The organism is Streptomyces kanamyceticus (assembly GCF_008704495.1).
In the GTDB taxonomy this organism is placed as follows: Bacteria; Actinomycetota; Actinomycetes; order Streptomycetales; family Streptomycetaceae; genus Streptomyces; species Streptomyces kanamyceticus.
In genome coordinates this window covers 5,257,040-5,312,948 of record NZ_CP023699.1, presented here as the reverse complement: position 1 = coordinate 5,312,948, position 55,909 = coordinate 5,257,040, and the positions used below count along the sequence as shown (strand labels likewise).

General features: G+C 69.4%; 53 protein-coding genes and 8 tRNA genes (1 of these 61 only partly in view). 28 read left to right on the top strand and 33 right to left on the bottom strand.

Annotated features, from left to right (window positions below; translation table 11 throughout):
* The 4 genes from CP970_RS22680 to CP970_RS22660 form a co-directional block, all read right to left on the bottom strand.
* Positions 1 to 110: the 5' portion of a DUF6624 domain-containing protein gene (locus tag CP970_RS22680; protein WP_063806119.1), read on the bottom strand. The gene continues 475 nt to the left of window position 1, outside the view; only the first 110 of its 585 coding nucleotides appear in the window; its start codon is at positions 108 to 110; its stop codon lies beyond the left edge, outside the window.
* 2 nt (positions 111 to 112) lie between these two features.
* The gene (locus tag CP970_RS22675) at positions 113 to 694 is read right to left on the bottom strand and encodes a hypothetical protein (RefSeq protein ID WP_055548908.1); all 582 of its coding nucleotides are present in this window, start codon (positions 692 to 694) and stop codon (positions 113 to 115) included.
* Between the two features lie 433 nt (positions 695 to 1,127).
* Complete coding sequence (locus tag CP970_RS22665) at positions 1,128 to 1,610, bottom strand: hypothetical protein (protein WP_055548906.1); 483 nt, start codon at positions 1,608 to 1,610, stop codon at positions 1,128 to 1,130.
* Positions 1,607 to 2,008: an ATP-binding protein gene (locus CP970_RS22660; RefSeq protein ID WP_224058614.1), complete on the bottom strand. Its 402-nt coding sequence runs from the start codon at positions 2,006 to 2,008 to the stop codon at positions 1,607 to 1,609. The genes CP970_RS22665 and CP970_RS22660 overlap by 4 nt, the downstream gene beginning before the upstream one ends.
* Positions 2,009 to 2,389: 381 nt before the next feature.
* Between CP970_RS22660 and CP970_RS22655 the strand changes: the two genes are divergently transcribed.
* The 6 genes from CP970_RS22655 to CP970_RS22630 all read left to right on the top strand — a co-directional run bounded on the left by CP970_RS22655 (position 2,390) and on the right by CP970_RS22630 (position 7,215).
* A complete protein-coding gene (locus tag CP970_RS22655; RefSeq protein ID WP_055548962.1) occupies positions 2,390 to 3,268 on the top strand; it encodes a helix-turn-helix domain-containing protein in 879 nt (292 codons plus the stop codon).
* Positions 3,265 to 3,471, top strand: a complete 207-nt coding sequence (locus CP970_RS22650) for a DUF397 domain-containing protein (protein WP_317987195.1) — start codon at positions 3,265 to 3,267, stop codon at positions 3,469 to 3,471. Before CP970_RS22655 ends, CP970_RS22650 begins: the two co-directional genes overlap by 4 nt.
* Positions 3,472 to 3,760: 289 nt before the next feature.
* Positions 3,761 to 3,973: a putative ATP-grasp-modified RiPP gene (locus CP970_RS22645; protein ID WP_055548904.1), complete on the top strand. Its 213-nt coding sequence runs from the start codon at positions 3,761 to 3,763 to the stop codon at positions 3,971 to 3,973.
* Positions 3,970 to 4,941, top strand: coding sequence for an ATP-grasp ribosomal peptide maturase (tgmB, locus tag CP970_RS22640; protein WP_079043612.1), 972 nt, complete (start codon positions 3,970 to 3,972; stop codon positions 4,939 to 4,941). Before CP970_RS22645 ends, tgmB begins: the two co-directional genes overlap by 4 nt.
* Complete coding sequence (tgmC, locus tag CP970_RS22635; RefSeq protein ID WP_150493791.1) at positions 4,931 to 6,067, top strand: ATP-grasp peptide maturase system methyltransferase; 1,137 nt, start codon at positions 4,931 to 4,933, stop codon at positions 6,065 to 6,067. Before tgmB ends, tgmC begins: the two co-directional genes overlap by 11 nt.
* 212 nt (positions 6,068 to 6,279) lie before the next feature.
* Positions 6,280 to 7,215 (top strand): NAD-dependent epimerase/dehydratase family protein, encoded by a 936-nt coding sequence (locus CP970_RS22630; protein WP_224058612.1) that lies wholly within the window; start codon positions 6,280 to 6,282, stop codon positions 7,213 to 7,215.
* Between the two features lie 75 nt (positions 7,216 to 7,290).
* Here the strand turns inward: CP970_RS22630 and CP970_RS22625 are convergent, their stop codons facing one another.
* Positions 7,291 to 8,061: an IS5/IS1182 family transposase gene (locus CP970_RS22625; RefSeq protein WP_055546477.1), complete on the bottom strand. Its 771-nt coding sequence runs from the start codon at positions 8,059 to 8,061 to the stop codon at positions 7,291 to 7,293.
* A 281-nt stretch (positions 8,062 to 8,342) separates the two neighbouring features.
* On the opposite strand from CP970_RS22625, the gene CP970_RS22615 reads away from it, so the two are divergent.
* Positions 8,343 to 8,912, top strand: coding sequence for a peptide deformylase (locus CP970_RS22615; protein WP_055546475.1), 570 nt, complete (start codon positions 8,343 to 8,345; stop codon positions 8,910 to 8,912).
* Positions 8,913 to 8,932: 20 nt separating this feature from the next.
* Here CP970_RS22615 and CP970_RS22610 read toward each other — a convergent pair whose 3' ends face one another.
* The 5 genes from CP970_RS22610 to CP970_RS22590 form a co-directional block, all read right to left on the bottom strand.
* Entirely contained in the window at positions 8,933 to 10,630 is a 1,698-nt protein-coding gene (locus CP970_RS22610; RefSeq protein WP_055546473.1) for a relaxase/mobilization nuclease domain-containing protein, read from the bottom strand.
* The gene (locus CP970_RS22605) at positions 10,627 to 11,289 is read right to left on the bottom strand and encodes a plasmid mobilization relaxosome protein MobC (RefSeq protein WP_169801222.1); all 663 of its coding nucleotides are present in this window, start codon (positions 11,287 to 11,289) and stop codon (positions 10,627 to 10,629) included. The genes CP970_RS22610 and CP970_RS22605 overlap by 4 nt, the downstream gene beginning before the upstream one ends.
* Before the next feature lie 131 nt (positions 11,290 to 11,420).
* Positions 11,421 to 12,209 (bottom strand): DUF2637 domain-containing protein, encoded by a 789-nt coding sequence (locus CP970_RS22600; protein ID WP_079043428.1) that lies wholly within the window; start codon positions 12,207 to 12,209, stop codon positions 11,421 to 11,423.
* 211 nt (positions 12,210 to 12,420) lie between these two features.
* Positions 12,421 to 13,659 (bottom strand): DUF3631 domain-containing protein, encoded by a 1,239-nt coding sequence (locus CP970_RS22595; protein ID WP_079043427.1) that lies wholly within the window; start codon positions 13,657 to 13,659, stop codon positions 12,421 to 12,423.
* 307 nt (positions 13,660 to 13,966) lie between these two features.
* Entirely contained in the window at positions 13,967 to 14,197 is a 231-nt protein-coding gene (locus CP970_RS22590; protein ID WP_055546479.1) for a hypothetical protein, read from the bottom strand.
* A gap of 94 nt (positions 14,198 to 14,291) precedes the next feature.
* On the opposite strand from CP970_RS22590, the gene CP970_RS22585 reads away from it, so the two are divergent.
* Positions 14,292 to 14,990, top strand: coding sequence for a helix-turn-helix domain-containing protein (locus CP970_RS22585; protein WP_055546467.1), 699 nt, complete (start codon positions 14,292 to 14,294; stop codon positions 14,988 to 14,990).
* Positions 14,987 to 16,618, top strand: a complete 1,632-nt coding sequence (locus tag CP970_RS22580; protein WP_055546465.1) for a site-specific integrase — start codon at positions 14,987 to 14,989, stop codon at positions 16,616 to 16,618. Before CP970_RS22585 ends, CP970_RS22580 begins: the two co-directional genes overlap by 4 nt.
* Before the next feature lie 34 nt (positions 16,619 to 16,652).
* Here the strand turns inward: CP970_RS22580 and CP970_RS22575 are convergent.
* From CP970_RS22575 to CP970_RS22555, 5 genes are all read right to left on the bottom strand, one after another.
* A tRNA-Lys gene (locus tag CP970_RS22575) sits at positions 16,653 to 16,725 on the bottom strand.
* Positions 16,726 to 16,801: 76 nt separating this feature from the next.
* Positions 16,802 to 18,352 (bottom strand): amino acid permease, encoded by a 1,551-nt coding sequence (locus CP970_RS22570; RefSeq protein ID WP_055546463.1) that lies wholly within the window; start codon positions 18,350 to 18,352, stop codon positions 16,802 to 16,804.
* 114 nt (positions 18,353 to 18,466) lie between these two features.
* Complete coding sequence (locus CP970_RS22565) at positions 18,467 to 20,755, bottom strand: DEAD/DEAH box helicase (protein WP_150493789.1); 2,289 nt, start codon at positions 20,753 to 20,755, stop codon at positions 18,467 to 18,469.
* 289 nt (positions 20,756 to 21,044) lie between these two features.
* A complete protein-coding gene (locus tag CP970_RS22560; protein WP_063806289.1) occupies positions 21,045 to 21,608 on the bottom strand; it encodes a hypothetical protein in 564 nt (187 codons plus the stop codon).
* Between the two features lie 171 nt (positions 21,609 to 21,779).
* The gene (locus tag CP970_RS22555) at positions 21,780 to 22,130 is read right to left on the bottom strand and encodes a metallopeptidase family protein (protein WP_055556630.1); all 351 of its coding nucleotides are present in this window, start codon (positions 22,128 to 22,130) and stop codon (positions 21,780 to 21,782) included.
* Positions 22,131 to 22,201: 71 nt separating this feature from the next.
* Here CP970_RS22555 and CP970_RS22550 point away from each other — a divergent pair, with 71 nt between their 5' ends.
* From CP970_RS22550 to CP970_RS22535, 4 genes are all read left to right on the top strand, one after another.
* Positions 22,202 to 23,752: a metallophosphoesterase family protein gene (locus CP970_RS22550; protein ID WP_150493787.1), complete on the top strand. Its 1,551-nt coding sequence runs from the start codon at positions 22,202 to 22,204 to the stop codon at positions 23,750 to 23,752.
* Between the two features lie 81 nt (positions 23,753 to 23,833).
* Positions 23,834 to 23,906, top strand: a tRNA-Glu gene (locus tag CP970_RS22545).
* Between the two features lie 39 nt (positions 23,907 to 23,945).
* Positions 23,946 to 24,020: transfer RNA gene (locus CP970_RS22540), tRNA-Asp, on the top strand.
* A 27-nt stretch (positions 24,021 to 24,047) separates the two neighbouring features.
* Positions 24,048 to 24,121 (top strand) — tRNA-Phe (locus tag CP970_RS22535).
* Between the two features lie 42 nt (positions 24,122 to 24,163).
* Here the strand turns inward: CP970_RS22535 and CP970_RS22530 are convergent.
* From CP970_RS22530 to CP970_RS22515, 4 genes are read right to left on the bottom strand one after another with little or no spacing between them, the layout of a single operon-like run.
* Positions 24,164 to 25,231 carry an ABC-2 transporter permease gene (locus tag CP970_RS22530; RefSeq protein WP_055544078.1) on the bottom strand — a complete coding sequence of 356 codons (1,068 nt, stop codon included), beginning with the start codon at positions 25,229 to 25,231 and terminating at the stop codon, positions 24,164 to 24,166.
* A gap of 29 nt (positions 25,232 to 25,260) precedes the next feature.
* Positions 25,261 to 26,118 (bottom strand): cytochrome c biogenesis CcdA family protein, encoded by an 858-nt coding sequence (locus CP970_RS22525; RefSeq protein ID WP_055544079.1) that lies wholly within the window; start codon positions 26,116 to 26,118, stop codon positions 25,261 to 25,263.
* A complete protein-coding gene (locus CP970_RS22520; protein ID WP_055544080.1) occupies positions 26,115 to 26,900 on the bottom strand; it encodes a DsbA family protein in 786 nt (261 codons plus the stop codon). Before CP970_RS22520 ends, CP970_RS22525 begins: the two co-directional genes overlap by 4 nt.
* 60 nt (positions 26,901 to 26,960) lie before the next feature.
* The gene (locus tag CP970_RS22515) at positions 26,961 to 27,362 is read right to left on the bottom strand and encodes a hypothetical protein (protein ID WP_150493785.1); all 402 of its coding nucleotides are present in this window, start codon (positions 27,360 to 27,362) and stop codon (positions 26,961 to 26,963) included.
* An 83-nt stretch (positions 27,363 to 27,445) separates the two neighbouring features.
* Between CP970_RS22515 and hrpA the strand changes: the two genes are divergently transcribed.
* The 3 genes from hrpA to CP970_RS22500 all read left to right on the top strand — a co-directional run bounded on the left by hrpA (position 27,446) and on the right by CP970_RS22500 (position 32,167).
* On the top strand, positions 27,446 to 31,426 hold the full coding sequence (hrpA, locus tag CP970_RS22510) for an ATP-dependent RNA helicase HrpA (protein ID WP_055544082.1): 3,981 nt from the start codon (positions 27,446 to 27,448) through the stop codon (positions 31,424 to 31,426).
* Positions 31,427 to 31,521: 95 nt separating this feature from the next.
* Positions 31,522 to 31,596, top strand: a tRNA-Asp gene (locus CP970_RS22505).
* Positions 31,597 to 31,924: 328 nt separating this feature from the next.
* The gene (locus tag CP970_RS22500) at positions 31,925 to 32,167 is read left to right on the top strand and encodes a DUF6274 family protein (RefSeq protein WP_055544083.1); all 243 of its coding nucleotides are present in this window, start codon (positions 31,925 to 31,927) and stop codon (positions 32,165 to 32,167) included.
* A gap of 524 nt (positions 32,168 to 32,691) precedes the next feature.
* On the opposite strand, the gene bldC is transcribed toward CP970_RS22500, so the two are convergent.
* Entirely contained in the window at positions 32,692 to 32,898 is a 207-nt protein-coding gene (bldC, locus tag CP970_RS22495) for a developmental transcriptional regulator BldC (protein WP_003949541.1), read from the bottom strand.
* 488 nt (positions 32,899 to 33,386) lie between these two features.
* On the bottom strand, positions 33,387 to 34,256 hold the full coding sequence (locus CP970_RS22490; RefSeq protein ID WP_055544084.1) for a hypothetical protein: 870 nt from the start codon (positions 34,254 to 34,256) through the stop codon (positions 33,387 to 33,389).
* Positions 34,257 to 34,466: 210 nt separating this feature from the next.
* Here CP970_RS22490 and CP970_RS22485 point away from each other — a divergent pair, with 210 nt between their 5' ends.
* Together CP970_RS22485 and CP970_RS22480 are read left to right on the top strand one after the other, a co-directional pair.
* A complete protein-coding gene (locus tag CP970_RS22485; RefSeq protein ID WP_055544085.1) occupies positions 34,467 to 35,546 on the top strand; it encodes a Leu/Phe/Val dehydrogenase in 1,080 nt (359 codons plus the stop codon).
* 313 nt (positions 35,547 to 35,859) lie between these two features.
* On the top strand, positions 35,860 to 36,114 hold the full coding sequence (locus tag CP970_RS22480) for a DUF3073 domain-containing protein (protein WP_055544104.1): 255 nt from the start codon (positions 35,860 to 35,862) through the stop codon (positions 36,112 to 36,114).
* Positions 36,115 to 36,287: 173 nt separating this feature from the next.
* Here CP970_RS22480 and purM read toward each other — a convergent pair whose 3' ends face one another.
* Entirely contained in the window at positions 36,288 to 37,361 is a 1,074-nt protein-coding gene (gene purM / locus CP970_RS22475; RefSeq protein WP_055544086.1) for a phosphoribosylformylglycinamidine cyclo-ligase, read from the bottom strand.
* Positions 37,362 to 37,398: 37 nt separating this feature from the next.
* On the bottom strand, positions 37,399 to 38,925 hold the full coding sequence (gene purF, locus CP970_RS22470) for an amidophosphoribosyltransferase (RefSeq protein ID WP_055544087.1): 1,527 nt from the start codon (positions 38,923 to 38,925) through the stop codon (positions 37,399 to 37,401).
* A 163-nt stretch (positions 38,926 to 39,088) separates the two neighbouring features.
* Between purF and CP970_RS45995 the strand changes: the two genes are divergently transcribed.
* The gene (locus CP970_RS45995) at positions 39,089 to 39,190 is read left to right on the top strand and encodes a putative leader peptide (protein WP_398655564.1); all 102 of its coding nucleotides are present in this window, start codon (positions 39,089 to 39,091) and stop codon (positions 39,188 to 39,190) included.
* 82 nt (positions 39,191 to 39,272) lie between these two features.
* Positions 39,273 to 40,673, top strand: a complete 1,401-nt coding sequence (locus tag CP970_RS22465) for a sulfatase family protein (RefSeq protein ID WP_055544088.1) — start codon at positions 39,273 to 39,275, stop codon at positions 40,671 to 40,673.
* Positions 40,674 to 40,701: 28 nt separating this feature from the next.
* On the opposite strand, the gene CP970_RS22460 is transcribed toward CP970_RS22465, so the two are convergent.
* From CP970_RS22460 to purS, 8 genes are all read right to left on the bottom strand, one after another.
* Positions 40,702 to 41,547 carry an META domain-containing protein gene (locus CP970_RS22460; RefSeq protein ID WP_055544089.1) on the bottom strand — a complete coding sequence of 282 codons (846 nt, stop codon included), beginning with the start codon at positions 41,545 to 41,547 and terminating at the stop codon, positions 40,702 to 40,704.
* Positions 41,548 to 41,652: 105 nt separating this feature from the next.
* Positions 41,653 to 42,453 (bottom strand): maleylpyruvate isomerase family mycothiol-dependent enzyme, encoded by an 801-nt coding sequence (locus CP970_RS22455; protein WP_055544090.1) that lies wholly within the window; start codon positions 42,451 to 42,453, stop codon positions 41,653 to 41,655.
* A gap of 10 nt (positions 42,454 to 42,463) precedes the next feature.
* Entirely contained in the window at positions 42,464 to 43,105 is a 642-nt protein-coding gene (locus tag CP970_RS22450) for a TetR/AcrR family transcriptional regulator (RefSeq protein WP_055544091.1), read from the bottom strand.
* 57 nt (positions 43,106 to 43,162) lie between these two features.
* Positions 43,163 to 43,996, bottom strand: coding sequence for a M23 family metallopeptidase (locus CP970_RS22445; RefSeq protein WP_055544092.1), 834 nt, complete (start codon positions 43,994 to 43,996; stop codon positions 43,163 to 43,165).
* A 24-nt stretch (positions 43,997 to 44,020) separates the two neighbouring features.
* The gene (locus CP970_RS22440; RefSeq protein WP_055544093.1) at positions 44,021 to 44,536 is read right to left on the bottom strand and encodes an ArsR/SmtB family transcription factor; all 516 of its coding nucleotides are present in this window, start codon (positions 44,534 to 44,536) and stop codon (positions 44,021 to 44,023) included.
* 143 nt (positions 44,537 to 44,679) lie between these two features.
* Complete coding sequence (purL, locus tag CP970_RS22435; RefSeq protein WP_055544094.1) at positions 44,680 to 46,929, bottom strand: phosphoribosylformylglycinamidine synthase subunit PurL; 2,250 nt, start codon at positions 46,927 to 46,929, stop codon at positions 44,680 to 44,682.
* The gene (gene purQ / locus CP970_RS22430) at positions 46,926 to 47,606 is read right to left on the bottom strand and encodes a phosphoribosylformylglycinamidine synthase subunit PurQ (RefSeq protein WP_055544095.1); all 681 of its coding nucleotides are present in this window, start codon (positions 47,604 to 47,606) and stop codon (positions 46,926 to 46,928) included. The genes purL and purQ overlap by 4 nt, the downstream gene beginning before the upstream one ends.
* The gene (purS, locus tag CP970_RS22425) at positions 47,603 to 47,884 is read right to left on the bottom strand and encodes a phosphoribosylformylglycinamidine synthase subunit PurS (RefSeq protein WP_055544096.1); all 282 of its coding nucleotides are present in this window, start codon (positions 47,882 to 47,884) and stop codon (positions 47,603 to 47,605) included. The genes purQ and purS overlap by 4 nt, the downstream gene beginning before the upstream one ends.
* A gap of 364 nt (positions 47,885 to 48,248) precedes the next feature.
* Here purS and CP970_RS22420 point away from each other — a divergent pair, with 364 nt between their 5' ends.
* From CP970_RS22420 to CP970_RS22385, 8 genes are all read left to right on the top strand, one after another.
* Complete coding sequence (locus CP970_RS22420; protein WP_055544097.1) at positions 48,249 to 48,566, top strand: histone-like nucleoid-structuring protein Lsr2; 318 nt, start codon at positions 48,249 to 48,251, stop codon at positions 48,564 to 48,566.
* Between the two features lie 123 nt (positions 48,567 to 48,689).
* Positions 48,690 to 48,761: transfer RNA gene (locus CP970_RS22415), tRNA-Gly, on the top strand.
* A 79-nt stretch (positions 48,762 to 48,840) separates the two neighbouring features.
* Positions 48,841 to 48,916, top strand: a tRNA-Gly gene (locus CP970_RS22410).
* A 142-nt stretch (positions 48,917 to 49,058) separates the two neighbouring features.
* Positions 49,059 to 50,030: an ABC transporter ATP-binding protein gene (locus tag CP970_RS22405; protein ID WP_055544098.1), complete on the top strand. Its 972-nt coding sequence runs from the start codon at positions 49,059 to 49,061 to the stop codon at positions 50,028 to 50,030.
* Positions 50,027 to 50,809 carry an ABC transporter permease gene (locus tag CP970_RS22400; RefSeq protein WP_055544099.1) on the top strand — a complete coding sequence of 261 codons (783 nt, stop codon included), beginning with the start codon at positions 50,027 to 50,029 and terminating at the stop codon, positions 50,807 to 50,809. Before CP970_RS22405 ends, CP970_RS22400 begins: the two co-directional genes overlap by 4 nt.
* Positions 50,810 to 50,824: 15 nt before the next feature.
* Positions 50,825 to 52,084, top strand: coding sequence for a sensor histidine kinase (locus CP970_RS22395; RefSeq protein WP_224058611.1), 1,260 nt, complete (start codon positions 50,825 to 50,827; stop codon positions 52,082 to 52,084).
* A complete protein-coding gene (locus CP970_RS22390) occupies positions 52,081 to 52,689 on the top strand; it encodes a response regulator transcription factor (protein ID WP_055544101.1) in 609 nt (202 codons plus the stop codon). The genes CP970_RS22395 and CP970_RS22390 overlap by 4 nt, the downstream gene beginning before the upstream one ends.
* A gap of 23 nt (positions 52,690 to 52,712) precedes the next feature.
* Positions 52,713 to 52,788, top strand: a tRNA-Gly gene (locus CP970_RS22385).
* 47 nt (positions 52,789 to 52,835) lie between these two features.
* On the opposite strand, the gene CP970_RS22380 is transcribed toward CP970_RS22385, so the two are convergent.
* Together CP970_RS22380 and CP970_RS22375 are read right to left on the bottom strand one after the other, a co-directional pair.
* Positions 52,836 to 53,732 (bottom strand): phosphoribosylaminoimidazolesuccinocarboxamide synthase, encoded by an 897-nt coding sequence (locus CP970_RS22380; RefSeq protein WP_055544102.1) that lies wholly within the window; start codon positions 53,730 to 53,732, stop codon positions 52,836 to 52,838.
* Between the two features lie 109 nt (positions 53,733 to 53,841).
* The gene (locus CP970_RS22375) at positions 53,842 to 55,320 is read right to left on the bottom strand and encodes a N,N-dimethylformamidase beta subunit family domain-containing protein (protein ID WP_055544103.1); all 1,479 of its coding nucleotides are present in this window, start codon (positions 55,318 to 55,320) and stop codon (positions 53,842 to 53,844) included.
* Positions 55,321 to 55,909: the final 589 nt, after the last annotated feature.

Sequence of the window (55,909 nt, the reverse complement as noted above, 5' to 3'; positions counted from 1 at the left end):
TCTGATTCGCTGAGCAGACCGCGAAGGAGCTTGCCGCGCAGCTCGCGTGCCGTCTCGGCACGGCCAAGGAGGCTGCGGGCGATGTCGGGGCGGCGGGGTTCACAGGTCATGGTCAGGCTCCCTGGAGTGCCGTCACGAGCCGCCGAGCGGTCCGCACCTGGAGCTCACCCAGGCTGATAGCGGGATCGCCGTCACACCGCTGGCAGTAGGGGTGCAGATACATGTCCATGAACCCGCCCCGGGTGGCCTCCGCGAACGCGGAGTTGAGGCGGTCGAAGACCTGCCGCGCCTCAGGCCAGTCCGGTACGTCAGCCAGGCCCGGCTGGGGCGGGGCGCCCAGGAGGAGAGCCAGCCGGTCCGCGGTGGCGACCGGGATGTCACCGAGATGGATCTTCGTGCAGTACACGTACGGGACGGGGAAGTCCTCCAGACCATGCGCCCGCACGGCGGCACGCAGGTCGGAGACGACCTTGTAGGCGCTCCGCATCCCCTTGTGGAGCAGCCGCGCAAGTTCCGCCGCAGTGACCGCGTCGATCCTGTTCAACCTGACGTACGGCGTCTCGCGGTCGTCGTCGAGCACGGGCTGGAGACTGGCCAGCCCGGCGGCACGCAGCTCGCGGTCGAGCGCGGAGGCGGCCTGGGCGGTTCCCTGACGGGAATGGCTGGGCGTAATCAGAGTGGGTTTGCGGGACATGAGGTCTCCGGGCAGTCGTTCGCGAGTAGCGGGCACAGGGCGTCACTGCTCTACGGCGGGCCACCAGTCGCGTGAGCCGGAACTAACTGGCCCGGTACTGAAGACGAGTTGGGACACGTCTCGACGACCGGAAGGACGGAGACGGGATAGGCCCTCCAGGTCCAGCAGCCATCGGACGTCGAGAGCACGAAGGCGCAGGGCCGTCCCTGCCTCAGTTCCCTGACAGCGGTTCCGGAGGCTTGGTGGTCACCGAGCCACGCCCACGCGATCTCGAACGTGGGGCGGTCAAGGTCGACCAGGGCGTCACGGACCGACTCACGCATCCAGGTGATGGCGTGGCCGGGGTAAGGCGTCGTCATGCTCTGGGGATCGCGGCGTTCTCGGCCTGGCCTGTCGAAGGCTCGGTGGCACCAGTAGGTGCGGGGCAAGGTCCTCACTCGCCTACTCCCTCGTCATCGGCCAGCAGGTCGAGGAGTCCAGAGGCTGCCATCGCTAACCGCCGCAGATGGTCTCGGTCAGCCACGAGCTCACCAACTGGCCTTTGCTGCTTGGCCCGTACACCCTCAGCCAGCGCAATGGCCTCCGCGACGTCCGGGTATGGGGGTTTCCACTCGCGCTCCCGGGCGATGCCCACAAGGCGGACGAGTATCCGGTCGAGGCGGGTAACCCGACGCCCCACTTCGGCCACCGTTTCGGAGCCAGGCCGTGGGGGCCTCCAGCTGAACACCTTGCGCCGCTGCCTCAGCTGGCTCTTCGCGCCAGCCAGGCCAGTTGGTCCTGCCGAAGCACCCAGAACGGCGTCCAAGTCGTTCGTCAGATCCTCGTCACGGAGGAAGGCGTCTTGCAGCACTCCGATGAAGCTCCGGGCGCCCGAAGCGAACTCCTTCATCGGAAGCCTGTTGGGCGCGTAGGTCATTCCGCGCGCACCCCGTCGTCTTCCAGTTCCAGCGGGTACCGGAACGTGCACCAGGTCTCCTCGCCGCTACTCCCCCAGTTGTCCGCGAGGGCCGCTACAAGAAGCAGCCCGCGGCCGGACAGATCACCGATGTCGGCCTGCTTGGCTTCGGCCTGCTCCGGGCTCTGATCGGTCACAGAGACACGCAGTCCACCGCTCCCTACCGAGACGAAGAGGCACACCATGCCGTCCCCGTGGCGGATGGCATTGGTGACCAGCTCGGAGACGGCCAAGACGGCATCCTCGACCACTGGGCCAGAAACCTCCGACCTGCGCAGGAAGGCCGCAGTCGTCTTCCGCATCTCGGGCACACGTATGGGATCCGGAAGGAATGCAATCTGGTAGGCGTGCTGCTCCACTTTCGTCTCCGCGCACCTCGGTGGAACGGACTCACTCAGCTGGCTTGACCGGTCCGGACTCATGCGTGCGGTGGTGCTTTGGCACATCGCTGGCCTCGGCTCGTCACAGGGGATTGGGGCCAGCGATAGGTGCTCGGCGGATCAGGTGCACCGCTCATCCCTGGCTCAACCACTGTCTTGCATGGGAGAGTTGAACTGCAAGGAGGCGTGCAACTTTCACGTGAAATGACATATGCAGTAACCCGGACTCTCTGCTGTGCAGGCCCAACTCCGGGTGGCAGACTCAGAACTCGGGTGTCGTCCTGACGGACTCGGGTTCAACCGCAATGGACTCAGGTGCACTGGCGCCTGACTCTGGTTGACATGGGGAGGACTCGCAGCGTGGCGGCACCCAAGGGACCAACAAGTCGTCGAGTACACCTAGGCAAGGTGCTGGAGAGGATGCGGACAGACTGCGGCGAGTCGAGAGACGAAGTAGCGGCGGCGCTCGGCTTCTCGGCGGAAAAGCTGTGGCGGCTGGAGAAGGGACGCACCGGCCTGCCGAACTCCGGCGACCTCAAGGCGCTTCTCGACCACTACGGGGAGACCGACGAGGAGAACGTCGAGGAACTGTTGAAGATCCACCGCGAATCCCTGAGCCAGGGTTGGTGGGTCCCGTACAACCCGCATCTCCAGAAGGGCATGCGCGACTACGTCGGCCTTGAGGCTGACGCACTTTCCATCAGCTCGTGGCAGCCCAACTTGATCTTCGGCCTGCTCCAGACGCCGAAGTACGCTCGCGCACTCCTGGAGAGCGCGAAGCCCGTCGATGAGATCACGACCGAGTTCATCGACGCGAACGTGGAGCTACGGATGAGCCGCAAGAAGCTCATCGTCGAAGACGAGCCTCGGCCGTTGTGGGTCATCCTGTCCGAAGACGCGATTCGCAGCACGATCGGCGGGAGGGACATCATGGTCGAGCAGTACGACGAGATCGGGAAACTGGCGGAGCTCGACCACATCACCGTGCAGATACTGCCGGCCTCATCAACCGGCTACCGCGCGAGCCAGAACTTCGCACTCCTTGAGCTTCTAGAGCCGCTACCGAAGATGGTTCAAGCCGACCACGTCAACGGTCAAGCCTGGGTGACCGACAAGAAGCCCGAGGTGGGTCGGTTCAGCCGCCGCTTCGAGGCGCTGCGGGCGTCAGCACTCGCACCTCACGAGACGCCTCGCATCCTCGCGAAAGCCAAGAAAGAACAGGAAGAACGGAAGTCATAGCCATCAACGCCAACGAGAAGTCCACTGACGTCGCACCTGCGGGTGCCTGGTTCAAGTCGTCCTACAGCAGCGGGGCCGAAGGGAACTGCGTGGAGGTTGCCGATCTGTGCGAACAGGTCGGCATCCGGGACTCCAAGCGTGCTCATGGGCCCGCGCTGGTTGTCCCCTCGTCCGCCTTCTCAGCCTTCATCGCGTCCTTGTGATCTGATCTTCCCGGCTTTCGCGCAACGGAGTAGCCGAGGATCCGAACACTGGATAGAGGGTGCTCCCCCGCACGCGTATTGCGGGGGAGCACCCTCTCTGCTTTACCCTGCCGCATTGGTCGGACCGCCGTCACCCTGACCACCAGCAGGCCACCTCACCGGGGCGTGCCGTCCGGATGCCCTCTACCGGCTTGTGCTCACACGGGGGCACACTGTGCGCCGACGATCTGTGGCTAGGCGACCGGAGGTTCAGGTGAGTGAAGCATTGGCCCCGTGGGGCGTTTCACGGATGAGGCCCTATCCCGACACGGTCGTCCTGCCCGCCGCAGACGTCGTACTCGATCCTGAGACACAGACCGGACGGTGGGTCGGACCGGACGGGCTGGACGTGCCCGTGCTGGATCGCCACAAGCGGTCGGAGACCAACAAAGAGACCACGACGAAGACCAGTCTGGACGGCGAAACGGACGAGGGGTCGGACCAGGAAGGGGACACCGATTGACCTCGGAGCCACCCGTACTCGTGGTCTCTCAACTCGATGACGCAACTGCTGACATGGTCATCGAGGAGCTGCACCAGCGACAGGTCCCCGTCGTGCGGCTCGACCCGGGCGACTTCCCCACGGAGATGACCGTCGCCGCCCGGCTCGACAACGGTGGTCTGCACGGCAGCGTGCGGACCACCACCCGGCAAGCTCACCTGGAGCAGGTCCGATCGGTGTACTGGCGCCGACCGCGCCCCTATACCGCGCCAGCGGGCCTGGATGGCCAGGATGCCCGTTGGTGCCGTGAAGAAGCCCGATACGGCCTCGGCGGGATTCTCGCCGCGCTGCCCCACGCGCATTACGTCAACCACCCCTTCAGGAACAGGGATGCCGAGTACAAGCCGACGCAGCTCGCCACCGCGGCCCGGTGCGGCTTCGATATCCCGCCGACTCTGCTGACCAACGACGCAGCCGCAGCACGAGAGTTCACCCGCGAGCACGGCCCCGTGGTCTACAAGCCGCTCCGGAACACCGACTACCAGGATGGCGACGGACGGTCCCTGACCGTGTGGGTCGAGGAGGTCGACCCGGCCGACCTCAACGTCGGCGTCGCCCAGACCATGCACCTGTTCCAGAAGCGAGTGCCCTCAGTGGTGGACCTGCGGGTGACAGCTGTCGGGGAAGAGATCTTCGCCGTTCAGATCGACGGCTCGCCCGGCCTGGACTGGAGACGGCACTACGACGCGTTGTCGTACTCGCTCATCGATATACCTCCACATCTGGCCAAGAGCATCCGCGAATACCTCGACGCTTTCGGGCTCGTCTTCGGAGCCTTCGACTTCGGTGTGGACCGCGACGGCCGGATCTGGCTGTACGAGTGCAACCCGAATGGGCAGTTCGCCTGGTTTCCCGACCCGATCACCGGCAGGATCGTCACCGCCGTCGCCGACCAGCTCCAGCACGCAGGAGAGCACCGTGCCCGCTGACCCCGCCGCACTCCGTCTCGCCTTGGCCGAGGACATCGCTTCCGCCAACCCCACACTCGACCCCGCCTGGTGCGATGCCATCGCGACGGTACCCCGCGAGCTGTTCCTCGGCGACGCCGCCTTCCGGCTCACCGGCACCGGATGGGAACCCGTGCGCAGGAAGGAGACCGGCGAGGACGAGTGGCTGCGGATGGTCTACTCCGACCAGACCTGGGTCACCCAGGTCGAGGAGCAGGACGCCGCCGACACCACCAGCTCGGTCTCTGGCAGCCCTACTTCCTCGGCCACCCTCCCCTCCCTCGTAGTACGCACCGCTCAGGTGGCAGAACTCCAGCCGGGCCAACGGATCCTCGAGGTGGGCACCGGCACCGGGTACTCCACAGCAGTCCTGTCTCACCGGCTCGGGCCCGGGAGCATCGTCAGCATCGAGTACGACCCCGGGCTCGCGACGAGCGCCGCCACGCACCTGCACGACGCCGGATACACGCCGACGCTCGCGACCGGAGATGGCCTCCAGGGGTGCAAGGAACACGCCGACTACGACGCGATCATCGCCACCTGCTCCGTGCGGTCCATCCCGCCCTCCTGGTTCTGGCAGCTCAACGACGGCGGATCGATCACCACCACCATCTGCGGCTGGATGCTCGCTGCCGGGCTGATCCGCCTGGTCCTCGACGACGAGGGGACCGCCCACGGCCGCTTCACCGCAGACACCATCACCTACATGCTCGCCCGCCCCCACGAACGCCCCCCCTCCCCTGTCTTCTTCCGGCTGGACGGCGACACCCGTCACACCGTCTTGGACCCCGGCCTCCTGGAGTCATGGGCGGGGCGCTTCGTCGCCCAGCTCGCGGCACCCTCCGCCGAGCTGATGACCACCAGCACCGGCATCATCCTCCGCGACGTAGCCACCGGCTCACAGGCATGGACCGAACCCGACGGACAGACATGGACCGTTCACCAGCACGGGCAACTACGCCTTTGGGACCAGGTCGAAGACGCCCTCTCCGCGTGGCAGAAAGCCGGAACCCCGGCGCTGACTGAGTTCGGCATGTCCGCCACCCCCTTCGAGCAGACCGTGTGGATCGGCTCGCCAACCGGACCGAGCTGGCAGCTGCCCATCTGACAGGGGGACACCCGACGACGAGCGCCGCTACTGCCCCTTCCTCTATAGCGGCGGCCATCATCGGCCCGCGAGGAGGAGGCCCGGTAAAGACCGTGTCACCTGCCGTAAGTGATCACACCTTGCCATGCCAGCCCTTGCCCGGCTCTTGGCGGGGGCACACCCCAATTCGCGCTGTGCTGAGTGCCGTTCACCCGTCCTAAGGGCTGTCCCGTATGGCGATGGATCTCGTGACACGCCCCCACCTCCTGTCGAGTGCCCACCCGTTGGGCATCGTGACTGCCGATGAGACGATCACAGCCTGTCCGGATCAGGGCATTGATGAGGTCGAATGGTGGAGGCGTGCAGTGGAGCTGGGAACAGTGGTCGTCACCGGGGCGGCAGGGAACATCGGCTCAGTCGTGCGCCGGGTGTTGCGCAGCGAGGTGCGCCGCCTGGTCTTGCTCGACCGCGTTCCGCTCCAGGTCGAAGTCGCGAACGAGGTGGTTCAGATCGTCGATCTTCGGGACGCGGCAGCCGTCGAGGCTGCACTCGCGGGTGCAGACGCCGTGCTTCATCTTGGCGGCCTGCCGGACGAGGCGCCGCTTGAGGATCTTTTGGACGCGAATGTGCTGGGCACCCACCATGTCCTGGAAGCCGCCCGCCGTGCGGCGATTCCGCGGGTTGTGCTGGCCAGCAGCAACCGCGTGAGCGGGTTCTATCCCATGGCCCATCGCACCGGCCCACAGGAGCCGGTGCGCCCCGACGGCCTGTACGGGGTGAGTAAGGCAGCCATCGAGGCCCTGGGGCGGCTGTACGCGGACAAGTTCGGTGTGTCCGTGGTCTGCCTGCGTATCGGCAGCTTCGAGGAGGCACCCACCGAGTCGCGCCACCTGGCGACTTGGCTCAGCCCGCGTGATGCCGTCGGCTTTTGCCTTGCCGCGCTGACCGCTCCGCTGTCCACGCGCTTTGCCACGGCGTACGCCGTCTCTGCCAACACCCGCCGCTTCTGGGAACTCCCCGCAGAATCCGAACTGGCCTACACACCCATCGACAACGCCGAAACGCATGCGTCGCACATCACTGACTCCGATGTCCCTGCCGATCCCGAAGCCCCGCAGGCCGGCCCGTATGCCCTGCCCGAGTTCACGTTGAAACACATCCGGCCCTGACTCGCCCGTGGCCCCATGCTTGGGCGTTCCGGTGCTCATCGAAGTGAGGAGCCAACGCCAGCCACGGGGTGTGAGTCATCCGGTGAGGGCGAGGTTGTGCAGTCGAGCGATGCCGAGCATCGCGGTGTGAATGCCTTCGCCCTTCAGGCGGCAGTCGCGCAGGATCTTCCAGGTCTTCATTCGGGCAAAGACGTGCTCCACTCGTGCGCGGACCTGTTTGTGTAAGCGGTTGTGCTCCCGCTTCCAGCCGGTTAGTTCTTCCCCATGCGTGCGGCGGTGCGGCATGACCAGCCCAGTCCCTGGATAGCCGCCATCAGCTATTACGGTCGTCCGGCCTACCGCAGCCTTGGCCCCCGATTCCTCCCACGCTCTGCAGTCGTTCCGGTTGCCCGGCAGTGGCCGCCCGACCACAACGACCAAGCGGGTATCAGCGTCGATGACGACCTGGTGGTTGGTGGAGTACCGATAGTTCTTCGACTGCTCGGCTACCGCGTGATCGCGGGTGGGCACCAGCGTCCCGTCGACGATCAGCACCGCGCCTCTCGCGAACCGGCGTCGAGACGACAATGCCAGCAGTGGACCGATATGGCCGATGACCCGACCAGCCGCCGACTTCGAAATCCCGAACAGCAGGGCAAGCTGGCGCATCGTCAAGTTCGTGCGCCAGTAGGTCGCGACCAGGAGAATCCGGTCCTCAAGCGGCAGACCCCACGGACGCCCCAGTCGTGGTTCGGCTGCACTCTCGCGCTGCACTGTGATCACCAACCTGCGGAACGTGCGCGGGCTCAGCCCAGTGAACGGACCTATCCAAGACGACTCCGACGCCGTGATTATCACGCCAGCCACGTCAAGATCATCTCACTCGTGGCCAGCCGTTGCGGGACAACCCTTAGGGCCGATCTAAGCGGGTCGGACGAAGTTGGCTGCGGAGCGGGTAGGTGTCCTGCGGGAGGGCCGCGGCTACGTCAGCAGGAACCTTCGCGGCAAGCCCCGACCGTCCGCAGCGACGACGGCGAGCTACGGCAACCCACCTGGATCACGACCACACCCGCCCTGCACGCTCGGGACCGTCTGGAATGGCGGTTCCGTGCCCGGCCCGAACATGACACGGATCAAGGGGAGTTCAGGTGACGGACGTGCGGCCCAGCCAGCAGATGCGGGACCTCGGAGTCGTCCAGCGCGGCGCCGGCATCCTCACCGAACCGGCCCGCGGCTTCGACCTGCCCGCCGAGCGCGACCAGGCCGAGCGCATCGTGGACGAACTGTTCGCCGCCATGGAACGCATCGGCCAAGTCCACCCCTTCGCCAAGGGCATGGGCATCGCGGCCCCACAGATCGGCATCGGCCGCGCCGCCGCCGTCGTCCAGCCGCCGGATGACGCACCTGCCGTCATCCTGCTCAACCCGCGGATCGCCGCCCACTCGGACGAGAGTGACGAACAGTACGAAGGCTGCCTGAGCTTCTTCGACGTACGCGGACTCGTCCCCCGCCCCCTCAAGATCACGGTGGAGACCACGGCCCTGACCGGCGACGTGGTGGTCACCGAGTACGAGTGCGGCCTCGCCCGCCTCATCCACCACGAGATCGACCACCTCGACGGGCTGCTGTACACCGCACGCATGGCGGCCGGGGTCCAGCCAGTCCCCGTAGAGGAGTACCGCCAGACCGGCCGTGCGTGGGTCTACGACGGGGCTTGAACCGCTGGAAGGCTGCCGGATCAGCGTCGCCGTGTCTGCGGCGGCTGTGGCTGAGCGATTAGGTTAGCCAGTGGTGATTGCACCAGCGGGCCCGTGCGCTGTGCCGCAACCTGAGCCTGTGCCGCACGAGCGCTGGCGCTGGGCGCGGGCCGTGCGCTGAGGCGTTCGATGCGCCAGGTCAGGACCCGTGCGGGGCGGCGGGCGCCATCCAGGACGCGTTGGTCGGCGGCTTGCTGGAGGAGCTGTTCTGGGTCGTGGCCTGCCCTCTCGGCGTCCGCGAGCACGGCTGCGAGTGCACTGAAGGCCGGGTCCTCCAGAACCTGTTCCGCATGGGCAGGAACAGCCTGCCGAATGATGAGGATCTGCCGCTCCACCACCTGCCGGGGAGGCCGGTGCTGGGCGAGCACGGCAAGTGGCGCGACAACGGCCTGGTCGTAGGCATCCTGAAGGTGGAGCAGGGTCTGCTGGGCGGCGGCCACCTGCTGGTCGTGATGGCGGAGCTGGTGCCAGCGGGCGGCGGCGATGACGACGAGGATCGCGGCGTCGAGGAACATCGCCAGCGCCGTGCCATCCCTGGGAACGGGCTCGCGGACCATGGCCCGCACGGCACCGCGCAGGGTGCGGGCGTGCTGGTGCTCGGCTTGGATGCGGGAGCGGGTGGCCCGCTCGAACGCTTCGGCTGCCCGGCGGAGTTGGGAACGAGCATGAGGGGGTGCGAGGAGAGGGAGTACGTCCAGTGCTTCGCCGAAGGCGGCGAGGTGGGCCTGGGCGGCTGCGTCGTCACCGTGATCGAGGCGGTGGGGGATGAGTTCCGCGGCGGCGGTGGCCTGGTGCCAAGGGTTGGGTCGACGCTGGCTCTGTTGCTGCTCGGTGGCTTCGAGTCGCTTTCGGATCTTGGGGAAGGACAGATCCGGGGAGAGGGCAGAGCCGGAGTACCAGATGGGCTCCTGCTTGCTGTTGGTGTCGCCTTGAAGGGCGACGGTGTAGCCGCGCACGTCACCGGAGGGGAAGTGCTTGACGTCGACCAGGACGCCGTCGGTGTCCTGGAGCAGGTGGATGAACTCCTCCGTGCTGGTGGCGGCGGCCACGGCGGTGCGGACCGTGGTGCGCAGCCGTTCGCGGGCGGTGCGGTCGTGGCCGGTGCGCTTGGCCTTCTCCTGTTCGGCGCGGGTGGGGCGCTTGGCGGCGGTGCGGTTCCCGCGGACTACCTGGAACAGGCCGTACTCCTTCTCGACGGCGGCGAGTTCGCGGTCAGCGGTGAGGTAGTCGTTCCAGTGGCGTGCGGTGCGCAGATCGGCTCTGACCTTGGTGGCGGCGATGTGGATGTGGTCCGGCGCGTGCCGCACGGCGACCCAGCGACAGCCGTCCAGGTCGCCCTCGGGCGCGATGCCGGTGGCGGCGACGGCACGGCGGGCGATGTCGCCCCACTCTTCGTCGCTGAGGTGGCGGTCGGTCTCGGCGGCGCGGATCGAGCAGTGCCACACGTGCTGTTCGGGGGCGCGGCCGAGCCGCTCGGCCTGCTTGACGTGCAGGTCGAGGTCGGCGACGAGGAGCTTTTTGGTGGCGTCGAAGTCGCCGGTGGTGCGGCCGGGGTCGGGGGCGAAGCCGTCCCAGGAGGCGACCAGGTGCGGGTCGGTGTGGTCCTTGGCCTTCTTCGTGTCGTACAGGTAGCGGATCAAGTTGGCGGTGTTCTTGCCGCTGGTGATCTTCGCGATCATCGGGCCGCCTTGTGGCTGACGGCCTGGTTGGCGGCTGCCGCGATGTGGCCCACAGTCGCGCCGACGGCGTTCAGGGTGCGGTCGGTCTGGGCCAGCAGGGCGCTGTCTCCGGGGTGAGGTTGGCCGCCGGAGTTGAGCTTCTTGGTGATCTGGTTGACGTTGTGGCCGATGGCCGCAACCTGCTGGCGCAGGGCGTTGAGTTCGTCGATGTAGTCGTCGAGTGGCGAGCGTTGGCCGGGCACGGTGAGGTCGCCGTGGACGTGGGCCAGGGTGACGATGGCGACGTAGTGGGCACCGCTGATGTTCAGCGACCGAGCTTTGGCAAGGATGTCGGCCTTCTCCTCGACGCTGTACCGGGCATCGACACGCTTCTTGCGCTGGCCGTTGGGGTCGGGCTTGCGGCGGCGGGCGACTCGGTGGAGGGCGGCTTCGTCGGCGGCACGCGGCAGCGGCACAGCAGCAGCGGTGTCGGCGCTGATGCCGACGGCATGTTCCTCCTCGGGCACCCCCTGGTGCCCGAGTGCCTCCGCCACCCCCGGGGCGGAGGCTTCCCCGTGGGACCGGTCCTTGGACGGTCCAGCGGCATACCTTGCTGCGCTGTTGAGGCCGGTAGCCATCTCCCGCTGAGGGGTGGGGAGTTCGTGGTGCTGGTTGAGCATGAGTTGGGTCTCCGTGGGGGTGCTGGTGTCGTGTGCCTCGCTGTGCGCGGTCGCCGTGTCTTCGTGCTGGTCCACACGGGGACACGGGGCGAAGCCGGGGAGCGTGTAGGCGATCGGCGCGACCGCAGGGATCAGGTGGCGCCGACAGGTACCGCGTCGAGTTCCCTCTGCCGCTGGGAGACGGCTGCGTCGAGTTCGGTCTGAAGGGCGTCCTTGATCTTGTCCGCTTCCATCCGGCCGATGGTGAGGTCCTGGCTGCGGAACGTGTCCTCGATGTGGCGGCGCGAGGCACGACCCTTTCGCCCCAGTGGCGCGGTGCGCGCGAGGGCGAGCCGTTCGGGGGAGAGCTCGTTGAGCTTGTGGTCTTGCGGTTCGGCGGAGGGTTGCGGCTCCTTGGCCGCTTCGGTGGTGCCCGAAGCCACGTTGGCGGCATCGCGCGCCATGTCGGCGAGGTTGTGGCGCTCTGTGGCATTGGGCTCCTGCGGTCGAGGAGCGGGGTGGCGGTGGACGACGATGTAGAGGTGAACAGCTCCGGCCAGGGCCAGTGGGGCGATGGCGGACAGGGCGCCGACGGTGAGGTCGTCGAGCCGTAGGCCGCCGCCTGGGTGGGTCTGCTGGTTGAGGCGGACGGCGTGCAGGGCGTTGGCCCCGATGCTCGTCAGGGTGGCCGTGCCGACGAGTGCCCACACGTACACGCGGGAGCGCGTCGGGGCGGTGCGGAGCATAAGCAGAGCGCCGACGCCGATGGCGATGAAGCCGTCGATGACGAGAGGGAAGGCGTAGGTGAGCGGTCCGCGGATGTGGATGGCGACGGCCATCTGACGCAGGGCGTCGTAGGAGAGCGCGAAGGCAAAGGCGGCGAGCAGGGCGATGCCCGCGCGGATCGCAGCGGTACTCGATATGGCGGTGGGAGAGGTCAAGCGGAGGCACTCCAGGTGGGGTTGGGCGGCGGCCACCCGGCGGGGATGCGGGCAGGGGTGGCCGCCGTACGGCGTGGTGACTCGTACCACTCGTTACGTGCCTGGTCAGGGCAGGTACGAGAGAAAAGCGATGACGAGACGACTCGTTGTCAGCCGACCACTCGTACCCGCGCTGACCTGCGCGGATACGAGTGGTACGAGACAAGTCGGGTCAGGCTGCGGTGCCGGGGCCAAGCGCGGCCGGGGCCTCGGGCTGCGGGCAGTAGCGGGCCCAGGCATCGAGGAATTGGTTGCGCGCGAAGCCCTTGGCCTGGGCACTGTCGGGGAATCGGCGCGTGCTGGAGCTGATGCCGTAGTCCTTCAGCAGCTCCTGCAGACCCCGCGCGGTCAGCCCCGTGGCGCCGTACTCGGCCCACGGCGCTTCGGCATCCTCGTTGAGGCAGTCGAGCAGGGTGCGGGTCCGCAGGGCAGGCGGGTCGCCGTGGAAAACGAAAGCCCGGCGGATGTCGGTGAGGACGCGGGTCTTCAGGCCGCTGTCCTCGTCCTGCCCAGCCTCGTACGCGGCCATGGAGCGGCAGGCGGCGCGGGCGAGTGCGGGCCAGTCGCCTCCGGCGAGGTCGGCCACGATCACCAGTGGTTCCCAGGTGTCGGCCGCACGGTCCTCGACCGGCATGGACGGCTCCAGGTCCACTGCCCGCTCGTACAGCGGCGTCAGCCAGGCCGCGAGCTGATCGCGGATCGCGTTCAGGGCGGGGGTGTCGCGTCCGACGCGGAAGGAGGCCACCTTCTCGCCCGCTGCCCTGCGGCGCATCCGGATGACCACGGACCGGTCCATGATCGTGTCCGGCAGGTCACCGATCCCCGCGAGCGCGGCCATGGCGAAGGTGGGGAACGCCACCGGCTTGTGCTCGGGACCGGTGACCCGCAGCGTGGGCCGATTGCGTTGGTGTCCGGCGTTGAGCAGGCCGCGCAGCTCCTCGTTCTTCTCTGCCGCCTTGGCGGTGCCGAAAAGAGTGTCGGCCTCGTCCAGCAGGAGTGTTGGCGGATCCTCGTCGGTGATCGAGCGGAAGATCGCCGCAGGGCTGGCGTTCATCGTGATCAGCCGGTGGTGCACGGTCTCGGTCACCATGTCCAGCAGCCGTGACTTACCGCAGCGCTTGGCCGGGCCGACCACCGCCAGACGAGGCGCGTGCTGCCAGGCACGCTGCAGGTGCGTGGCCGCGATCCACAGCGTCACCGCCGTGAGGGCCTCCTCGCTGGGCATGACGACGTACCGCGTGAGCTGCGCCCGCAGATCATTCAGCAGCTGCGCGCCCTCGGTCGCCTCCGGCTCTATACCGGGTACTTCCCCGGGTCCACTCGGGGCCTGCTCCTCGGCGTCGTGGGAGCAATCACTCCGGTCGGCCTCCGTCTCCTCGTCTCCCTCGCTGCGCAGGTGCGCACCCGGCATACCGGGGATGGCAGTTGCGGGCCAGGCCGCATTAGCGGGCGCGGAATAGGAGTCGGGGTTGGTGGGTTGCACTCGGCAGCTCCTCGTCTGGCGGTCGCGGGCTCGCACGCCCTGGCCGCCGGGTCGGTTCCTGTCACTGGGGGCAAGGGAGTCACTGGGCCTCCGGCGTCGCACCGCCGGGGGCCTTCCCTCTTCTCGCGGGCACTGGGCCATGGCGAGGGATCACGAACCGTACGGCCACGTCCTGCCACAGTCCAGCGTTCCTGTGTCAGCTCGGCGCAGAAGCGTCTGCTACGCGCGCCTGTGGTCATGCGGCCAGCCCCAACAGGTTCAACAGGTCGGCGGTCACCACCCGGTAGGTGTTGCCCAGGCGCAGCACCTTGCACGGGTACAAGCCGCGCTTGGCCAGCTCGTACCCCTTGCTCCGCCCGAGCCCCAAAGCTCGGTTGCCGGTCTCCAGGTCAACGGCGGCGGGAAGGTCCAGCAACTCCTCGCGACTCATGCCCTTCGCCCGGTCGGCGGGGTCGTTCTCGCGCATGCGCGCTCCATCCATGACTGAGCCCTCGGCGAACACGACGATCGCACTCGTCTCCAGGCCATGGAATCAACGCTAAGCGAGTTAATGTGTCTACATGACACAGCATCATTCCGACCATGGAATTGAGACGGACGACGAGGACGACGTCCCCGAGTGGGTGGATCAGGTCATGGCCGCCGTGGCCGGCGAGGTCCGCAGACGGCGGAAGGAGTTGAGGTGGAGCGCGCAGGACCTGGCCGACAAGTGCGAGGCGATCGGTCACCCGATCCCCCGCAACGTGATTGCCAACATGGAGTCCGGCCGCCGCTCCAACCTGCCCCTGGTCGACGTCATGGTCCTGGCCCAGGCCCTGAACACATCCCCCATCTGCCTCATCTATCCCGTCGGCTACATCGACGATGTACAGCGACTCCCCCTCGAACACCCCACCTCCACGCTGGACGCCCTGAAGTGGTTCACCGGGGAGAGCACCGAACTCGGCGCCGAGGACGACATGCTGCGCTACTTCCGCGCCCACCACGCCGCCGAGGAGAGGCTCAGGACCGCAAGGCAGGAGGAGGAGGACGCGGGCTACAAGGCCCGGAGTGCCAACAACGCCGATCGGAAGGCCGAAGCCCTCCGCGCTCAGGCCCATGCCGCCGAGGCGGCCGAGGCGGCAAGAGTCCGCCTGAGCGAGGCCCGCGCTTTCATCAGGGAGGAAGGCGTCACGCCTCCCTACCTGTGGCCCGAGCTCGCCGCCGAGGTCGACCCACCCGAATCCGGCCCCAGCACCACTGAGGAGAACGACGTTTGAAGGGCTCCACCCACCGCCGCTGCTACTGCCGCGACCCCAAGACCGGAAAGCCGCTCGGCAAGAACTGCCCCAGGCTCTCCAGCCGCAAGCACGGCTCGTACTCCGTACGCCAGGAGCTCCCGCCCCGCGAGGACGGCACTCGCCGCACCTTCAGTCGCGCTGGCTACGAGTCCCTCAAGGCCGCCCAGGCCGACCTCGACCACGTTCGCTCCCTCATCGGTCTCGCCGAATCCGACGACGCCGACAGCGTCTCCCGTCTCGTCGCGATGCTGGAGGGGATCGTCACCGAGAAGGCGCCGCTGCCCGACGTCGAGGAGACGAGGCGGCGCCTCAACGCGGGCGTAGCCCTACGCGGCAGCCTCACCGTCGGCGAGTGGCTCGACAGCTGGTTCGCCGCGAAGAAGCGCCGCAAGACCACCCTCAACGGCTACGCCTCGCACATTCGCGTCCACCTGAAGCCGCGCATCGGGCACGTCCGCCTCGACCGACTCAATGTCGGTCACCTGGTGGAGATGTTCGACGCGATCGCCGACGCCAACGAGGTCATCGCAGCCGAGAACCAGGCCCGCCGCGAACAGAAGGCCCGCTGCAAGCCGAACAAGCCCGGCCGCCCCGTGGCCGCCGAGCGCGACCGCCTCGCCCACGAGCGGGCCAAACTCGCGGAGATGAAGCCGTTCCGGAAGCTGAACGGCCCGAGCACCTGGCAGGCCATCCGCCGCACCCTGCGCGCCGCGCTGAACTCGGCCATCGCCCAGCAGCTCATCACCTTCAACCCCGCCACCCACGTCGAACTCGCGTCGGGCAAGCGGCCCAAGCCCCTGCTGTGGACCGACGAGCGCGTACGGCGCTGGCGCGAGACGGGTGAGATACCCGGCCCGGTCATGGTGTGGACACCCCAGCAATTCGGCGTCTACCTCGATGCGGCCGAGAGCGACCGGCTCTATGCGGCCTTCCACCTCATGGGCAGCCGCGGCCTCCGCCGAGGCGAGACGGTCGGCCAGGACTGGCACGAGATTGATCTCGACGTCGGCCTCATCACTCCGGCCAAGGAGATCGTGGTCGACGGCTGGGACCCGTACGAGTCCGAACCGAAGACCGACGGCAGCGCGAACACCATCGCACTGGACTCGGCGAACGTCGCCGTGCTCCGCGACCACAAGGCCCGCCAGGATAAGGAACGCGCCGAGTGGGGCACAGCCTGGCAGGACACGGGCAAGGTCTTCACGCAGGAGGACGGCTCCTGGCTGCACCCCGAGACGATCTCCTTGAGCTTCCGCCGCATCCTCGCGACGACCAACCTACCGCCCATCACGCTTCGCGACCTGCGCCATGTCGCGGCGACTCTCACTCACGGCGGTGGCGGCGACATCCACGCGGTGAAGGAGACCCTGCGGCACTCCACCATCACGCTCACCTCGGACACGTACACGAGCCTGCTCCCCGAGGTCGACCGCGAGATCGCCGAGAAGGCCGCAAGCCTGATCCCCCGGGCCTGGAAGGCTGGGAAGGCCGAGCAATCCGCTGACGAGAGCCCTGATGACGGCCCGTCCGCTCACGCATCGCTCACGCAAGAGCCGGAAAACGGAGCAGCGTCCGAGCCGACCAAAGTCGACCCGAACGCTGCGTAGCAGGTCAGAGGGGGTTTCCCTCTCCCGCTCTCGGTAGACCGTGTGGGACTCGAACCCACAACCAATGGATTAAAAGTCCACTGCTCTGCCAATTGAGCTAACGGTCCTCGTCGGTGCACCCCCGAGCATAGCGGGAGGGACCCCGCCGTCCGATCGGGTATCGCCGTCGAGGGCCGCCGGAGGTCACGGATCCAGTGGTTCCGGCTGCCCGGAGCGCGCCGCCTCGCGGGCCAGTGTGCGCTCGTGCTCCGGATTGAGGAACCAGTGTCTGGCCGAGGCCCACCACCAGGTCGCCGCGGAGCCCAGGACGACGAGTACCGCGATCGGGGCGTAATTGAAGGTCTCCCAGGTGACCGGCGAGACCTGCGGCAGCATGAACAGGACGGTGATCACGCCGACCCAGCCCACCGCGACGACGCCGACCGGGCGTGACCAGCGGCCCAGGTGCCAGGGTCCGCGCTCGAAGGCGTCGCCACGGCGCAGCCGCAGCAGGGTCGGGATGACGTAGGCGATGTAGAGGCCGATGACGGCGATCGAGGTCACCGCCGCGTACGCCGTGACGTTGATCAGATACGGCAGGCCGAGCACCAGCGCCCCGAGCGCGGCGAGCCACACCGCGGCGACGGGGGTGCGGGTGCGCGGGCTCACCGAGTGCCAGACGTGCGAGAACGGCAGCGCGCCGTCGCGCGAGAAGGCGTAGATCATGCGGGAGTTGGCGGTCACGGACGCCATGCCGCAGAAGAGCTGCGCGCCGATCACGACGAGGAGCAGGAGCTTGCCGCCCGTCGCGCCGAGCGCGTCGAGCAGGATCTGCGCGGGCGGCGCACCCGTCGCGGACTCGCGTGCGCCGTCGTACGACTGGATGGCGAAGGTGAAACCGAGCAGCAGGACGAAACCCGCTATCCAGGACGTCCAGATGGAGCGGACGATGCCCTTCGGGCCCGCCGTCGACGCGTCGTGGGTCTCCTCCGTCATGTGCGCGGAGGCGTCGTAGCCGGTGAAGGTGTACTGGGCCATGAGCAGCCCGATGAGTACGACGTACAGGCCGCTGCCCCACCCCGTGTTGTTGACGAACTCGGTGAAGACGAACGACGCCGACTGGTGCGAGTCCGGCGAGAACGCGAGCGCGCCGACGATGACGGCGACCCCTGCCACGTGCCACCAGACGCTGATGCTGTTGAGCAGCCCCACGATGCGTACGCCGAAGGTGTTCAGGAGTCCGTGCAGCACGAGGATCGCGGCGAAGAGCAGGATCGTGCGGCCCTCGGTGACGGTGAAGTCGAACTGCAGGTTCAGGTACGCGCCGAGGAAGGACGCCGCCCCGAAGTCGATCCCCGCGGTCACGGCGACCTGCCCGAGCACGTTGAACCACCCGGTGAACCACGCCCAGGCGGCAGCGGTGCGGGTGGGCGCGAGGCGGTGCGCCCAGAAATAGAGCCCGGCCGACGTCGGATAGGCGGAACAGATCTCCGCCATCGCGAGCCCGACGAACAGCGTCATCAGTCCGACCCCGACCCATCCCCAGGTGATCAGGGCGGGACCGCCGGTGTTCATGCCGAACAGGTACATGGTGAGGCAGCCGGACAGCACCGAGATGATCGTGAACGAGACGGCGTAGTTGGAGAACGCGGACATGCGGCGGGCCAGGACCTGGGTGTAGCCGAGCTGGGCGAGGCGTTCCTCGTCGGAGCCGGGTGGCGAGGCAGGTGGTGGGCCGGGCGGTGGTGGGTTCATGCACGAGCGTTGCCCACGACAGGGACATGACACACGTCACGTTTGGCATACGACAGCGGGCCCGCCCCGAAGGGACGGGCCCGCTGCCTCAGTTCACTCGCTCAGGCGTCGGCGTCAGCCGTTGCGCTTCCAGCGCGGCTTGTCGTCGCGGCGGCCGAAGGAGCCGGTGCCCGTGCCGGAGCGGTCGCGGTTGAACGCCGGGCGGTCGTGGCCGCCGGAGCGGGCGCCGCCGGAGGGGCGGTCGTCGCGACGGTCACGGTTGAACGGGCGGTCGCTGCCGCGGTGGCCGCCGGAGGGGCGGTCGTCGCGGCGGAAGCCGGAGCCGCCACCACGGTTGTCGTCACGGCGGTCGCCGCCACGGAAGCCGCCCGAGGGACGGTCGTCGCGACGGAAGCCGGAGCCGCCACCACGGTTGTCGTCACGACGGTCACGGTTGAAGCCGCCCGAGGGACGGTCGTCACGGCGGAAGCCGGAGCCACCGCCACGGTTGTCGTCACGACGGTCACGGTTGAAGCCACCGCCACCCTCGCGGCGGTCGCCGCCACGGAAGCCGGAGCCACCGCGGTCGTCACGACGCTCGAAGGAACGGCCGCCACGGTCGTTGCCGCGGTCGCGGTTGAAGCCGCCGCGGTCGCCACCCTCGCGACGGTCGCCGCCACGGAAGCCGGAGCCACCGCGGTCGTCACGACGCTCGAAGGAACGGCCACCGCGGTCGTCACGGCGCTCGCGCTCGTAGTTGCCGCGCTCGTCGCGCTGCGGACGGCGCTCCTCGCGGGCGGCGGGCTGCTCCGGGACGGAGGCGGCGGCCTCGACAGCGGCCTCGGCGGCAGCGGCGGCCTCGGCCACCGCGGTCTCCGGGTCGTCGCCGCGCTCACGGGCGGCACGCGCGGTGAGGCGCGAGGCCTCCTCGCGCAGCTCGGTGGCGCGACGCGTCGCGCGCTCCAGCTCCTTGGTGAGGTCCTTGACCTCACGCTCGGCCTGGGTCGCGGCGTTGCCCGCGGAGTCGGCCTGCACCTCGGTCATCGAACGGGCGCCGGTGATCTCGGCGACCTCCGGGTCGAAGGTGCCGCCGCCGTTGATGATGTGGCGCGAGGCGTCGACGCCCGCGTCCTCCATCAGGCGGAAGATCTGGCGGCGCTGGTGCGGCAGCGAGAGGGACACGACCGTGCCGGAGCGGCCCGCGCGAGCGGTACGGCCTGAACGGTGCAGGTAGTCCTTGTGGTCACCGGCCGGGTCCACGTTCAGGACCAGGTCGATGCCGTCGACGTGAATGCCTCGGGCGGCGACGTCGGTCGCGACGAGCGCGTTGACGTAGCCCTTCTTGAAGTCCTCAAGAACGCGCGTACGAGCGCCCTGCGTCATGCCGCCGTGCAGCGCGTCGGCCTTCACACCGGACTCGCAGAGCTGCTCGGCGATGCGGTCGGCACCCAGCTGCGTACGGACGAAGATGATCGTGCGGCCCTTGCGCGCGGCGATGGCGGCCGTGACGGGCGCCTTGTCGCGGGGCTTCACGATGAGGATGTGGTGCGTCATGGTCGTGACGTTGCCCTGGGCGCTGTCGACCTCGTGCGTCACCGGGTTGTTCAGGTAGCGCTTGACCAGCGTGGAGATCTCGTTCTCCATCGTGGCCGAGAACAGCATGCGCTGGCCGCCGCCGGGAACCTGGTCGAGCAGCTCGGTGACCTCGGGCAGGAAGCCCAGGTCGGACATCTGGTCGGCCTCGTCGAGCACCGCGATCTGGGTGTTCTCGAGCGAGCAGGCGCCGCGGTTGATGAGGTCGCGCAGACGGCCCGGGGTGGCGACGAGGATGTCGACGCCGCGCTCCAGGGCGTAGATCTGGTTGCCCATCGACGTACCGCCGCAGACGACCTTCATCTTCAGGCCGAGCACGTCGCCGTACGGCTGGAGGGCGTCCGCGACCTGCATCGCGAGCTCGCGGGTCGGGGTCAGGATGACGCCGCGGGGCTTCTTCTTCTCGGTGCGGCCGTCGGAGGCCAGCGTCGCCAGCATCGGCAGGCCGAAGGAGAGGGTCTTGCCGGAGCCGGTGCGGCCACGGCCGAGGATGTCCTTGCCGGCCAGGGCGTCCGGGATGGTCGCGGCCTGGATCGGGAAGGGCGTGGTGACGCCGTTCTGCGCGAGCTTGCGGACGATGCCCTCGGGCAGACCGAGGTCGCCGAAGGTGAGCTCGGGCTCGGCGTCGGCGTCGGCCTCAGCGGCGTCGGTGGCGACCTCGGCCTCAGCGGCGTCGGCGTCGGCGTCGGGGGTGACCTCGGTGACGTCCTCGGCCTGAGCCGACTCGACGATCTCGACGGCCTCGGCGACGGCCTCTACGGCGTCGCTCTCGACGGCCTCGACCGACTCGTTCTCGGGCAGGACGGCGTGGTCAGAACTGAAAATGGACATGCGAAATGCGAAACCTTCCGGAGTCTCGGCACGCGCCCGTCAACTCCGTGATTTCGCAATGGACCGCCTCTATGCGGTCAGCCACGGCAAGGGAGAGTACGCGCCACGCGGCGCTCTTCTGTGTCGGCGCCGGGCAAATGGGATCAAACGATCTACCACCATACGCACCCTCCACCCCATATGGCAAACCGCCCTCCCCCGGACCCCTCTCGACCTGCGAAAACGACCCGGGCGAGCCCGCCCCGAACCCGCCCCGCCCCGAGCCCGCCCCCACGAGCCCTCCCGCGAATTACCGAGGCCCCACCTGAGGCGACGGCTCGCGCCCCGCGCTCTCCCCTTCGCGCCGCTGCAGCTGCGCGTCCTGACCGGACTCCTCGTGCGCCGATGACGACGGCTCCGGAGTGGTCGGATCCGGCGTCGGGGTCGGCGTCGGCTTGGGCGGCGTGGGCGTCGGCGTGTCCCGCGTCGGAGTCGGCTTCGGCTTCTCCGGAGACGGCTTCTCCGGCTTGCCGGGCTTCGTCGGCTCGGCCGAGGCCTGCCCGGAGGAGGACGCGGACGGCTTCGCGTCCCCCGCAGGGGACTCACCGGCCTTCACCGCCGCGTCGTCGTCCTCGCCCTTCCCCTTGCCCTTGCCCTTCCGCTTGCCGCTGCCGTGCTCCCGGTCACCGCCCGAGCCGCTGTCGCCGTCCCGGGCCACGGGGCCGCCGTCGGGCGCCGCGGCGCCGCCCCGGTGCCCGGCGGAACGCCCGGGACCCGGCGCGTTCCCGTCGTCACTGACGCTCATGCAGCCCGCGGTCGCCGCGACGGCCACCGCGACGGTGGCCCAACGGGCAAAAACGTACAACTGGCGCACGGCCGAGCACCTCCGGGGCGCTGGGAATCGGGACGCCCTGCCCAACTCCCACGGCCCGCCCAAGGACACGGAGCGCCACCCGCGCCCGGACGCACACCCGCACCCGAGCACGGCCCCCGCTCACCCGTACCCGAACAACGACCGACCCCGGTCACCTCCCCCGGACCCGGGTCACCCGTACCCGAGCGCGTGCAGCCGCTCGTCATCGATCCCGAAGTGGTGCGCCACCTCGTGCACCACGGTGATCTCCGTCTCCGCGACCACATCGTCGCGCGACTCGCACATCCGCAGCGTCGGCCCCCGGTAGATGGTGATGCGGTCCGGCAGGACCCCGGCGTACCACTCGCCCCGGTCGGTCAGCGGCGTCCCCTCGTAGAGCCCGAGCAGTTCGGGATCGTTCGACGGCGGCTCGTCCTCGACGAAGACGGCCACGTTGTCCATCAGCCGAGTCAGCTCCGGCGGAATCCGGTCGAGCGCCTCGGCGACCAGTTCCTCGAACTCCTCGCGCGTCATCTCCAGCACACCCCCATTGTCGACCACGTCGTCCGCCCCGTCCCGGCATACCCGCCCCCGCACTTGGGCATACCGGACCAATGGCCCGCGACTTCACAGTCGTTCTCCAGGGCGTACGAAGGGTGGGCAGCGCCCTCGTAGGCCACTACCGAGCTCGCCGCGGCCACCCCGTGGGCGAACTGATCAGCCCTCCGCACCCCTATGCCCGTGCGTTCAGCCTGGTCACGGTCGTCCTGGTGGGCGCCTGGCTCGGCCTGCTCATCGTCGGCAGCGTGCGCGCGCCGGTCGGCCCGATGGACACCCGGATGACGCTGCGGCCCTCCCTGTCCGGCGGCACGAAGATCAACGTCTCCCCGCTCGGCGCCCTCGAACTCCGCTCGCACACGGCCCCGATCCGCCTCGACGTGGACGTGGACCGCCTGGACCCGGTGCGCTCCCAGGCCCTGGTGGACCACCCCGAGCGGCTCGCCGGGCTCCAGGAGGAGGTGGCGCGCGACGTCGGCCACGGCACGCTCGACCTGGCCGTGCGCTCCTGCGTCGCCGTCGTCTCCGGCGCCACCGCGCTGGGCCTCGCCGTCTACCGCCGCCCGCGCCGCGCCCTGGCGGCGGGCGGTCTGGCCCTCACCCTGCTCGCGGCGTCCGGCACCGCCGCGTACGCCACCTGGAACCCGAAGTCCGTCCTGGAGCCGAAGTTCTCCGGACTGCTCAGCAGCGCCCCCTCGGTCGTCGGCAACGCCCGCAGCATCGTCAGCGAGTTCGACGTCTACCAGCAGGAGTTGGCGCGCCTGGTCGCCAACGTCACCAAGCTCTACGACGTGACGTCCACGCTCCCCGCCTACCAGCCGGACCCCACCACGATGCGGGTCCTGCACGTCTCGGACATCCACCTCAACCCGGCGAGCTGGAAGATCATCGCCTCCCTCGTCGAGCAGTACGACATCGACGTCATCGTCGACTCCGGCGACACCATGGACCACGGCTCGGCCACCGAGAACGCCTTCCTCGACCCGATCGCCGACCTGGGCGCGCCCTACGTGTGGGTGCGCGGCAACCACGACTCGCACACCACCCAGCGCTACCTGGAGCGCTTCGAGAACGTCCACGTCCTCGACGACGGCAGGGCCGAGACCGTCGCGGGCCTGCGCTTCGCGGGCATCGGCGACCCGCAGTACACCCCCGACCGCTCGGTGAAGACGCAAGGTGACGCGGTCGAGCACCTGGCGGGCATCCGCCTGGCATCGGCCCTGCGCGCGGAACGCGCGGCGGGCACCCCGGTCGACGTGGCCGTCGCGCACAACCCGACGGCGGCGCGCGAGACGGACGGCGAGGTGCCGCTCGCCCTCGCGGGCCACGTCCACCACCAGGAGATGGAGGTCATGGAGGAGGGCACGCGGCTGCGCGTCGAGGGGTCGACGGGCGGCAGCGGGCTGCGCGCGGTCGAGGACAAGTACCCCGACCCGGTCCAGGCTTCGGTGCTCTACCTGGACCGTACGACCAAGCGGCTGCAGGCCTGGGACGAGATCAAACTGGGTGGACTCGGCCTCACGAAGGCGGAGGTCAGCCGCCATCTCCCCAAGGAGAACCAGCCGGGCGCACCCCCTTCGCCGACCACCCCCGCCCCCTCCTCCTAAACCGTTTTGGCGATACCTCCCCGCATCCCATATGCTTCTCACGTCCCCGACGCGCTGCAAAGCGCCCAGGCGGGCCTCTTAGCCCTCATCGTCTAGTGGCCCAGGACGCCGCCCTTTCAAGGCGGTAGCACGGGTTCGAATCCCGTTGGGGGCACGCAACACCTTGTGCGAGACTAGTGCTCGCACAATGCTTGGTCCTGTGGAGCAGTTTGGAGTGCTCGCCACCCTGTCAAGGTGGAGGCCGCGGGTTCAAATCCCGTCAGGACCGCTTGCAGATCACCTCGGTGAACTGCGTGGCTGGGTAGCTCAGTTGGTACGAGCGATCGCCTGAAAAGCGATAGGTCGCCGGTTCGATCCCGGCCCCAGCCACTTCCCCAGAAGCTCCGCCCGGTGGGCGGGGCTTCTGTCGTTTCACCCGCCGACAGCCACCGCGTGAGCGTGAGCGGGCGCGGACTCCCGGCCGCCCGGATGCCGGTGCCGCCACACCCAGAAGACCGCACTGGAGAGCACCGCCCAGCCCGCGAGCACCAGGAACGGGAACGCGTGCTGGTGCCCGCCGAAGTACACCGCGGTGTGCTGCGCGTTGACCGAGGCTCCCGGCGGCAGCCACCGCCCGATGTGCCCGAGCACCGACGGAAGCAGGGGCCACGACACCGCGCCGCCCGACGACGGATTGCCGAGCAGCACCATCAGCCCCCACGTCGGGATCATCGCCCAGCGCCCGAACAGCGTGTTGAACATCGTGAAGACCATGCCCGACGTGAACATCGTCAGCGCCAGGATCAGCCAGGACTCCACGAACGGCAGGTCCACGGCGCCCAGCCACCAGTCCACGACGGCCGCGATGACGAACGCGCCGAGCAGCGCGTAGAGCGCCGTGAACCCGATCCGCTCCGCCGGATTGAGCCCCCGCGCGTGCACGCTCAGCTGGATCGCGCCGACGAAGCCGATGATCACGGCGGCCAGCGAGATGTAGAAGATGGCGAGCCCGCGCGGATCGCCCTCCTGCAGCGGCTTGACGTCCTTCACCGTCACCGGCACGCCGACCTCCGCGCCCACCTTCGGCGCGGTCTCCGCGAGCACCTGGGCGACCGAGGCCCCGGACGCCCCCGACACGTCGAAGGTGACCCTGCCGTCAGGGCCCGCGTCGACGATCGCGAAGACCTCCTGCTCGTCCACGCCCTGCCGCGCCGCGGCCACGCTGTCGTACCCGCGCACCTCCAGGGAGGCGTTCAGGGCCTTCTCCATGCCGTCGAGGAACGTCTTGCCGCGCGCCGAGTCCTGCGCGCCGACGACCGCCGTGGGGATCCGGTGGGGCGTCGGGTTCGCCATGGAGTAGGTGTACGAACCCGCGAAGAGCCCCGCGGCGGCCGCCAGGATGAACACGAGCACGGTCGCGGGCAGGAAGGGCGACTCCTTGAAGGCGCCCCACCGCTCGCTCCTCGTCGGAACCCGCCCGTGCGCGCCGTGATCAGACATACGGCCACGCTAAAGCACCCAAAAGGGACTTACCCCTCCGGGGCCTCCGCGGCCTCCACGGAGCCGGTCCGCCGGCCCCGCCACCACCGGACCCCGAGCACCACGGCGACCAGGGCCACGACCCCGACCAGCAGCGCGGCGTCCGGCACCGCGCGGCCGACGCCGCTCGCCCACTGCTCCACCGCGAACGAGTCGTCCACGTCGAGCAGACCGGGCAGCGCGGTCGTCCCGTCGTACGCGAGGAACAGCGCGCCGAGCCCGATGAAGAAGAGTCCGGACAGCAGCGAGGTGGTGTGCAGTTCGAACCGCCCCACCGTGAACGTCCGGCCCCGCAGCCACCGGCGCCGCCCCAGGTCGAACCGCTCCCAGAGCAGCGCGAGCAGGAAGAGCGGCACGGCCATACCGAGGCCGTAGACGGCGAGCAGGAGCCCCCCGTACACCGGGCTCCCGCTCACCGCCGCCACCGTGAGGACGCTGCCGAGGATCGGTCCCGCGCAGAACCCGGCGAGCCCGTACACCGCACCGAGTGCATACACGGAGAACGCGGTGGTCGGCCTGATCCGCCCCGACAGCTCGGCCATCTTGCGCGAGGCGAACCCCATGCCGAGGATCTGCAGCGCCCCGAGCCCGATGATCAGCCAGCCCGCGACGAGCACCAGCTGGTCGCGGTGGCCGAAGAAGAACCGCCCCGCGTAGGACCCGGCGGCGCCCAGCGGCACCAGGGTCGTGGCGAGCCCGGCGTAGAAGATGCCGGTGCGGGCGACGAGACGGGACGTCGAGTCGATCGAGTAGGCGAAGAAGGCCGGGAGCAGCAGGGCGCTGCACGGGCTGACCAGGGCGAGGAGTCCGCCGAGGAAGGCGGCGAAGTATCCGACGTCGGCGGTCACTTGTCCGCCGCCTTCGGGCCCTTCGCGTCCTTCGAGTCCTTGGCGTCCTTCGCGCTCTTGGCCGCCGCCTCGATCGCCTGGTCGAAGACCTGGTCGGGCTGGGCACCCGAGACGGGCCGACCGTTGATCACGAAGGACGGCGTGGAGGTGGCTCCGAGGCCGTACGCCTCCTCCTGGTCCTTCTTCACCGCGGCCTTCGCCGCGTCGCTGTCCGCGTCGCTGACGAAGCGGCCGACGTCCTTGACCCCGGCCTCCTTCGCGAGCTCCTTGAGGCGGTCGTCGCCGAAGCCCTTCTCCTTGGACCCCTCGGCGTACGCGGCCTCGTGGAACTGCCAGAAGCGGCCCTGCTCACCGGCCGCCCAGGCGCCGCGCGCGGCCCGCTCGGAGTCCTCGCCGAAGATCGGGAAGTTGCGCCATTCGATGCGCAGGGTGCCCTCGTCGACGTACTTCTTCACCAGGCCAGGCTCGGTGTCGCGGGCGAACTTGCCGCAGAAGCCGCACTTGAAGTCGGCGTACTCGACCATCACGACGGGCGCGTCGGCGCGCCCCTGCGCGAGCGGGTCCTTGGCGTCGCGCCTGGCGAGCTTCTCCAGCTCGGGGTAGACACCGGCCTGCTGCTCGGCGGAGGGCGCCGCGCCCGCGGCCTCCTCCTTCACCGTGCTGGTGGAGTCGTCGGGCTTGGTGGCGGTGTACGAGGCGACGCCGAGCAGCACGGCGGCGACGGCGACACCCGCGCCGATGGCGATGTTCCTGCTCTTCTTGTTGTTGTCGTTCTTGGGCATCAGAGCGATCTCTCTTGTCCTGTTGTACGTCGATGAAGGGGCCCCTGAGACAGGGGCCTCCTACACGCGCAGGATCGAGAGGTCGACCGGGGAAGGCGGTTCGAGCTCGGGCGGCCCTCGCACCGGGTTCAGGCCGAGAACGGCCTGGTCCTCGCCCCACGAGCCGGACGTGCCGTGCGCCTGGACGAGCGCGGGCAGCAGTTCGTACGCGGAGCTGGGGCGCGGCGGCGACGCGGGGCGCTGCTCGGCGTCGTGCTGTCCGCCCTTGCCGCAGCCGGGCGCTTCCCGGCCCTCCAGGGCCTGCGCCTCCGCGGCAGCCGACCGCGTCGGCAGCGACTCCTTGGCCACCACCGCCGTCGGGCCCGCCGCCCGCGCCGCAGCGGCGGGCGCGCAGAACAGGCCGAGCACGACGAGCAGCACCCCCACCAGAGGGCACCACGTCGTACGGGCACGGGACAACATGCCCGGAATCGTACGTGCCACGGCGCTCCCACGGAGAAATCGGTTCGCCACCGCCGAGTCGCGGGTGAGATCCTGGGACCCGTATGTCTACGCAGCCTGCCCTCGCCCTGGACACCCTCGCCCCCCGCCTGACCGAGCTCTCGCTGCGCGACGAGCACCGGATCGGCCGGCGGCTGGAGGGTGCGCGCCGGATCCGTAAGCCCGAGGCCCGTGCCACGGTCCTCGCCGAGATCGCCGAGGACGTGGCGAAGGCCGAGGCGCGGATGGCCGAGCGCGGCTCCCGCGTGCCCGCGATCACGTACCCCGAGCAGCTGCCGGTCAGCCAGAAGAAGGACGACATCGCCGAGGCGATCCGCGACCACCAGGTCGTGATCGTCGCGGGCGAGACGGGCTCCGGCAAGACCACGCAGATCCCCAAGATCTGTCTGGAGCTCGGCCGGGGCGTGCGCGGCATGATCGGCCACACCCAGCCGCGCCGCATCGCCGCGCGTACGGTGGCCGAGCGCGTGGCCGAGGAGATGAACACGCCGCTGGGCGAGGCCGTCGGCTGGAAGGTCCGCTTCACCGACCAGGTCAACCAGGACGGCACGTTCATCAAGCTGATGACGGACGGCATCCTGCTCGCCGAGATCCAGACGGACCGCGAACTGCGCGCGTACGACACGATCATCATCGACGAGGCCCACGAGCGCTCGCTCAACATCGACTTCCTGCTCGGTTACCTGGCCCAGCTGCTGCCCAAGCGCCCGGACCTGAAGGTCGTCATCACCTCGGCGACCATCGACCCCGAGCGGTTCTCGCGGCACTTCGGCGAGGCCCCGATCGTCGAGGTCAGCGGCCGTACGTATCCGGTGGAGGTCCGCTACCGCCCGCTCCTCGAAGAGGACGGCGACGACAGCGACCGCGACCAGATCACCGCGATCACCGACGCCGTCGAGGAGCTCCAGAGCGAGGGCGAGGGCGACATCCTCGTCTTCCTCTCCGGCGAGCGCGAGATCCGGGACACGGCGGACGCGCTGAACAAGAAGAACTATCGGTTCACGGAAGTCCTCCCCCTGTACGCCCGGCTCTCGCACGCCGAGCAGCACCGCGTGTTCCAGCAGCACACGGGAAGACGGATCGTCCTCGCGACGAACGTCGCGGAGACCTCCCTGACCGTCCCCGGCATCAAGTACGTGATCGACCCGGGCACGGCCCGCATCTCCCGCTACAGCCACCGCACCAAGGTGCAGCGGCTGCCCATCGAGGCGATCAGCCAGGCCAGCGCCAACCAGCGCAAGGGCCGCTGCGGCCGTACGTCGGACGGCATCTGCATCCGGCTGTACAGCGAGGACGACTTCGTCTCCCGGCCCGAGTTCACGGACGCGGAGATCCTCCGTACGAACCTCGCCTCGGTCATCCTGCAGATGACGGCGGCCGGGCTCGGCGAGATCGAGAAGTTCCCCTTCATCGACCCGCCGGACCACCGCAACATCCGCGACGGCGTCCAGCTCCTCCAGGAACTGGGCGCGCTCGACCCCGCCCAGAAGGACCCGAAGAAGCGCCTCACCCAGCAGGGCCGCAAGCTCAGCCAGCTCCCCGTCGACCCGCGCCTGGCCCGCATGGTCCTGGAGGCCGACAAGAACGGCTGCGTACGCGAGGTCATGGTGATCGCCGCCGCGCTCTCCATCCAGGACCCGCGCGAGCGCCCCGCGGAGAAGCAGGCGCAGGCCGACCAGCAGCACGCCCGCTTCAAGGACGAGACGAGCGACTTCCTCGCCTTCCTGAACCTGTGGCGGTACGTCCGGGAGCAGCAGAAGGAGCGCGGCTCGTCCTCGTTCCGCCGGATGTGCAAGGCGGAGTACCTGAACTTCCTGCGCATCCGCGAGTGGCAGGACATCTACACGCAGCTGCGCACGGTCGCCCGGCAGATGGGCATCCACCTCAACGAGGACGACGCCCCCGAGCAGCACGTCCACATCTCCCTCCTCGCCGGTCTCCTCTCCCACATCGGGATGAAGGACGTGAAGGAGTCGAAGGAGAGCAAGGAGAAGGACCCCAAGCAGCGCGGCGGGCGGAACGAGTACATCGGCGCGCGCAACGCCAAGTTCGCGGTCTTCCCCGGCTCGGCGCTCTTCAAGAAGCCCCCGCGCTTCATCATGTCGGCGGAGCTGGTGGAGACCTCCCGCCTGTGGGCCCGCGTGAACGCCCGCATCGAGCCCGAGTGGGTCGAGCCGCTCGCGCAGCACCTGCTGAAGCGGACGTACAGCGAACCGCACTGGGAGAAGGACCAGGCCGCCGTGATGGCGGTCGAGAAGGTCACGCTCTACGGCGTCCCGATCGTCACCGACCGCAAGGTGAACTACGGCCGCATCGACCCCGAGGTCTCCCGCGACCTCTTCATCCGCAACGCACTGGTCGAGGGCGACTGGCGCACGCACCACAAGTTCTTCGCCGCCAACCGCAAGCTCCTCACCGAGGTGGAGGAGCTGGAGCACCGCGCGCGCCGCCGCGACATCCTCGTGGACGACGAGACGCTCTTCGACTTCTACGACCAGCGGGTGCCCGAAGACGTCGTCTCCGGTGCGCACTTCGACTCCTGGTGGAAGAAGAAGCAGCGGGAGGAGCCCGAGCTGCTCGACTTCGAGCGCTCCATGCTCATCAACGAGAAGGCGGGGGACGTCTCCAAGGACGACTACCCGGACTCGTGGCGGCAGGGGCAGCTCAAGTTCAAGGTGACGTACCAGTTCGAGCCGGGCGCGGACGCGGACGGCGTCACCGTCCACATCCCGCTCCAGGTCCTGAACCAGGTCACGGACGACGGCTTCGACTGGCAGATCCCCGGCCTTCGCGAGCAGGTCGTGATCGAGCTGATCCGCTCCCTGCCCAAACCGATCCGCCGCCATTACGTCCCCGCGCCGAACTACGCGACGGCGTTCCTCGACCGGGCCGTGCCCCTCCAGGAGCCGCTGCACGTCACCCTCGCGCGCGAGCTCCAGCGGATGGTCGGCGTGCCGGTCGCGCCGGACGACTTCGATCTGACGCGCGTGCCCGACCACTTGAAGATCACCTTCAGGATCACCGACGAGCGCCGCAAGAAGCTCGCCGAGGACAAGGACCTGGAGGCCCTCAAGCTCCGCCTCAAGCCCAAGGCCCGCAAGGCGATCTCGCAGGCGGCCGCGGCGACGGCGGAGCGCACGGGCGGCTCGTCGGTCGAGCGCGCGGGCCTCACGGACTGGACGATCGGCACGCTCTCGCGCGTCTTCGAGACCCGGCGCGCGGGCCAGCCGGTGAAGGCCTACCCGGCGCTCGTGGACGACGGCGACACGGTCTCCGTGCGCCTCTTCGACAGCGAGGCGGAGCAGCTGGAAGCCATGTGGCGCGGCACCCGGCGGCTCATCCTGCGCAACATCCCGGTGAATCCGGCCAAGTTCGCCTCGGACAAACTGACCAATCAGCAGAAGATCGCCCTGTCCGCGAACCCGCACGGCTCCACGCAGGCGCTCTTCGACGACTGCGCGATGGCCGCCGCGGACAAGCTGATCGCGGACTTCGGCGGGCCCGTCTGGGACGAGGAGTCCTACCGCAAGCTCTTCGACAAGGTGCGCGCCGAGATCGTCGACACGACCGTGCGCGCGGTCGGCCAGGTCCAGCAGGTCCTCGCCGCCTGGCAGGCCTGTGAGCGCCGCCTGAAGTCGACGAAGAGCCCGACGCTGCTCGCGAACCTGTCGGACGTGCGGGAGCAGCTGAACTCCCTCATCAAGCCCGGTTTCGTGACGGAGACGGGCATCAGGCGCCTCGCGGACCTGATGCGGTACATGGTGGCGGCGGACCGACGCCTTCAGCAGATGCCGACCAACGTCCAGCGGGACACCAGCCGCATGGACAAGGTCCACGAGATGCGCGACGAATACCTGTGGCTGCTCGAACAGATGCCGCAGGGCAGGCCCGTTCCGCGGGAGGTCCTGGACATCCGCTGGATGATCGAGGAGCTCCGCGTCAGCTACTTCGCGCACGCGCTGGGCACGGCGTACCCGGTCTCGGACAAGCGGATCGTGAAGGCGATCGACGCGGCGGCGCCGTGACCGAGCGGGCACACAGGGTGAGTTCGACCGCCGGGCCTGCGCTGCTGTAGAGTCTCGTCTCGCAGCGCAACGCACGAACCAGCGCCGCGAAGCGAGGTCCTGTGGAGCAGTTTGGAGTGCTCGCCACCCTGTCAAGGTGGAGGCCGCGGGTTCAAATCCCGTCAGGACCGCATCTGGAAAGCGGGCCGCACCAAAAGGTGCGGCCCGCTTTCGCGTTCGCGGCATCGCCCACCGAGCGCCCTTCCCGGCCGGCGGCCGCGCCTGCGGCGGAGCCGCGATCCAACACAGCAAATCCCGCCAGGGCCGCGGTAGCTGGGCAGCCGGGCAGCCAACAGGGCCGCACCCTCCAGGGTGCGGCCCTTCTCGTGTTCACCCGTACGAGACCCGTCCCCGCCCCCGCGGACGCGGCCCGTTGCCGATCCCGCATCTTGACTGCGTCACATTCCCCCGGTACCCCAGACAGCAGGGAGCCGCGGGAGGCCCCCCAGGAGGTGACGCATGACCGCTCTTCCGGCGTCTCCGCGGCACGAGACACGCGCCCTGCTGCGCGCCCACCTCGCCGCGGCCCACAGCTACCGCCACCTGACCCGGCACTGCCCGATCTGTCACCAGCTGCTGAGACTCGCTCTGGAGCCCTCACAGCGCTGCCCCGGCGAGCAAGAGACGTCCGAGACCGGCTTCGTGCGGGAGAGCGCCGCACAGGACCAGCCGAGCGAGGACGAAAGTCCCCCCAACGCATGACCAAAGGCGACGCGCACCCTGCCCTCCCGGTGGGAGGCTGAGAGTCGCGGGCCCGCACGACACGGTCGAATCCCCTTTAGCGCAGGGGCATCACGGCCAACAAGGTTCACGTCATGTGACGGGTGTCACCGAACAAGTTTTGGGAACCCCCGAACTTACGCCCTTCCTACAACGGGCCAATTTAATATGTGCAATTGCACCACCCCATGAGCACGCCCCTCCAGCTCCCTCAGAGACCAACAAGGGCGCTCACGGACCCCCTCACCAGGAGGTCCGTGGCACACAAAAGCGAGCGCCCGAACGGGCATCCGGCGGTGGCCGGGGCACAAAAAAAGATCGCGCTGGACCCGGCGGAGTCCAGCGCGATCGAAACGACGCACCCATGAGGCTCAGGCGTGGGCCCCGTTGGGGCGGGACCCTCGTCGTGTGTAGCTATATGTCGGGCGTACGGCCAGGTTGGGGGACCCGGCAGCAGTGGTGCTCTTCGCCCGAGTTGTGCGGGTTACTGCTGGTTAAGCGGTAGTTCAGGCCTCGCTGCGCTGCTGCGGGATACCCGCGAGCAGTGCGCGGACCTCAGCCTCGCGGTAACGGCGGTGTCCGCCGAGCGTGCGGATCGACGTGAGCTTGCCAGCCTTCGCCCAGCGCGTGACCGTCTTGGGGTCGACGCGGAACATCGTGGCGACCTCAGCCGGGGTCAGCAGCGGCTCGGCATCAGGGGTGCGAGCGGTCATGAGCGGCCTCCTCGGGAGAACCGAACCTTCTCGGTTCATTCCTCTAAATTCTGCACCTTGACCCGCGTTGCCCGAAATGGCGGACGCGAGTCGAGTCGGTTATAGGACGAACGGCTTGTCCTCGGCACTACAACTACACCATCCGTCCAGCCGCGTCGGCCAAACCGATGGAATTGCCCTCCCAGGTGTTCATCACCGACGGAAGCCGATGGACCATGCCATAGCGGACAGTCACGTCACAGTGACGATCAGTCACAGAGCGATCAGGAGTCAACAGACCCCCCATAGCGTGCAATGTCGAGCATTCCGCCCGTACTTGGGCGGAAGGAGCCCTCCCCGGACTCCTTGTCCTATTTTGGCACGAGGAGGGGTGATGGACGCAAGGGCCCAGTAAGTGCGGTCCGTCACGCTTGAGGCAAAGGCCCGGATCGGGACCTACGTCCCGGCAGGGGGTGACCACGGACCCACGAAGCGGGCGACCATCGACCTCAGTTCGCGAACTGAAGGTCCCGGACCGCCCGCCATCGCTCCACGAGCCTTGCATACGCCTCGCCGGCCGCCTCCCCGTCACCGTCGCGCAGCGCCTCGATTCCCTCGGCCACGTCCGCCGCCGAGTGGTCCCCGTCGAGATCCTCGGCGGGGAGCGCGTGCACGAGCCCGCCGTAGTCGATCTCGACCAGGGAGCGGGGGTGGAACTCCTCCAGCCACCGGCCGACGTCCACCAGGCCGTCGATGAGCGGTCCCTCGTCCATCGTGTCCCGCAGCGTCCGCAGGCCGCGCGCGACCCTGCGCCGGGCCTGCACCATCGGCGTCCGGTACCGAAGGACGGGCGGCGAGCCCGGCCTGCCCTCCACCGCCCCGCCCTCGCCCGCGCTCCGCTCGTAACTGCGCTCCTCGTCGGAGACGAGGACGAACCAGTGCAGCGGGACCTGCCAGGTGGACGTGCGGATCCAGGGGCGCGCGTCGGGGTTGCGGGCCAGCCACTGCTCGTAGTCCGCGGCCGTCTGGCGGCGGAGCACCGGCGGGAGCACCGCGTCCAGGACCGGCGCGGGCAGCTGTTCGGCCAGCTCCCCCATCGCCTGCCAGCCGCGCAGCCGGGTCCGCCACGGGCAGACGCACAGCACGCCGTCCACCTCCACGACGAAGGCGTCGCCGCTCTCGTGCACCGGCACGGGCACGGGCGGCGTGGAGACCAGATCGGCCAGGGAGCGACGGAGTTCGTCCTGGTAGGAGGGGCGGTCGGCGCGGCGGGCATAGCGCGACCAGTGGCCGCGCTCCGGCTCGGGGAAGGCGGCCAATGGTTCGTAGACACGCAAGTAGGACGCGTACGGGACCGTCACCGCTGACACCTTGGGCACTGCTGCTCCCTCCCCCTCCTACCGGCCGGAAAACACGGTCGAACACGCCATGGCCGAACTCCGCCCCACTCCGGTGTACCCCGGGAGAGGGTGATCCTCGGCACTGCGCGGTCATGGGCGGTGGGCAGGCTCTAGTCTCATGCCCATCGAGCCCCCGCCACCCGCACGGGAGCCCGCCCAACCGCCGCTATTCGACCGGGAGTCACCACAGTGACCGAAGCAGACAACGGCGTCCTGCACACCCTGTTCCACTCGGATCAGGGAGGCCACGAGCAAGTAGTGCTCTGCCAGGACCGCGCCAGTGGCCTCAAGGCCGTCATCGCCCTCCACTCCACCGCTCTGGGCCCCGCCCTCGGCGGCACCCGCTTCTATCCGTACGCGAACGAGGCGGAGGCCGTCGCCGACGCGCTCAACCTCGCGCGCGGGATGTCGTACAAGAACGCCATGGCCGGTCTCGACCACGGCGGCGGCAAGGCCGTGATCATCGGTGACCCGGAGCGGATCAAGAGCGAGGAGCTGCTCCTCGCCTACGGCCGCTGCGTCGCCTCGCTCGGCGGCCGGTACGTGACGGCCTGCGACGTCGGCACCTATGTCGCGGACATGGACGTCGTGGCCCGCGAGTGCCGCTGGACCACCGGGCGCTCCCCCGAGAACGGCGGCGCGGGCGACTCCTCCGTACTCACCGCCTTCGGTGTCTTCCAGGGCATGCGGGCCTCGGCCCAGCACCTGTGGGGCGACCCGACGCTGCGCGGCCGCAAGGTCGGCATCGCGGGCGTCGGCAAGGTCGGCAGGCACCTCGTCGAGCACCTCCTGGAGGACGGCGCCGACGTCGTGATCACGGACGTGCGCGAGGAGTCGGTGCGCGGGATCGTCGACAAGCACCCCTCGGTGACGGCGGTCGCGGACACCGAGGCGCTGATCCGGTACGAGGGCCTCGACATCTACGCCCCGTGCGCGCTCGGCGGCGCCCTGAACGACGACTCCGTGCCGGTGCTCACCGCGAAGGTGGTGTGCGGCGCCGCGAACAACCAGCTCGCGCACCCGGGCGTGGAGAAGGACCTGGCCGACCGGGCGATCCTCTACGCGCCCGACTACGTGGTGAACGCGGGCGGCGTGATCCAGGTCGCCGACGAGCTGCGCGGCTTCGACTTCGACCGGTGCAAGGCGAAGGCGGCGAAGATCTTCGACACCACGCTCGCCATATTCGCTCGCGCAAAGGAAGACGGTATTCCGCCGGCTGCGGCGGCCGACAGGATCGCCGAGCAGCGGATGGCCGACGCGCGCCGGTGACCTACGGAATGTGATCTTCCGGTCACGCTCGACACCGCGAGAGGGGCCCGCCGACGCCCTCGGGAGACAAGACTCACCCCCGTCGGCGGGTCGCCCGCCAAGAAGAGGTTAAAATCGCAGTTGACCAGCGAGGAAGGGGCTCCTCGCGGGTTGTGCGCCGAGGCGCGTCCTGCGGGCGACGTACCGTATGGCCGCAGGAGCAGGTACCGTGGAAGCCCTACGGACCGGTCTCTCCGAGGAGAGTCCGTTCCCGATCATGAACGCGTGTCAAGACTCTGGGGCCACCGAGCCCCATATCCGAGGGGGTCGAGCCATGGGGCGCGGCCGGGCAAAGGCCAAGCAGACGAAGGTCGCCCGCCAGCTGAAGTACAGCAGCGGCGGGACTGACCTGTCGCGTCTGGCCAATGAGCTGGGCGCTTCGACTTCGCAACAGCCGCCGAATGGCGAGCCGTTCGAGGACGACGACGACGAGGAAGACGACCCGTACGCCCAGTACGCGGATCTGTATAACGACGACGCGGACGAGGACGACGAGTCCGGTCCGACGTCGCAGCGCCGCGGCGCTTGACCTCGTTGCATAAGCAGCATTTGTTGATTCTGTTGCCTACGCAGTATTCGCAGTTCTCATCACGACTGCACTTCACCCGGTCCGGGGTGGTCACCACACCGGACCGGGTTTTGTGCTGCCCTGCTCACTTGGCCTGATCGCTCGCCTGCTTACTCGCCTGCCTACTCGCCTGCTTACTTGGCGTAGTCGCCGATCAGGGCGGCGCCCGTCGCGTGCTCGCCGCGGTCGGTGATCTCGCCCGCGACCCAGGCCTCCACGCCGCGGTCCGCGAGGGTCGCGAGCGCCGCGTCCGCCGACTCCTCGGGGACGATCGCGATCATGCCGACGCCCATGTTCAGCGTCTTCTCCAGCTCCAGGCGCTCGACCTTGCCCGCCTTGCCGACCACGCCGAAGACCGCGCCCGGGGTCCACGTCTCGCGGTCGACGATCGCGTGCAGTCCGTCCGGGATCACCCGGGCGAGGTTCGCCGCGAGGCCGCCGCCGGTGATGTGGCTGAAGGCGTGGACGTCCGTGGTGCGGGTGAGCGCCAGGCAGTCCAGGGAGTAGATCTTGGTGGGCTCCAGGAGCTCCTCGCCGAGCGTGCGGCCGAACTCCTCGACCCGGCGGTCAAGGGCCCAGCCCGCGCGGTCGAAGACCACGTGCCGGACCAGCGAGTACCCGTTCGAGTGAAGACCGGACGCCGCCATGGCGATGACCGCGTCCCCCTTACGGATGCGATCCGGACCGAGCAGGCGGTCGGCCTCGACCGCGCCGGTGCCGGCGCCCGCGACGTCGAAGTCGTCCGGGCCGAGCAGCCCGGGGTGCTCGGCCGTCTCGCCGCCGACCAGGGAGCAGCCCGCGAGGACACAGCCCTCGGCGATGCCCTTCACGATGGCGGCGACCCGCTCGGGGTGGACCTTGCCGACGCAGATGTAGTCGGTCATGAAGAGCGGCTCGGCGCCGCACACGACGATGTCGTCCATGACCATCGCGACGAGGTCGTGGCCGATGGTGTCGTAGACGCCCAGCTGGCGGGCGATGTCGACCTTCGTGCCGACGCCGTCGGTCGCGGAGGCGAGCAGCGGACGCTCGAAGCGCTTGAGCGCGGAGGCGTCGAAGAGCCCGGCGAAGCCGCCGAGGCCGCCGAGGCCCGCGACCTCGGGACGCTGGGTCTTCTTGACCCACTCCTTCATGAGCTCTACGGCGCGGTCGCCCGCTTCGATGTCGACGCCTGCGGAGGCATAGCTGGCACCAGTGGTCTCAGACATGGGTGTTGAGAACTTTCGTGTCGTTTGTTGCGGATGCCTACGGGCGACGGATCGCGTCGGCCGCGGCCGTGGACGCCGGGCCTGCGGCCAGCTCCGTCTCCAGGAGCTGCTTGCCGAGCAGCTCGGGGTCGGGCAGATCCATCGGGTACTCGCCGTCGAAGCAGGCGCGGCAGAGGTTCGGCTTGTCGATGGTCGTGGCCTCGATCATGCCGTCGATGGAGATGTAGGAGAGGGAGTCGGCGCCCATGGAGGTGGCGATCTCGTCGATCGTCATGCCGTTGGCGATGAGCTCCGCGCGGGTCGCGAAGTCGATGCCGAAGAAGCAGGGCCACTTCACGGGCGGCGAGGAGATCCGGATGTGGATCTCGGCGGCGCCGGCCTCGCGGAGCATCTTGACCAGGGCGCGCTGGGTGTTGCCGCGCACGATCGAGTCGTCGACGACGACCAGACGCTTGCCCTTGATGACTTCCTTGAGGGGGTTCAGCTTGAGGCGGATGCCGAGCTGGCGGATCGTCTGCGAGGGCTGGATGAAGGTCCGGCCCACGTAGGCGTTCTTGACCAGGCCCGCGCCGAAGGGGATGCCGGAGGCCTCCGCGTAGCCGATCGCGGCGGGGGTGCCGGATTCGGGAGTCGCTATGACGAGGTCGGCGTCGACCGGAGCTTCCTTGGCCAGTTTTCGGCCCATCTCGACGCGCGAGAGGTAGACGTTCCGGCCCGCGATGTCCGTGTCGGGGCGCGCCAGATAGACGTACTCGAAGACACAGCCCTTGGGCTTCGCTTCCGCGAATCGGGACGTTCGCAGTCCGTTCTCGTCGATCGCCACGAACTCGCCGGGCTCGATCTCGCGGACGAAGCTCGCGCCGCAGATGTCGAGCGCGGCGGACTCCGAGGCGACGACCCAGCCGCGCTCCAGGCGGCCGAGGACCAGCGGGCGGATGCCCTGCGGGTCGCGGGCCGCGTACAGCGTGTGCTCGTCCATGAAGACGAGGGAGAAGGCGCCCCGCACGTCCGGGAGGACCTTGGCGGCGGCTTCTTCCAGGGTCAGCGGCTTGCCGTCGTCGTCGGTCTGGCCCGCGAGGAGAGCCGTCACCAGGTCGGTGTCGTTGGTCGCGGCGACCTGCGTCGCGCGGCCGTTCTCCTTCGGCAGGTCGGCGACGAGCTCGGCGAGCTGGGCCGTATTGACGAGGTTTCCGTTGTGCCCGAGCGCGATGGAGCCGTGCGCGGTGGCACGGAACGTCGGCTGGGCGTTCTCCCATACGGAGGCCCCGGTGGTCGAGTAGCGGGCGTGACCGACCGCGATGTGACCCTGGAGCGAGCTGAGAGAGGTTTCGTCGAAGACCTGGGACACGAGGCCCATGTCCTTGAAGACGAGGATCTGGGAGCCGTTGCTGACCGCGATTCCCGCGGATTCCTGGCCCCGATGCTGGAGGGCGTAGAGCCCGAAGTACGTGAGCTTTGCGACCTCTTCGCCCGGAGCCCAGACACCGAAGACGCCACAAGCGTCCTGGGGGCCTTTCTCGCCGGGGAGCAGATCGTGATTGAGTCGACCGTCACCACGTGGCACGGCACCGAGTGTAGGCGAGATCGACCACTGGTCCGAATTGGGGATACGGGTCCCGCACGGAGCGTGAGCACGGTGGTGGGGCGCTTCTGGAGTACGAAGCCCTTGTGAACAGGTGCGCGGACGCGTTGACAGGGCCCGGTGCGCCCCGTGAAGCTCCTGGTCCATGCCCCCGCAGCCCTTCCGTGGCCTGAAGGTCACGCTTGTGGAGCGCCGCCACGTCGACCTGGTCCGTGTCGCGAGCGCGATCTGTCGCAGCGCTGCCTGAACCTCCCCCTCCACCCCTCCTCTTCTCGTCCCTTCCCTTCGGGTACGTGGTGTCCCGCCGTACCCGGTTCAGGAGCGCAGCCATGCCCTCGTACGACCGTTCCGCCCTGTCCCGACGCGCCTTCGGCGGCGCGGTGGGTGCAGGTGCCGCCGCCGCGGTGGGTCTGCCCGCCGCCGCCGAGGCCCGTGAGCGGCCCTTCCGCGCCGCCCCGAACCGGCGCGCCAAGCGGCCCAACATCCTCTTCATCCTCGGCGACGACCTCGGCTGGGCCGACCTCTCCTCCTACGGATCGCCGCACATCAAGACCCCCCACCTGGACCGCCTCGCCCGCCAGGGCGTGCGCTTCACCGACGCCTACTCCGGGTCAGCGACCTGCTCGCCCACCCGGTTCAGCCTCTACACGGGGCGCTTCCCCGGGCGTACGGAGGGCGGGCTCGCGGAGCCGATCGCCGACAAGTCCGTGGGCCTGGAGCCGACCCATCCCACGCTCGCCTCGCTCCTTCGCGACGCCGGGTACGCGACCGCGCTGATCGGCAAGTGGCACTGCGGCTACCTGCCCGACTACTCGCCCACCCGGTCGGGCTGGGACGAGTTCTTCGGGAACTTCGGCGGGGCCCTGGAGTACTACTCGAAGCTGGGCCTCGGCGGTGAGTACGACCTCTACGAGGGGGACGCCGAGTACAAGGACCTGCGGTACTACACGCGCATCCTGACCGAGCGGGCCAGTGAATACGTCCAGCGCGACCACGGGCACAAGCCGTGGCTGCTCAACCTCAACTTCACCACCCCGCACTGGCCCTGGATAGCCGACGGGGACGAGGAACAGAGCGCCGAGATCGTACGGCGGATCAAGGCGGGTCAGAAGGGTGCGCTCTGGCACAAGGACGGCGGGTCCGTCGAGAAGTACACGCAGCTGGTGCAGGACCTGGACCGGTCCGTCGGCGAAGTACTCGGCGCCCTGCGGAAGTCCGGGCAGGAGCGGGACACCCTGGTGTTCTTCGCGTCCGACAACGGCGGCGAGCGCTTCTCGTACAACTGGCCGCTGTCCGGCAACAAGGGCTCGCTCAAGGAGGGCGGCATCCGGGTGCCGACCATCGTGCGGTGGCCCGCGCGGCTCGACGGCGGGCAGGTCAGCCACGAGCCCGTGTTCACCCCGGACTGGACGGCGACCCTCCTGGAGATCGGCGGGGCCCGGCCGGGCCCCGCGCATCCGCTGGACGGCACCAGCCTCGCGCCGTACCTCCTCAAGGGCGAGGAGATCGCGGAGCGGGAGCTGTTCTGGCGGGTACGGGGAGAGCGGGCGCTGCGGCGCGGCGACTGGAAGTACTACCGGGGCAAGGACGGCGCCGACCAGCTCTTCCACCTGACGGACGACCTGCGGGAGCAGGCCGACCGGGCGGTCGCCGAGCCCGCACTGCTCGCCGGTCTCAAGGCGGCGTGGGAGCGGACGGACAAGGGGCTGCTGCCGTACCCCGCCGCCTGAACAGCGGCGGCGTCCCGCCGTCGTACGGCTACTTCTTCTCGTCCTGTCGGTCGGCACTCGCGCTGACCACCGTGCCGTCGGCGGCGGTGAGCGTCAGCGCGTCCTGCTTCACCTCGTAGCGCGCCTTGCCGTCGAAGAGCTTGAGCAGCGCGCGCTCCGTCTTCATCGCGTCGCCCTGGCAGAGCTTGCGGGTGGTCGCGGGGGCGCCGAAGGTGATGCCGCCGTCCTTGGCATCGGCCTTGGCCGTGACGTCGTTGCAGCCGAGGTTGCCGCGCACCTTGCCGTCGGCGAAGGTGAGATGGACCTTGCCGGACAGCGCCTTCGGCAGGGTCGCGGCCGTCCTGCCCTCGCCGACCGCGCGGACGGTCCACTTGGTGCCGGTGAGCGGGGTGTCGGGCTCGGCGGGTCCCGAGGTGAAGTCCACGTGGTCTCCCTTGGCGGTGGTGAGGGTCATCCGGTCGCCCTCGACCTTCGCGGTGAACTTCTCCTCTCCGAGGGCGCGCGTGAGGTTCTTCTCGAACGCCATGCGATCGTCGCCCGTGCAGGCCCGCTTCGTCATCAGGGGCGTTCCGAAGTCCACTGTGTCGCCCTTGACCGACACGTCGGCACCGGCGTGGTTGCAGCCGTAGCTGCCGCCGGCCCGTCCGTCCTTGCCGATCTTGAGATAGACGCCGTCCGGGGCCGCGTGCTTCTTGCCGCCCAGGGTCAGGCTCTCGACGTTCCACCGGACGCCGGTGATGGACTGCCCGGCGTCCACGGCACGGCCGCCGGAGCCGTCTTCTGAGCCGGTCCCGGACTCGGTGCCGCATGCGGAGAGCAGCAGCCCGGCGGAGGCCAGCGCGGTCAGGGTGAGGGTCAGACGCTGCGTGTGCATGGCCCTGTGACGGGACAAGTGGGGGTACCGGTTCCATCGGTTCCGCGCGCCCGGTCCCGCGCACCCGGTCCCGCGCACCCGGTCCCGCCCGGCGTGACGCGCGGCTCAGCTCATGATCGGCAACAGCCCCGCCAGATCGGCCCGTTCCCCGCTCGCGCTGACCTTCGCCGCGTCGAGCGCCGTCTTCCAGTCCGTGCGGCCCGTCGCGAGGCGGATCCAGGTGAGCGGGTCGGTCTCGACGACGTTGGGCGGGGTGCCGCGCGTATGCCGCGGGCCCTCCACGCACTGCACGACCGCGTACGGCGGTACGCGCACCTCGGTCGAGGCTCCGGGAGCCTTCACCGCGAGCGCGTCGGCGAGCAGCCGGGTGCAGGCGGCCACGCACTGGCGGTCGTACGGGACGTCGAGGCCCGGCACCGCGTCGTTCAAGTCGTCGGTGTGGACGGTGAGTTCGACGGTCCGGGTGACCAGGAAGTCGCCGAGGGTCATGGCGCCGAAGCGCGAGGGGACCAGGCGGGTGTCCGGGGCGGCGGCCAGGGACTCCTCGACGCCGGTGAGCGTGCGCGTGAACAGCTCGTCGAGCTCCGTGCCCGCGTTCTCGGCGATCGCCCTGGTGTCCTCGTCGACCTGCGCGGCGGCGGTGACGGTGGCGAACGGCCAGTCCATGAGCGGGACTTCGTGCTTCGCCGGTTCCGGCATGCCGAGGTAGCGGTGGACGGTGCCGAGCACCATCGCCAGGTGGGCGGAGAGCTCGTGGACGCTCCAGTCGCCGAGCCGCGTCGGCCGGGCGAGCTGCTCGGGCGTGAGCGTGGCGACCGCTTCCCGCACGGCGCCGAACTGCGCGAGCACGGCGGTGCGGATCTTGGCGGAGTCGTACGAACGCGTGCGCTTCTTGGCCGGTGGCATGGGGCCGAGCCTAAGCGTTCGCCGGATAGCCCTGTAGTCCCTTTTCCACCAGGTCGAAGGCGCGTGCGGCGAGGGCCGCGCAGTCGTCCGCCATGTCCTCGGCCGTGTCGCCCGCGACCAGGCGGCGGTGGTTCTCCAGGATCACCGCGTCCCGTGCCGCGACGAGCTGATGGGCGGCGATGCCCGCCATCAGCCGGTCGCCGGTCTCCTCGGCGAGCACTTCGGTGAGCAGCTCGATGCTGCGCAGCTGGAAGAACATCGCGCGGCGCGCCAACGCGGGTGTGTCACCGATGAGTTGGCGCAGCTGGAGCAGGCGCGGGTCGTCGGAGAGGCCGATCGAGGGGTCGCGCTCGGCGATCTTGGCCAGGAACTGGCGGCGGATCGCGTCGACCGCGGACTCGCCGGGCTCCCGGTGACGGACGGCCTCCGCGGCGTCCCCTACGTGGTCCTCCATGGGGCGCAGGAGCACGTCCTCCTTGGTGCCGAAGTAGTTGAAGACCGTCATCTTCGAGACTTCGGCGGCGGCGGCGATCTCCGCGACGGAGACCTTGTCGAAGCCGCGTTCCAGGAAGAGGTCGAGCGCGGCCCGCCAGATCCGCGTCGCGGTCTGCCGCTTCTTGCGCTCGCGCAGCCCCATGGGTTCCTCAGCCATGGCCGCACTGTACCAGGATGAATTATTGACTTGGTTTAATTATTGACTCACTGAGGTTCAGACTCGCTGGGGTTCGACGGTGAACACCTCACCGTTCGCGGGCACGCCGACCCCGCGCCAGGTGAAGGGCACGCCCCGCGCCGTGTCCAGGTCGGGCCCGTCCATCAGCTGGAAGTGCACGTGCGGCTCGGTGGAGTTGCCGGAGTTCCCACAGCTACCGAGCTCCTGCCCGGCCAGGACCTTGTCACCGGCGCGGACCGTGAGGGAGCCGCGCCTGACGTGCGCGTAGACGGCGTACGTCCCCTCACCGAGGTCAAGAATGACGTGGTTGCCGACGATGCGGCGGGCGCCGCCGAGCGACCTGCCGAAGCCCTCGACGACCATCAAGTAGAGGAGCGCGGCCAGGGAGTTGCGGCTGAGGTGGTCCCGCTGGCGGTCCTCCGCGTGGACGACGGTCGCGTCCGCGACGGCGAGCAGCGGGGCCCCGAACGCGGGGAAGGCACGGTTCCGCCGGGCGATCGGCCACAGCCAGGCGAAGGCGGGCCGGGCGGGGCCCTCGGCGGGTTCGGCCGTGATGTCGATGGCGTACGACTGCCCGTAGCCGTGCGTGCCGTGGCTCGGCACCTTGTCGGCGGGGCTGTTCAGCGCGGACCAGCGGCCGGTGACCGGGGGGTCGATCTCGACGGGAGCCGGGGGCTCGGAGAGCTTGGCCTCGCGGCGCGCGGACGAGGCGAGCGCGAAGCTGAGGCCGAACACCCCGACGACGGCGATCAGCCCCAGCCAGGAGGGATAGGGCAGGCCGACGGTGAAGTCGACGATCAGATGGACGGCGACGAACAGCAGCAGCAGGCGCTGCAGCGTCACGGCGAACTTGCGCCGGCGTACGGACATGACTTCCCCCTCGTACGAAAACGGTCAGGCCACGGGACGCGCGGCCGTGAGCACCACGAGCAGCGGCACGACCCGCCCGGCGGGCACCTCGTAGCGGCCGCGCTCCGCGCTGTGCAGCCAGCCCGCGCCGGTCAGTTGGCGCAGGTGGTGGTAGATCTGGCCGGTCGTGCCGATGTCCTCAAGCGCGGCAAGATCGGCGGCGGTGCGCAGCCCGCCGAGGATCTCCCGCAGCAGCCGAAGGCGTACGGGATTGCCGAGCGCGGCGAACGACTCGGCCGCGTCGGACCAGTCGCCCTCGAAGACCGACTCCGTGAGCAGGCCGTACTGCCACTCGTACCGATGTCCCGTCGGCACACGCACCGCGCCGGTGAACAGGACGGCGCCGTCCGCGTCGTCGGACACCGGGTGCCGGGCCTTCAGCGCGTCGAGGGCCCAGAAGTCCCCCTCTCCGGCAGCGGGCGCGGGCGCGGGCGCGGCGGGCGCGCTCTCCAGCTCCGCCATGCGCCGTTCCAGCTCGGCGACGCGCTCTTCCAGATCCATGACGCCAAGATTACGTAGTTACGTAATTACGTGCAAGCCCGAACTCCCGCGAACCGGCGGGCCCCCGGAAACGCCGAAGCCCCCGTTCGGACCAGGTCCGAACGGGGGCTTCAGGAAGGGACGGGGACGGGGACGGGGACGGCTCAGGCGAAGAGGCCCGGAATCGTCTCCTCGTGCGCCGTGCGCAGCTCGCTCAGCGGCAGCGCGAACTCGCCCTGTACGTCGATGGCGTCGCCGTCGACCACACCGATGCGCGTGACGGGCAGACCCCGCGCCCCGCACATGTCGGTGAAGCGCAGCTCCTCGCTGCGCGGCACGGAGACGACCGCGCGCCCCGCCGACTCGGAGAAGAGGAAGGTGAACGCGTCGAGCCCGTCCGGCACGACGAGCCGGGCGCCCTTCCCGCCGCGCAGGCAGGACTCGGTGACGGCCTGCACGAGACCGCCGTCCGACAGGTCGTGCGCGGCGTCGATCATGCCGTCGCGCGAGGCCGAGATGAGGATCTCGGCGAGCAACTTCTCGCGCGCCAGGTCGACCTTGGGCGGCAGGCCGCCCAGGTGACCGTGGACCACCTGCGACCAGGCCGAACCGCCGAACTCCTCGTGCGTCTCGCCGAGCAGGTAGAGGAGCTGGCCCTCTTCCTGGAAGGCGATCGGCGTGCGGCGCGCGACGTCGTCGATCACACCGAGGACGGCGACGACCGGCGTCGGGTGGATCGCCGCCTCGCCCGTCTGGTTGTAGAGCGAGACGTTGCCGCCGGTGACCGGGGTGCCCAGCTCCAGGCAGCCGTCCGCGAGGCCGCGGATGGCCTCGGCGAACTGCCACATGACGTCCGGGTCCTCGGGCGAACCGAAGTTCAGGCAGTCCGAGATGGCGAGGGGCTTGGCGCCGGACGCGGCGACGTTGCGGTACGACTCGGCGAGCGCGAGCTGCGCGCCCGTGTACGGGTCGAGCTTCGCGAACCGGCCGTTGCCGTCGGTGGCGATGGCGACGCCGAGGCCCGTCTCCTCGTTGACCCGGATCATCCCGGAGTCCTCGGGCTGGGCGAGCACGGTGTTGCCCTGCACGAAGCGGTCGTACTGGTCGGTGACCCAGGACTTCGCGGCCTGGTTCGGCGCGGCGACCAGCTTGAGGACCTGCTCGCGCAGCTCGGCCGAGTTCGCCGGGCGGGCGAGCTTGCCCGCGTCGTCGGCCTGCAGCGCGTCCTGCCAGGACGGGCGGGCGTACGGACGCTCGTAGACCGGGCCGTCGTGCGCGACCGTGCGCGGGTCGACGTCGACGATCTGCTCGCCGTGCCAGAAGATCTCCAGGCGGTCGCCGTCGGTGACCTCGCCGACGACGGTGGCGATGACGTCCCACTTCTCGCAGATCGCGAGGAAGCGCTCGACCTTCTCGGGCTCGACCACCGCGCACATGCGTTCCTGCGACTCACTCATGAGGATCTCCTCGGGAGTGAGCGTGGAGTCGCGCAGCGGCACGTCGTCCAGCTCGACGCGCATGCCGCCCGAGCCGTTCGACGCCAACTCGCTGGTCGCGCAGGAGAGTCCGGCGGCGCCCAGGTCCTGGATGCCGACGACGAGCTTCTCGGCGAAGGCCTCCAGGGTGCACTCGATGAGGAGCTTCTCCTGGAAGGGGTCACCGACCTGGACGGCGGGACGCTTCGACGGCTTCGTGTCGTCGAAGGTCTCGGAGGCGAGGATCGAGGCGCCGCCGATGCCGTCGCCGCCCGTGCGGGCGCCGTACAGGATGACCTTGTTGCCGGGGCCGGACGCCTTGGCGAGGTGGATGTCCTCGTGCCGCATCACACCGATGGCACCGGCGTTGACCAGCGGGTTGCCCTGGTAGCAGGCGTCGAAGACGAGCTCGCCGCCGATGTTGGGCAGGCCCAGGCAGTTGCCGTAGCCGCCGATGCCCGCGACGACTCCGGGGAGCACGCGCTTGGTGTCGGGGTGCTGGGCGTCGCCCATCCGCAGCGGGTCCACGACCGCGACCGGGCGCGCGCCCATCGCGATGATGTCGCGGACGATGCCGCCGACTCCGGTGGCCGCGCCCTGGTAGGGCTCGACGTAGGAGGGGTGGTTGTGCGACTCGACCTTGAAGGTGACCGCGTAGCCCTGGCCGACGTCGACCACACCGGCGTTCTCGCCGATGCCGACGAGCATCGCATCGTTCTCGGGGACCTTCTCGCCGAACTGCTTCAGGTGGATCTTGCTGCTCTTGTACGAGCAGTGCTCGGACCACATGACGGAGTACATGGCGAGCTCGGCGCCGGTCGGGCGGCGGCCGAGGATCTCGCGGACGCGCTCGTACTCGTCTTCCTTCAGGCCCAGTTCGGCCCAGGGGAGCTTGACGTCGGGCGTCTCTGCCGCGTGCTTGACGGTGTCCAGAGTCATGCGTTGACCAGCTTCTTCAGGATCGAGGTGAAGAATCCGAGGCCGTCGGTGCGGCCGGTGCCGACCAGCGGCTCCACGGCGTGCTCGGGGTGCGGCATGAGGCCGACGACGTTGCCAGCCTCGTTGGTGACGCCCGCGATGTCACGGAGCGAGCCGTTGGGGTTCATGTCCAGGTAGCGGAAGGCGACGCGGCCCTCGGCCTCCAGCATGTCCAGGGTCCGCTCGTCGGCGACGTACCGTCCGTCGATGTTCTTCAGCGGGACGGAGATCTCCTGGCCGACGGTGTAGTCGGCGGTCCAGGCGGTCCTGTCCGACTCGACCCGCAGCTTCTGGTCGCGGCAGATGAAGTGCAGGTGGTTGTTGCGCAGCATCGCGCCGGGCAGCAGGTGCGTCTCGGTGAGCACCTGGAAGCCGTTGCAGATGCCGAGGACCGGCATTCCGGCCTTCGCCTGCTCGATGACGGACTCCATCACCGGGGAGAAACGCGAGATGGCACCGGCCCGCAGATAGTCGCCGTAGGAGAAACCGCCGGGCAGCACCACGGCGTCGACCTGCTTGAGGTCCTTGTCCTTGTGCCAGAGCGGCACGGCTTCGGCGCCCGCGACCCGGACGGCGCGCTGGGTGTCGCGGTCGTCGAGTGTTCCCGGGAAAGTGACGACTCCAATTCGGGCAGTCACTTCGCGTACCCCGCCACCTTCTCGGCGCCTTCGGCGTCTTCGACCTTTACGACGAAGTCCTCGATCACCGTGTTGGCGAGGAAGGTTTCCGCCAACTCGTGGATACGGGCGAGGGCGGCGTCATCGACGGGCCCGTCCACCTCGAGCTCGAAGCGCTTTCCCTGACGTACGTCGGAGATGCCCTGGAAACCGAGGCGCGGCAGTGCACGCTGCACCGCCTGGCCCTGGGGGTCGAGGATCTCCGGCTTGAGCATGACGTCGACTACGACGCGTGCCACTGGCACTCCCGGTGTGTGGTGCTGGCGTGTGCTGCTTGCATGGTGCTGAGCAGGTTCCTTCAGACTACCGGCACAAAATTTCTACTCGCGTAGATTCGTAGCAACCTACGTGATGGCGGTCACGTTCAGGCATCCGGACAGGTTTCGAACAGGACACCTTCACCAAGAATCCAGGAAAAGATCACGGACCAGATCACGGATCGACATTGAGCCCTGACACGCGAGATATTCGGGCGGGCTTCACAATGCAATGCCGGGCACTGTACAAAGGAAATGGCAATAGTCGATACTTTGCCTCAAAACAGCCGGACAGTCGGCATCGCCGCACGTCAACGCGGCGGGCCGCACGAAGGGACCGATATTCGTGGCGCAGCGTGTCGTAGTCACTGTCTTTGACGACATCGACGGCGGGGAAGCGGCGGAAACGGTCGCCTTCGGTCTTGACGGCAAGTCGTACGAGATCGACCTCAATCAAACCAATGCCAAGAAACTGCGCACGGCACTTGCCCCGTACCTGGAGGCGGCCCGCAAGCAGTCGAAGTCCGGGAAGGTGTTCCGGCACACAGCCGTGACCCCCGACCCCTCCGCGGTCCGCGCCTGGGCCCGCTCGAACCAGCTGGACGTGCCGCCCCGCGGCCGCATCCCGAAGAAGGTCTACGAGGCCTTCGAGGCCGCCAACTGACCTCGTGCTCCACGCGGTCCCCGGCCCCTCGCGACAACCGACTTGCGTTGCACCCCTCCTGGTCAGCTAAAGTCTGGAGCACGCCGAGGGGCAAGGCCGAAAGGCCGGACCTCACGGAGTCTTGCGGGTGTAGTTCAGTAGTAGAACATCCCCCTTCCAGGGGGAAGGCGCAGTGTGCAATCCCTGTCACCCGCTCTGCATCGCCTACGGACCAGTCCTCTGGTTGCGGTAGGCTGGTGCCCGCGCCGATCAGTGAGAGCTGGTCGGAGGCAATGCGAACGTAGCTCAGTTGGTAGAGCGCAACCTTGCCAAGGTTGAGGTCGCGAGTTCGAACCTCGTCGTTCGCTCCAGATGAGAGGCCCCGGTCGATTCGACCGGGGCCTTCTTCGTATCCCCACAGGTCCGCGCCGTGCAGCCGCTTCTGACATTTGTCATGCGGGCCGATGACAGCGCGCACTGCTCGGGCCCACCGGGCCGGGGGACGCTGAAGTCATGACTGACCAAGTGATCGACGTGACCGATCTGCGGCGCGTGTACGGGGGCGGTTTCGAGGCGGTACGAGGGATTTCCTTCTCCGTGGGACGGGGTGAGCTCTTCGCGCTGCTCGGCACCAACGGCGCGGGCAAGACATCCACCGTCGAGCTCCTCGAAGGGCTCGCGGCACCGGCCGCCGGGCGGGTGCGGGTGCTCGGACACGACCCGTACACCGAGCGTGCCGCCGTCCGCCCGCGCATCGGCGTCATGCTCCAGGAGGGCGGATTCCCCGCTGAGTTGACGGTCGCCGAGACCGCGCGGATGTGGGCGGGCTGCACCAGCGGCGCCCGGCCCGTCGCGGAGGCCCTGGAGATCGTCGGGATCGCCAAGCGCTCCGGCGTCCGCGTGAAGCAGCTCTCCGGCGGTGAGAAGCGCCGCCTCGACCTCGCCATGGCGCTCCTGGGACGGCCCGAGGTGCTCTTCCTCGACGAGCCCACCACCGGACTCGACGCCGAAGGACGGCGCGAGACCTGGGAGCTGGTCCGCCAACTGCGCGACAACGGCACGACCGTGCTGCTCACCACGCACTACCTCGAAGAGGCCGAGGAGCTCGCCGAGCGGCTCGCCATCCTGCACGAGGGCCGCATCGCCGCCGAGGGACGCGTCGCCGACGTGGTCGCCGCGCAGCCCTCGCACATCTCCTTCGAACTGCCCGACGGGTACTTCGTCGGCGACCTGCCGCCGCTCGCCGAGCTCGGCGTGAGCGGGCACGAGACGGTCGGGCGCCGGGTCCAGCTGCGTACGGACGAACTGCAACGGGCCGCCACGGGGCTGCTGTTGTGGGCCCGCGACGCCCGGGTCGAGCTTGGCTCCCTCGACGTACGGACGGCCACGTTGGAGGAGGCGTTCCTGCGGATCGCCAAGGAGGCGCAGGACGGAACGGACGAGGGGCCCGCGGGGCGCCGCACCGAGAAGGAGATGGCGGTATGAGCACGGTGGCCGTGACCACGACCCCGATGGGCCGGATGGGGGCGCTCGCCCGCGCCGAGCTGACCTTGCTCGGGCGGAGCAAGGGGACCCTGTTCGCGGCACTGTTCGTGCCGTTCATCATCCCGCTCAGCATGAAGCAGGCCGCCGAAGGCATGGACCTCAAGGGCACCGGGCTCTCCGTCGGCACCGTCGTGCTGCCGAGCGCCCTCGGCTTCTCGCTGCTCTTCGCCGTGTACTCCGCGCTGACCGCCGTCTACGTGGCCCGGCGCGAGGAACTCGTACTGAAGCGGCTGCGCACCGGCGAGCTGCGCGACCACGAGATCCTGGTGGGCGCCGCACTGCCGTCGGTCGTCATCGGGATCGTGCAGTCCCTGGTCCTCATCGTGGGCTGCGTGGCGCTCCTGGACGCGGGGGCGCCGAGCGCGCCGCACCTCGTCGTACTCGGCATCGCCGCGGGCCTGGTGATGTTCGCCGCGCTGGCGGCCGTCACCGGGAGCTTCGCCCAGTCCATCGAGTCGGCGCAGGTCCTGGCCATGCCGATGATCTTCCTGTCGATGATCGGTTCCGGGCTCTTCATCCCGTTCGAGGTCATGCCCGACAAGGTCGCGGCGGTCGCCGAACTGCTCCCGCTCTCGTCGGTCATCGAGCTGATCCGCGGCGGCTGGGCCGGGCACCTCTCGACCGGGGACGTGCTGACCGCCGTGGCCACCACGGTGGCCTGGACCCTGCTCTCCGTGTTTGCTGTACGACGGTGGTTCCGCTGGGAACCGCGGCACTGAGGGAGGCGCAGGAGAGTGCTACTCGGCCGGATGCGGGCGTGGCAGCGTGGCTGGCACGACCGCAGCAAGATCGAGAAGGTCGAGTTCCAGAGCATGGCCATGTGGCACGCCATGCCGTGGATCTTCTTCCTCAGCTGGAACTCGGTACCGCTCAGCGTGGGTCTGCGGCACGAGACGTCCGCGCAGGTCCTCGGCTGGTCGCTGATCGCCGTCGCCGCCGCGCAGAGCGTGCACGCGAACCGTACGGTGCGGCGGTCGGTCGACCACTATCTGAACCGGACCGAGCTGCCGCGCCGCGACCTCGCCGTGACGTGCGCGCTCCTGGCCGTCGCGGTGGGGCTCGCTCTCGCCCTCCAGTGGACCGGCGGCCTCAAGGAAGGCGTGCTGGGCCTCACCGTTCTGTACCTGGTGGTTCCGCTCGGCCAGTCGCTCGCCTTCGCCGTGCCCATCCGGACCTTCCTCGCCCGCTTCGCGCTGCTCGACGCCGCGATCGTGGGCGCCTTCGCCGCCGTCGGGACGCCCGGCGGACAGCTCGCGGCGTTCGCGTCGCTCATCGGCGTCGCCGGACTCATGACGCTGCTCTCCTCGCGCTGCGGCGCCTGGACCCTCTCCGTCATGTGGGAGGTCGACCGGGCCCGCGAGGTCGAGTCGCGGCTCGCGGTCGCCGAGGAGCGGCTGCGGTTCGGCCGTGACATGCACGACGTGATGGGCCGCAACCTCGCGGTCATCGCGCTCAAGAGCGAGCTCGCGGTGCAGCTCGCCCGGCGCGGACGGCCCGAGGCCGTCGACCAGATGGTCGAGGTGCAGCGGATCGCGCAGGAGTCGCAGCGGGAGGTGCGGGAACTGGTGCGGGGCTACCGGGATGTGGAGCTCGGGGTGGAACTGATCGGCGCACAGGGCGTGTTGGAGGCGGCCGGGATCACCTGCCGGGTGACGGGGTCCGCCGCGGGGCTGCCCGCCCCCGTGCAGTCGGCACTCGGCTGGGTCGTGCGGGAGGCCGCGACGAACGTGCTGCGGCACGGGGACGCGGCGAACTGCGACATCACGCTCGCGGTGACGCGGGAGCGTACGACGTTGGTCGTCGAGAACGACGGGGTGCCCGAGGTGTCCGTGCCCGGCACGGGTTCCGGGCTCGCCGGGCTCAGGGAACGGCTCGCCGCGGTGGACGGGACCCTGGACTTCACGTGCGAAGGCGGGCGGTTCCGGCTCAGCGCCGAGGTGCCGCTGCCCCGCGCGGGGGCCGAGAATCCCCGCGAGAAAGAGGTGCTGCTGTGAGCCTGCGCGTGCTGCTCGCCGACGACGAGCATCTGATTCGGGGCGCCCTCGCCGCGCTGCTCGCCCTGGAGGACGACCTCGTGGTCGTCGCGGAGGCGGCGACCGGGCCCGAGGCGCTCGCCATGGCGCGGGCACACCGGCCCGATGTCGCGGTGCTCGATCTGGAGATGCCGGGCGCCGACGGTGTGAGTGTGGCCACATCCCTGCGCGACGAACTCCCCGAGTGCCGGACCATGATCGTGACGAGTCATGGCAGACCGGGACATCTCAAGCGGGCCCTCGCGGTGGGCGTGCGCGGCTTCGTGCCGAAGACCGTGAGCGCCCAGAAACTCGCCGAGATCATCCGCTCCGTACATGCCGGAAACCGTTATGTGGACCCGGAGTTGGCGGCCGACGCGATCTCCGCCGGGGACTCGCCGCTGACCGCCCGCGAGGCCGAGGTGCTCGAACTCGCCGCCGACGGCGCGCCCGTCGCGGAGATCGCCGAACGCGCCGCGCTCTCCCAGGGAACCGTCCGCAACTACCTCTCGGCGGCGGCCACCAAAGTCGGTGCCGAGAACCGTCATGCGGCAGTGCGTCTCGCACGCGAGCGAGGTTGGGTATAGTTGGCCTCGCGCTGCGGCGCACTGCGGACGTAGCTCAGTTGGTAGAGCGCAACCTTGCCAAGGTTGAGGTCGCCAGTTCGAACCTGGTCGTCCGCTCCAGATGAAAGGCCCCGGTCCTGTGGACCGGGGCCTTCTTCGTGTGCCGGCTACCAGGCGGTGCCGGTCAGGCGCTCGTACGCCTCGATGTACTTGGCGCGGGTGGCGTCCACCACGTCCTGCGGCAGCGCGGGCGGCGGCTGCTCGCTCTTGCGGTCCCAGCCCGAGGCGGGCGAGGTCAGCCAGTTCCGCACGAACTGCTTGTCGTAGGAGGGCTGGGCGTGGCCCGGCTCCCACAGGTCCGCGGGCCAGAAGCGGGAGGAGTCCGGGGTCAGGACCTCGTCGGCGAGGATCAGCCGTTCGCCCTCGAAGCCGAACTCGAACTTCGTGTCCGCGAGGATCAGGCCGCGCTCGCGCGCGACGTCCAGGGCACGGCCGTAGACGGCGAGGGTCGTCTGACGCAGCTGGGCGGCGGTCTCCGCGCCGACCTGGCGGGCGACCTCCTCGTACGACACGTTCTCGTCGTGCTCGCCGACGGCGGCCTTCGCGGCGGGCGTGAAGATCGGCGCGGGCAGCTCCGAGCCGTCGACCAGGCCCTCGGGGAGCGCGAGGCCGCAGACGGTGCGGGACTCGTCGTACTCCAGGAGGCCCGAGCCCGTGAGGTAGCCGCGGGCGACGCACTCGACCGGGACCATCTCCAGGGACTTGCACACGAGGGTGCGGCCCGCCCAGTCGGCGGGGGCGCCCGCCGGGAGGTCCGTGGAGAGCACGTGGTTGGGGACGAGGTCCGCGAGCTGGTCGAACCACCACAGGGAGAGCTGGGTCAGGACGCGGCCCTTGTCGGGGATCTCCGAGGGCAGCACCCAGTCATAGGCGGAGAGGCGGTCGCTGGCGACCATGACGAGCTCGCCCGCCTCGTTCTGGTACAGCTCGCGCACCTTGCCGGTGTGGAGGTGGACCAGGCCCGGAACCTCAAGAGGCTCGGGCTTTTCTACGAATCCGGACACGGTTCCTCCCCGTGGTTCTGGCCAAGTGCTTTCGATTCTCCCGTATCGGGAGCGTGGTCTTGGCCAGGGGTTGGGGCCAGAGGTTGGGTGGGGTGGTCGGGCGGAAGGATCAGTCCCGCTTGCAGATGCGGTCCAGGAGGTTGGCCGTGGCCCGCTGGACGCGGGTGTCCACGTGGCCCGGGCGGTCGAGCGCCGGTGACCAGGCGAAGGTGCCCGACGCGAAGACCAGGGCGCCCGACGGGGCGCGGTAGAGCGACGACTCCTGGTGGCGCGTCGCTCCCTCCGTGTCCGTGTACGGGGAGTGGGCGAGCAGCATGCGGCCCTGGTGCTCCGGGAGCGGCGTACGCGGGTAGTAGCGGTCGGCCTCGCCCGCGACCAGGCCCTCGATCTCATCGCCCTCGTGCGCGCCCGTCGCCTCCCACAGCCAGTGGTCGGCGTTGCGGACGACGAGGGGCCCCGGCTCGGGGACCCGGCCCGCGTACTGGATGCCGAGCAGCTGCTGCTCCGCCCTGTCCTGCTCGCGCCAGAGGGCGGGGCGGCCGGGGCCCCGGCGCTTGCGGCAGGTGAGCAGCCGGTCCTCGACGCCGGACGGCGAGGGGCCCAGCTCCACCTGCCAGTACATGGTGTTGGCGGAGAGGAAGACCAGGGACGTGCCGTGCTCGCGGGCCAGCTCCGTGGTGCGGCGCATGCTCGGCGACCAGTACTCGTCGTGGCCGGGGAAGACGAGGCCGCGGTAGCGCGTGGGGTCGATGCGGCCCGCGTGCAGGTCGCGGGCGTCGGCGTACGCCAGGTCGTAGCCGTAGCGCTCGGCCCAGCGGATGAAGTCGTAGGCGTGGCCCACGTGCAGGGGCAGTCCCGCGCCCGCGTACGGACGGTCGAAGGAGACCGTGACGGCCGCCTCGCCCTCTCCGACGAGGCCGCCCCGCTCGTCCCACGCGTGGTAGAGGCTGGCGCCCGTGCGGCCGTCCTCCGGGTAGAGGTTGTACGCCTGCCAGGTGATGTCCGGCAGGAGCAGCAGGAGGTCGGCGGGGTGGTTGTCGCGGACCGTGAAGGGGACGTGCGAGCGGTACCCGTCGGCGGTCGTGAGCACGGCCACGTACGCCCCGATGTTCCAGTAGCTCGGGATCTGCAGGCGCCAGGAGAGCCACCAGTGGTGGCAGGAGACCGTGCGGTCGGCGGTGAGCGGGGCGGGCTGGACGATGCCGGAGAGCCGGGGGCTCGTGGTGATCTTGCTGGCGCCGTCCCCTCCGTAGTGCCCGATCCGGTAGATGTCGACGCTGAACTGCTGGGGCGGGTCCACCGTGACGTGGAAGTCGATCGCCTCGCCGGGGGCGGCGGCGCCGGTGGAGGTGAAGCCCTTGATCTGGCAGTGCACGTCGTCCGCGTTGCGCGGGCCGCCGGTGCGGGGGGCCGGGATGTTCGCGCCCGGGGCCGGGGCGTGGTCGATGTACCAGGGAACGACTTTCCCGGTGTCGTCGAAGTAGTGCTCGGGTCCGCGCAGCCAGGGCAGCGGGCCCTGACCGAAAGGGTCCGACACGGCATGCGCGAGCGCGCCCGATTCCCAGCGGCGGATCGGCTCCGACCCCATGTGCCTGCCCCTCCCTCGCGCCCCCCGAGACGGCGTCGCCCCGGCCGCGCACGGCCCGGCGACCGGTCCCAGCACATCACATTACGCACGCATCCCGTCACCGTTCGTCGCGAATTGACGTGAACGGAACGAGAGCTTCCGCCCGGGGTGGCGCAAGGGGTGGCGTTCGCCTGCGGTTTCTTTCGGGAGGGGGGTCGGGGCGGGGCGGAATTGGGGGTGGGGGCGGAGTGAGTTTTATGGGCGTGGGGGTGGAATTTGGGGTGGGTGAAGGGGGGCGGAGGGATGAGGTGGCTGGATTGAGGTGGCTTGGGTCTGACGCGGAGCTTGGGTCGTTGGATCGGGTCGCATCAGCGCGGACCGGGTGGTCGGGTCGGCACGGCACGGTCGGCTCGGTTCCGCTCGGTTCGGCTCGGCTGGGTTCGGCTTGATCGGGCTCGACACGGCGGGGCAGGCTCAGCCCGGCACAGCTTGAGCGGGCGCACGGCCAGGGCCGACACGCATCGGCACGGCTTGGCTCGGCACGGGGCTGCTCGCGGCGGCGCGGACCGGATCGGCAGGGCTAGCCTGGTCGGCACGCTCGGTCGAGGTC

Excerpts from the sequence above, each read along its gene's own strand:
- CP970_RS22550 (WP_150493787.1), top strand. The coding sequence starts at position 22,202 with ATGGCCCGCGACTTCACAGTCGTTCTCCAGGGCGTACGAAGGGTGGGC.
- CP970_RS22480 (WP_055544104.1), top strand. The coding sequence starts at position 35,860 with ATGGGGCGCGGCCGGGCAAAGGCCAAGCAGACGAAGGTCGCCCGCCAG.
- CP970_RS22570 (WP_055546463.1), bottom strand. The coding sequence starts at position 18,352 with ATGAACCCACCACCGCCCGGCCCACCACCTGCCTCGCCACCCGGCTCC.
- CP970_RS22630 (WP_224058612.1), top strand. The coding sequence starts at position 6,280 with ATGGCGATGGATCTCGTGACACGCCCCCACCTCCTGTCGAGTGCCCAC.
- CP970_RS22440 (WP_055544093.1), bottom strand. The coding sequence starts at position 44,536 with ATGGATCTGGAAGAGCGCGTCGCCGAGCTGGAACGGCGCATGGCGGAG.
- bldC (WP_003949541.1), bottom strand. The coding sequence starts at position 32,898 with ATGACCGCTCGCACCCCTGATGCCGAGCCGCTGCTGACCCCGGCTGAG.
- CP970_RS22565 (WP_150493789.1), bottom strand. The coding sequence starts at position 20,755 with ATGTCCATTTTCAGTTCTGACCACGCCGTCCTGCCCGAGAACGAGTCG.
- CP970_RS22595 (WP_079043427.1), bottom strand. The coding sequence starts at position 13,659 with ATGCCGGGTGCGCACCTGCGCAGCGAGGGAGACGAGGAGACGGAGGCC.
- CP970_RS22585 (WP_055546467.1), top strand. The coding sequence starts at position 14,292 with ATGACACAGCATCATTCCGACCATGGAATTGAGACGGACGACGAGGAC.
- CP970_RS22645 (WP_055548904.1), top strand. The coding sequence starts at position 3,761 with ATGAGGCCCTATCCCGACACGGTCGTCCTGCCCGCCGCAGACGTCGTA.
- hrpA (WP_055544082.1), top strand. The coding sequence starts at position 27,446 with ATGTCTACGCAGCCTGCCCTCGCCCTGGACACCCTCGCCCCCCGCCTG.
- CP970_RS22530 (WP_055544078.1), bottom strand. The coding sequence starts at position 25,231 with ATGTCTGATCACGGCGCGCACGGGCGGGTTCCGACGAGGAGCGAGCGG.
- CP970_RS22400 (WP_055544099.1), top strand. The coding sequence starts at position 50,027 with ATGAGCACGGTGGCCGTGACCACGACCCCGATGGGCCGGATGGGGGCG.
- CP970_RS22605 (WP_169801222.1), bottom strand. The coding sequence starts at position 11,289 with ATGCTCAACCAGCACCACGAACTCCCCACCCCTCAGCGGGAGATGGCT.
- CP970_RS22515 (WP_150493785.1), bottom strand. The coding sequence starts at position 27,362 with ATGTTGTCCCGTGCCCGTACGACGTGGTGCCCTCTGGTGGGGGTGCTG.
- CP970_RS22375 (WP_055544103.1), bottom strand. The coding sequence starts at position 55,320 with ATGGGGTCGGAGCCGATCCGCCGCTGGGAATCGGGCGCGCTCGCGCAT.
- CP970_RS22665 (WP_055548906.1), bottom strand. The coding sequence starts at position 1,610 with ATGACCTACGCGCCCAACAGGCTTCCGATGAAGGAGTTCGCTTCGGGC.
- CP970_RS22450 (WP_055544091.1), bottom strand. The coding sequence starts at position 43,105 with ATGGCTGAGGAACCCATGGGGCTGCGCGAGCGCAAGAAGCGGCAGACC.
- purM (WP_055544086.1), bottom strand. The coding sequence starts at position 37,361 with ATGTCTGAGACCACTGGTGCCAGCTATGCCTCCGCAGGCGTCGACATC.
- CP970_RS22445 (WP_055544092.1), bottom strand. The coding sequence starts at position 43,996 with ATGTCCGTACGCCGGCGCAAGTTCGCCGTGACGCTGCAGCGCCTGCTG.
- CP970_RS22405 (WP_055544098.1), top strand. The coding sequence starts at position 49,059 with ATGACTGACCAAGTGATCGACGTGACCGATCTGCGGCGCGTGTACGGG.
- CP970_RS22520 (WP_055544080.1), bottom strand. The coding sequence starts at position 26,900 with ATGCCCAAGAACGACAACAACAAGAAGAGCAGGAACATCGCCATCGGC.
- CP970_RS22590 (WP_055546479.1), bottom strand. The coding sequence starts at position 14,197 with ATGCGCGAGAACGACCCCGCCGACCGGGCGAAGGGCATGAGTCGCGAG.
- CP970_RS22455 (WP_055544090.1), bottom strand. The coding sequence starts at position 42,453 with ATGCCACCGGCCAAGAAGCGCACGCGTTCGTACGACTCCGCCAAGATC.
- CP970_RS22500 (WP_055544083.1), top strand. The coding sequence starts at position 31,925 with ATGACCGCTCTTCCGGCGTCTCCGCGGCACGAGACACGCGCCCTGCTG.
- purL (WP_055544094.1), bottom strand. The coding sequence starts at position 46,929 with ATGACTCTGGACACCGTCAAGCACGCGGCAGAGACGCCCGACGTCAAG.
- CP970_RS45995 (WP_398655564.1), top strand. The coding sequence starts at position 39,089 with ATGCCCCCGCAGCCCTTCCGTGGCCTGAAGGTCACGCTTGTGGAGCGC.
- CP970_RS22675 (WP_055548908.1), bottom strand. The coding sequence starts at position 694 with ATGTCCCGCAAACCCACTCTGATTACGCCCAGCCATTCCCGTCAGGGA.
- CP970_RS22460 (WP_055544089.1), bottom strand. The coding sequence starts at position 41,547 with ATGCACACGCAGCGTCTGACCCTCACCCTGACCGCGCTGGCCTCCGCC.
- CP970_RS22610 (WP_055546473.1), bottom strand. The coding sequence starts at position 10,630 with ATGATCGCGAAGATCACCAGCGGCAAGAACACCGCCAACTTGATCCGC.
- CP970_RS22465 (WP_055544088.1), top strand. The coding sequence starts at position 39,273 with ATGCCCTCGTACGACCGTTCCGCCCTGTCCCGACGCGCCTTCGGCGGC.